The organism is Kitasatospora sp. NPDC018058 (assembly GCF_044327205.1).
Lineage (GTDB): Bacteria > Actinomycetota > Actinomycetes > Streptomycetales > Streptomycetaceae > Kitasatospora.
The window spans coordinates 1-55,060 of record NZ_JBIRFA010000044.1 but is presented as its reverse complement, the minus strand read 5'-3'; the positions used below and the strand labels follow the sequence as shown (position 1 = coordinate 55,060).

At 71.0% G+C, this 55,060-nt stretch carries 58 protein-coding genes and 1 pseudogene; 11 read left to right on the top strand and 48 right to left on the bottom strand.

Going from position 1 to position 55,060, the window contains the following annotated elements; translation table 11 throughout:
* Nucleotides 1-152 precede the first annotated feature (152 nt).
* The 39 genes from ACH4E7_RS37505 to ACH4E7_RS37315 all read right to left on the bottom strand — a co-directional run bounded on the left by ACH4E7_RS37505 (nt 153) and on the right by ACH4E7_RS37315 (nt 38,166).
* The gene (locus ACH4E7_RS37505) at nt 153-422 is read right to left on the bottom strand and encodes a hypothetical protein (protein ID WP_396253673.1); all 270 of its coding nucleotides are present in this window, start codon (nt 420-422) and stop codon (nt 153-155) included.
* 77 nt (nt 423-499) lie between these two features.
* Nucleotides 500-1,726 (bottom strand): ABC transporter permease, encoded by a 1,227-nt coding sequence (locus tag ACH4E7_RS37500; RefSeq protein WP_396253672.1) that lies wholly within the window; start codon nt 1,724-1,726, stop codon nt 500-502.
* The gene (locus ACH4E7_RS37495; protein ID WP_396253671.1) at nt 1,723-2,604 is read right to left on the bottom strand and encodes an ABC transporter ATP-binding protein; all 882 of its coding nucleotides are present in this window, start codon (nt 2,602-2,604) and stop codon (nt 1,723-1,725) included. The genes ACH4E7_RS37500 and ACH4E7_RS37495 overlap by 4 nt, the downstream gene beginning before the upstream one ends.
* Entirely contained in the window at nt 2,605-3,543 is a 939-nt protein-coding gene (locus ACH4E7_RS37490) for a thiopeptide-type bacteriocin biosynthesis protein (protein ID WP_396253670.1), read from the bottom strand.
* Nucleotides 3,540-5,981, bottom strand: coding sequence for a lantibiotic dehydratase (locus ACH4E7_RS37485; RefSeq protein WP_396253669.1), 2,442 nt, complete (start codon nt 5,979-5,981; stop codon nt 3,540-3,542). Before ACH4E7_RS37485 ends, ACH4E7_RS37490 begins: the two co-directional genes overlap by 4 nt.
* On the bottom strand, nt 5,978-7,102 hold the full coding sequence (locus ACH4E7_RS37480; RefSeq protein WP_396253668.1) for a PqqD family peptide modification chaperone: 1,125 nt from the start codon (nt 7,100-7,102) through the stop codon (nt 5,978-5,980). The genes ACH4E7_RS37485 and ACH4E7_RS37480 overlap by 4 nt, the downstream gene beginning before the upstream one ends.
* Nucleotides 7,103-7,293: 191 nt before the next feature.
* A complete protein-coding gene (locus ACH4E7_RS37475) occupies nt 7,294-7,461 on the bottom strand; it encodes a hypothetical protein (protein ID WP_396253667.1) in 168 nt (55 codons plus the stop codon).
* 59 nt (nt 7,462-7,520) lie between these two features.
* Complete coding sequence (locus ACH4E7_RS37470) at nt 7,521-7,688, bottom strand: thiocillin family RiPP (RefSeq protein WP_360261953.1); 168 nt, start codon at nt 7,686-7,688, stop codon at nt 7,521-7,523.
* Nucleotides 7,689-7,742: 54 nt separating this feature from the next.
* On the bottom strand, nt 7,743-7,913 hold the full coding sequence (locus tag ACH4E7_RS37465) for a thiocillin family RiPP (RefSeq protein WP_396253666.1): 171 nt from the start codon (nt 7,911-7,913) through the stop codon (nt 7,743-7,745).
* A gap of 45 nt (nt 7,914-7,958) precedes the next feature.
* A complete protein-coding gene (locus tag ACH4E7_RS37460; protein WP_396253665.1) occupies nt 7,959-8,129 on the bottom strand; it encodes a thiocillin family RiPP in 171 nt (56 codons plus the stop codon).
* A gap of 48 nt (nt 8,130-8,177) precedes the next feature.
* Nucleotides 8,178-8,351, bottom strand: coding sequence for a thiocillin family RiPP (locus ACH4E7_RS37455; RefSeq protein WP_396253664.1), 174 nt, complete (start codon nt 8,349-8,351; stop codon nt 8,178-8,180).
* A gap of 41 nt (nt 8,352-8,392) precedes the next feature.
* A complete protein-coding gene (locus ACH4E7_RS37450; protein ID WP_396253663.1) occupies nt 8,393-9,109 on the bottom strand; it encodes a nitroreductase family protein in 717 nt (238 codons plus the stop codon).
* Nucleotides 9,106-10,755 (bottom strand): nitroreductase family protein, encoded by a 1,650-nt coding sequence (locus ACH4E7_RS37445; RefSeq protein ID WP_396253662.1) that lies wholly within the window; start codon nt 10,753-10,755, stop codon nt 9,106-9,108. Before ACH4E7_RS37445 ends, ACH4E7_RS37450 begins: the two co-directional genes overlap by 4 nt.
* Before the next feature lie 4 nt (nt 10,756-10,759).
* Entirely contained in the window at nt 10,760-11,419 is a 660-nt protein-coding gene (locus ACH4E7_RS37440; protein ID WP_396253661.1) for a TOMM precursor leader peptide-binding protein, read from the bottom strand.
* A 36-nt stretch (nt 11,420-11,455) separates the two neighbouring features.
* Nucleotides 11,456-12,817, bottom strand: coding sequence for a YcaO-like family protein (locus ACH4E7_RS37435; protein WP_396253660.1), 1,362 nt, complete (start codon nt 12,815-12,817; stop codon nt 11,456-11,458).
* A gap of 157 nt (nt 12,818-12,974) precedes the next feature.
* The gene (locus tag ACH4E7_RS37430; RefSeq protein ID WP_396253659.1) at nt 12,975-13,163 is read right to left on the bottom strand and encodes a hypothetical protein; all 189 of its coding nucleotides are present in this window, start codon (nt 13,161-13,163) and stop codon (nt 12,975-12,977) included.
* 218 nt (nt 13,164-13,381) lie between these two features.
* A complete protein-coding gene (locus tag ACH4E7_RS37425) occupies nt 13,382-13,855 on the bottom strand; it encodes a hypothetical protein (RefSeq protein ID WP_396253658.1) in 474 nt (157 codons plus the stop codon).
* A 179-nt stretch (nt 13,856-14,034) separates the two neighbouring features.
* Nucleotides 14,035-14,631 (bottom strand): hypothetical protein, encoded by a 597-nt coding sequence (locus ACH4E7_RS37420; protein ID WP_396253657.1) that lies wholly within the window; start codon nt 14,629-14,631, stop codon nt 14,035-14,037.
* A 66-nt stretch (nt 14,632-14,697) separates the two neighbouring features.
* Nucleotides 14,698-15,564, bottom strand: coding sequence for an ester cyclase (locus tag ACH4E7_RS37415; protein ID WP_396253656.1), 867 nt, complete (start codon nt 15,562-15,564; stop codon nt 14,698-14,700).
* A 62-nt stretch (nt 15,565-15,626) separates the two neighbouring features.
* Entirely contained in the window at nt 15,627-16,835 is a 1,209-nt protein-coding gene (locus ACH4E7_RS37410; protein WP_396253655.1) for an IS701 family transposase, read from the bottom strand.
* Nucleotides 16,836-17,123: 288 nt separating this feature from the next.
* Entirely contained in the window at nt 17,124-18,704 is a 1,581-nt protein-coding gene (locus tag ACH4E7_RS37405) for a Na+/H+ antiporter (protein ID WP_396253654.1), read from the bottom strand.
* A complete protein-coding gene (glgB, locus tag ACH4E7_RS37400) occupies nt 18,697-20,583 on the bottom strand; it encodes a 1,4-alpha-glucan branching protein GlgB (protein WP_396253653.1) in 1,887 nt (628 codons plus the stop codon). Before glgB ends, ACH4E7_RS37405 begins: the two co-directional genes overlap by 8 nt.
* A complete protein-coding gene (locus tag ACH4E7_RS37395) occupies nt 20,580-22,634 on the bottom strand; it encodes an alpha-1,4-glucan--maltose-1-phosphate maltosyltransferase (protein ID WP_396253652.1) in 2,055 nt (684 codons plus the stop codon). Before ACH4E7_RS37395 ends, glgB begins: the two co-directional genes overlap by 4 nt.
* On the bottom strand, nt 22,631-23,818 hold the full coding sequence (gene glgA / locus ACH4E7_RS37390; protein WP_396253651.1) for a glycogen synthase: 1,188 nt from the start codon (nt 23,816-23,818) through the stop codon (nt 22,631-22,633). Before glgA ends, ACH4E7_RS37395 begins: the two co-directional genes overlap by 4 nt.
* Nucleotides 23,818-25,170 (bottom strand): sugar phosphate nucleotidyltransferase, encoded by a 1,353-nt coding sequence (locus ACH4E7_RS37385; RefSeq protein ID WP_396253650.1) that lies wholly within the window; start codon nt 25,168-25,170, stop codon nt 23,818-23,820. Before ACH4E7_RS37385 ends, glgA begins: the two co-directional genes overlap by 1 nt.
* Nucleotides 25,171-25,178: 8 nt before the next feature.
* Complete coding sequence (locus ACH4E7_RS37380; RefSeq protein ID WP_396253649.1) at nt 25,179-25,928, bottom strand: MinD/ParA family protein; 750 nt, start codon at nt 25,926-25,928, stop codon at nt 25,179-25,181.
* A gap of 48 nt (nt 25,929-25,976) precedes the next feature.
* On the bottom strand, nt 25,977-27,191 hold the full coding sequence (locus ACH4E7_RS37375) for a PP2C family protein-serine/threonine phosphatase (RefSeq protein ID WP_396253648.1): 1,215 nt from the start codon (nt 27,189-27,191) through the stop codon (nt 25,977-25,979).
* A 7-nt stretch (nt 27,192-27,198) separates the two neighbouring features.
* Nucleotides 27,199-27,615: an ATP-binding protein gene (locus tag ACH4E7_RS37370; protein WP_396253647.1), complete on the bottom strand. Its 417-nt coding sequence runs from the start codon at nt 27,613-27,615 to the stop codon at nt 27,199-27,201.
* Nucleotides 27,616-27,644: 29 nt separating this feature from the next.
* Complete coding sequence (locus ACH4E7_RS37365) at nt 27,645-27,956, bottom strand: STAS domain-containing protein (protein ID WP_396253646.1); 312 nt, start codon at nt 27,954-27,956, stop codon at nt 27,645-27,647.
* 29 nt (nt 27,957-27,985) lie between these two features.
* Nucleotides 27,986-30,052, bottom strand: a complete 2,067-nt coding sequence (gene glgX, locus ACH4E7_RS37360; RefSeq protein WP_396253645.1) for a glycogen debranching protein GlgX — start codon at nt 30,050-30,052, stop codon at nt 27,986-27,988.
* Nucleotides 30,049-30,390 carry an STAS domain-containing protein gene (locus ACH4E7_RS37355; RefSeq protein ID WP_396253644.1) on the bottom strand — a complete coding sequence of 114 codons (342 nt, stop codon included), beginning with the start codon at nt 30,388-30,390 and terminating at the stop codon, nt 30,049-30,051. The genes glgX and ACH4E7_RS37355 overlap by 4 nt, the downstream gene beginning before the upstream one ends.
* Nucleotides 30,387-32,234 carry an AGE family epimerase/isomerase gene (locus ACH4E7_RS37350; RefSeq protein ID WP_396253643.1) on the bottom strand — a complete coding sequence of 616 codons (1,848 nt, stop codon included), beginning with the start codon at nt 32,232-32,234 and terminating at the stop codon, nt 30,387-30,389. The genes ACH4E7_RS37355 and ACH4E7_RS37350 overlap by 4 nt, the downstream gene beginning before the upstream one ends.
* Nucleotides 32,227-32,667, bottom strand: a complete 441-nt coding sequence (locus ACH4E7_RS37345; RefSeq protein ID WP_396253642.1) for a VOC family protein — start codon at nt 32,665-32,667, stop codon at nt 32,227-32,229. Before ACH4E7_RS37345 ends, ACH4E7_RS37350 begins: the two co-directional genes overlap by 8 nt.
* Entirely contained in the window at nt 32,664-33,257 is a 594-nt protein-coding gene (locus tag ACH4E7_RS37340; RefSeq protein ID WP_396253641.1) for a DJ-1/PfpI family protein, read from the bottom strand. Before ACH4E7_RS37340 ends, ACH4E7_RS37345 begins: the two co-directional genes overlap by 4 nt.
* The gene (locus ACH4E7_RS37335) at nt 33,250-34,800 is read right to left on the bottom strand and encodes a GMC family oxidoreductase (RefSeq protein ID WP_396253640.1); all 1,551 of its coding nucleotides are present in this window, start codon (nt 34,798-34,800) and stop codon (nt 33,250-33,252) included. The genes ACH4E7_RS37340 and ACH4E7_RS37335 overlap by 8 nt, the downstream gene beginning before the upstream one ends.
* Complete coding sequence (locus ACH4E7_RS37330) at nt 34,800-35,186, bottom strand: nuclear transport factor 2 family protein (RefSeq protein ID WP_396253639.1); 387 nt, start codon at nt 35,184-35,186, stop codon at nt 34,800-34,802. The genes ACH4E7_RS37335 and ACH4E7_RS37330 overlap by 1 nt, the downstream gene beginning before the upstream one ends.
* Before the next feature lie 14 nt (nt 35,187-35,200).
* On the bottom strand, nt 35,201-35,656 hold the full coding sequence (locus tag ACH4E7_RS37325; protein ID WP_396253638.1) for a nuclear transport factor 2 family protein: 456 nt from the start codon (nt 35,654-35,656) through the stop codon (nt 35,201-35,203).
* A gap of 23 nt (nt 35,657-35,679) precedes the next feature.
* Nucleotides 35,680-37,305: a thiamine pyrophosphate-binding protein gene (locus ACH4E7_RS37320; protein WP_396253637.1), complete on the bottom strand. Its 1,626-nt coding sequence runs from the start codon at nt 37,303-37,305 to the stop codon at nt 35,680-35,682.
* Between the two features lie 36 nt (nt 37,306-37,341).
* Nucleotides 37,342-38,166 (bottom strand): type 1 glutamine amidotransferase domain-containing protein, encoded by an 825-nt coding sequence (locus ACH4E7_RS37315; RefSeq protein WP_396253636.1) that lies wholly within the window; start codon nt 38,164-38,166, stop codon nt 37,342-37,344.
* 237 nt (nt 38,167-38,403) lie between these two features.
* On the opposite strand from ACH4E7_RS37315, the gene ACH4E7_RS37310 reads away from it, so the two are divergent.
* The 6 genes from ACH4E7_RS37310 to ACH4E7_RS37285 are packed head-to-tail and all read left to right on the top strand — an operon-like array spanning nt 38,404 to nt 42,245.
* On the top strand, nt 38,404-39,444 hold the full coding sequence (locus ACH4E7_RS37310; protein ID WP_396253635.1) for an ankyrin repeat domain-containing protein: 1,041 nt from the start codon (nt 38,404-38,406) through the stop codon (nt 39,442-39,444).
* Between the two features lie 10 nt (nt 39,445-39,454).
* A complete protein-coding gene (locus ACH4E7_RS37305) occupies nt 39,455-39,763 on the top strand; it encodes a muconolactone Delta-isomerase (protein WP_270140906.1) in 309 nt (102 codons plus the stop codon).
* 28 nt (nt 39,764-39,791) lie between these two features.
* Nucleotides 39,792-40,481, top strand: coding sequence for an EthD family reductase (locus tag ACH4E7_RS37300; RefSeq protein ID WP_396253634.1), 690 nt, complete (start codon nt 39,792-39,794; stop codon nt 40,479-40,481).
* Complete coding sequence (locus tag ACH4E7_RS37295; protein ID WP_396253633.1) at nt 40,478-40,933, top strand: nuclear transport factor 2 family protein; 456 nt, start codon at nt 40,478-40,480, stop codon at nt 40,931-40,933. Before ACH4E7_RS37300 ends, ACH4E7_RS37295 begins: the two co-directional genes overlap by 4 nt.
* Nucleotides 40,933-41,352 (top strand): nuclear transport factor 2 family protein, encoded by a 420-nt coding sequence (locus ACH4E7_RS37290; protein WP_396253632.1) that lies wholly within the window; start codon nt 40,933-40,935, stop codon nt 41,350-41,352. Before ACH4E7_RS37295 ends, ACH4E7_RS37290 begins: the two co-directional genes overlap by 1 nt.
* Complete coding sequence (locus tag ACH4E7_RS37285; RefSeq protein ID WP_396253631.1) at nt 41,349-42,245, top strand: alpha/beta hydrolase; 897 nt, start codon at nt 41,349-41,351, stop codon at nt 42,243-42,245. The genes ACH4E7_RS37290 and ACH4E7_RS37285 overlap by 4 nt, the downstream gene beginning before the upstream one ends.
* Before the next feature lie 155 nt (nt 42,246-42,400).
* Here the strand turns inward: ACH4E7_RS37285 and ACH4E7_RS37280 are convergent, their stop codons facing one another.
* Complete coding sequence (locus ACH4E7_RS37280) at nt 42,401-43,186, bottom strand: cation:proton antiporter (protein WP_396253630.1); 786 nt, start codon at nt 43,184-43,186, stop codon at nt 42,401-42,403.
* Nucleotides 43,187-43,489: 303 nt separating this feature from the next.
* Here ACH4E7_RS37280 and ACH4E7_RS37275 point away from each other — a divergent pair.
* Together ACH4E7_RS37275 and ACH4E7_RS37270 are read left to right on the top strand one after the other, a co-directional pair.
* Nucleotides 43,490-43,817 (top strand): annotated as a pseudogene (locus ACH4E7_RS37275) (hypothetical protein); the annotation flags it as partial.
* A 287-nt stretch (nt 43,818-44,104) separates the two neighbouring features.
* A complete protein-coding gene (locus tag ACH4E7_RS37270; RefSeq protein WP_396253629.1) occupies nt 44,105-44,737 on the top strand; it encodes a transposase in 633 nt (210 codons plus the stop codon).
* Between the two features lie 8 nt (nt 44,738-44,745).
* Here ACH4E7_RS37270 and ACH4E7_RS37265 read toward each other — a convergent pair whose 3' ends face one another.
* The 3 genes from ACH4E7_RS37265 to ACH4E7_RS37255 are packed head-to-tail and all read right to left on the bottom strand — an operon-like array spanning nt 44,746 to nt 48,403.
* Nucleotides 44,746-45,792, bottom strand: coding sequence for a hypothetical protein (locus tag ACH4E7_RS37265; RefSeq protein WP_396253628.1), 1,047 nt, complete (start codon nt 45,790-45,792; stop codon nt 44,746-44,748).
* 5 nt (nt 45,793-45,797) lie between these two features.
* Nucleotides 45,798-47,918: a hypothetical protein gene (locus ACH4E7_RS37260; RefSeq protein ID WP_396253627.1), complete on the bottom strand. Its 2,121-nt coding sequence runs from the start codon at nt 47,916-47,918 to the stop codon at nt 45,798-45,800.
* Nucleotides 47,919-47,935: 17 nt separating this feature from the next.
* Nucleotides 47,936-48,403: a hypothetical protein gene (locus ACH4E7_RS37255; protein WP_396253626.1), complete on the bottom strand. Its 468-nt coding sequence runs from the start codon at nt 48,401-48,403 to the stop codon at nt 47,936-47,938.
* A 789-nt stretch (nt 48,404-49,192) separates the two neighbouring features.
* Here ACH4E7_RS37255 and ACH4E7_RS37250 point away from each other — a divergent pair.
* From ACH4E7_RS37250 to ACH4E7_RS37240, 3 genes are read left to right on the top strand one after another with little or no spacing between them, the layout of a single operon-like run.
* Entirely contained in the window at nt 49,193-49,519 is a 327-nt protein-coding gene (locus ACH4E7_RS37250; RefSeq protein WP_396253625.1) for a hypothetical protein, read from the top strand.
* A 10-nt stretch (nt 49,520-49,529) separates the two neighbouring features.
* A complete protein-coding gene (locus tag ACH4E7_RS37245) occupies nt 49,530-50,120 on the top strand; it encodes a hypothetical protein (RefSeq protein WP_396253624.1) in 591 nt (196 codons plus the stop codon).
* 33 nt (nt 50,121-50,153) lie between these two features.
* On the top strand, nt 50,154-50,534 hold the full coding sequence (locus ACH4E7_RS37240) for a hypothetical protein (RefSeq protein ID WP_396253623.1): 381 nt from the start codon (nt 50,154-50,156) through the stop codon (nt 50,532-50,534).
* Nucleotides 50,535-50,565: 31 nt separating this feature from the next.
* Here the strand turns inward: ACH4E7_RS37240 and ACH4E7_RS37235 are convergent, their stop codons facing one another.
* The 5 genes from ACH4E7_RS37235 to ACH4E7_RS37215 form a co-directional block, all read right to left on the bottom strand.
* Nucleotides 50,566-51,933, bottom strand: coding sequence for a hypothetical protein (locus ACH4E7_RS37235; RefSeq protein ID WP_396253622.1), 1,368 nt, complete (start codon nt 51,931-51,933; stop codon nt 50,566-50,568).
* A gap of 430 nt (nt 51,934-52,363) precedes the next feature.
* Nucleotides 52,364-53,116 (bottom strand): hypothetical protein, encoded by a 753-nt coding sequence (locus ACH4E7_RS37230; RefSeq protein WP_396253621.1) that lies wholly within the window; start codon nt 53,114-53,116, stop codon nt 52,364-52,366.
* 213 nt (nt 53,117-53,329) lie between these two features.
* Complete coding sequence (locus tag ACH4E7_RS37225) at nt 53,330-53,542, bottom strand: hypothetical protein (RefSeq protein ID WP_396253620.1); 213 nt, start codon at nt 53,540-53,542, stop codon at nt 53,330-53,332.
* Between the two features lie 241 nt (nt 53,543-53,783).
* Nucleotides 53,784-54,467 carry a response regulator gene (locus ACH4E7_RS37220; RefSeq protein ID WP_396253619.1) on the bottom strand — a complete coding sequence of 228 codons (684 nt, stop codon included), beginning with the start codon at nt 54,465-54,467 and terminating at the stop codon, nt 53,784-53,786.
* Nucleotides 54,464-55,060: sensor histidine kinase (locus tag ACH4E7_RS37215; RefSeq protein ID WP_396253618.1), on the bottom strand; the 597-nt coding region annotated here is incomplete at its 5' end. The genes ACH4E7_RS37215 and ACH4E7_RS37220, both read right to left, overlap by 4 nt.

Sequence of the window (55,060 nt, the reverse complement as noted above, 5' to 3'; positions counted from 1 at the left end):
ATTCTGCCAGATAATTGACCACATGAATCAGTCGCCTGGATCACACCTCTCGCCCGACGACCACTGAGCGGAGTGGTGCCCGCAAAACGGATCGCCTCCCCGGCCGACGGGCCGGGGAGGCGATCTGGCGGCAGCGCTCTCGCACCGTGTGGTCAGGCGTTGCCGACGACCTCGGTGACGGTGAAGCGGTTGAGGCTGTCGGGGCTCAGCCGGTGGCCCTCGACCACCAGATACTGGTCCGCCCCGACCCTCAGCACCTGGGCGTCCTTCGCGGCCGGCGCGAAGTCGGGGTGGCCACCGCGGGCGGCCTCCAGGGCGTAGGCCCGGGCCTGCTCCAGGGGCATCGGCTCGGAGGTCTTGATCTCGGCGCCGTACCGGTTCTTGGTCAGGCCGATCTCGGCCACGACGACGTGGTCGCTCATGGTTTCCTTCCATTCTCTTCTGGGCCGACCGGCCGGTCGGATGCCGGCCGGTGACGGGGGCGGGCCGAGGGCGCGGGCTAGGCGCCGGTCGACCCGGCCGCAGCGGGCTCGTTGCGGTCCGCGCGCAGCGAGGCGAGCAGCGAGAGCCGGCTGCCGGTGTGCAGGACCGACGAGCGGTAGGCGCGTGCGGCGATCCGGATGGTGACGGCCGCGAACAGTGCGGCGATCACCAGGGAGGTGGCGATCTCCCACCAGGCAGCGGTGCCCGCGAAGATCCGCGACGGCATCGTGACGGTGGCCGCGATCGGCACGTAGGAGGCGACGGTCACGACCGCGCCCTTGCCCACGATCGAGACCATGTAGGTGGCCATGATGATCATCTGGAGCGGCGCGGTCGCGGACTGCACGTCCTGGGTACGGGAGGCCAGCGCCCCCAGCCCCGCGAACAGGCAGCAGACCGTGCCGAAGCCGAGGACGTAGAAGACGAGGAACCAGCCGCTGGAGGCGACGATCGAACCGAGATGCGGCACTCCGCCGACCGCCAGCGCCGTGACCAGTCCCGAGACGGTGAACGCGGCCATCTGGACGATGCCGAGCACGAAGTTGCCGACGACCTTGCCGACGAGCAGCGAGCGGGTCGGGATCGCGGCGAGCAGCACCTCGACCACCCGGGACTCCTTCTCCTCCACCACGCTGTTGGCGGTCGTGGTGCCGAAGAGCTGGCAGGACATGAAGAAGAGGAGCCCGAAGACGAAGGTCACGCCGTACTGGTACCCGGCCTCGTCGGAGGAGGCGTCAAGTTCGACGGGCGTCAGCTGGGCGCCGCGCATGACGTCCGGCAGGGAGACGCCGAGCGACTGGGCGTTCTGCTGCATGGTCTGGGCCGCGACCGTCTGGGCGAGGTAGGCCTGCAGGTCCGCCGCCGGCTTGCCCTTCGCCTCCAGCCGCCAGACGTGCCCGCCGGCCGTGTCGTCGAGGAGCAGGAAGGCGTCGACGTCCCCGTCCTTCACCGCCTGCTCGGCCGCCGCCCGGTCGGGCAGGTTCCGGGGTTCGAGCTTGACGTCCGACGCGGTGCGGGCCGCCGCCGTCACGGTCTGCTCGGCACCCGGAGAGGTGACGGCCACCGTGTAGCTCGTGGTACGGCCGGAGAGGACGTGCAGGGCGATCACCCCGCCGACGATCAGGAGGACCATCGCCACGGTCGAGATCCACAGCGCCTTGCTCCGGGTACGGACCCGAATCTCGCGCTGCGCCACGCGCAGCCAGATCGGCGAGGTCCGCTCGCTCTGCTGGGCCCCGGTCATCGGGTTACCTCCTTGTAGATCTCCGACAGCGGCACTGGGGCCTCGCCGAAGTGGGACACCGGACCGCGCGACAGCGCCGTGCGCAGCACCGCGTCCGCCGCGCCTTCGTCCACCGCCGTGAACCGGGCGCAGTCGCCGTCCGCCGAGAGGACCTTGATCCCGGCGGCGTCACGGATCCACGTGTCCACGGCCGGGGCGTCGATGCGGATCACGGAGTCGTGCCGCGCGCGGAGTTCGGCGGCGGTTCCGTGGGCCACGATCCGTCCGCCGGACAGGATGACCAGCTCGTCGCAGAGCTTCTCCACCAGGTCGAGCTGGTGGCTGGAGAACAGCACCGGGACGCCGTCGTCGCTGCAGGAGCGGATCAGTCCGCTCAGGGCGTCGACCGCCTCCGGGTCCAGGCCCGAGAACGGCTCGTCGAGGACGAGGAGTTCGGGCCGGTGCATGAGGGCGACGGCGATCTGGGCCCGCTGCTGGTTGCCCAGCGAGAGGTCCTCCAGCTTGTCGGCGGCCCGCTCGGCGAGGCCGAGGACGTCGAGGATCTCGTCGGCCCGCTCGGCTGCTTGACGCTTGGCCATGCCGTGCAGGGAGCCGAAGTAGACGAGTTGCTCGCGGACGGGCTGGCGCGGGTACAGGCCGCGTTCCTCGGGTATGTAGCCGAAGTTCCGGCGCTGCTCGGTCGTGAGGGGGGCGCCGTGCCAGGTGATCTTGCCGCCGTCCGGTGCGAGCAGGCCCATGATGATGCGCATCGTGGTCGTCTTGCCGGCGCCGTTGGAGCCGACGAATCCCGTCAGCTTCCCGGGTGTCAGGGCCATCGACACGTCGTGGAGGACCTGACGGTCACCGAAGGCCTTCCTGACCTGGTGAAGTTCCAGCACTTACGACTCCTCGGAAGGGGACGCGGAAGGGTTCCGCACGAACGTTGCCGCGCCAGGTTCTGGGGCCGGCCCGGCCAGCAGTGAGACCAGGGCTTCCTCCACGGGCGCGATCCCCAGCCGGTTGAGCGTCAGGTGGAGATGGTGGAAGGCCAGGTACAGCGGTTTCTGATGCACCCCCCGCTTCTCGATGCCGATCAGCATATTGGTGCACAGCCCGGTGATCAGATCACTCGAATGTCCGGTTTCGGCCATTCGCCCGGACCTCTCCGTGACGGCGGGGCGTACCTGTTCGTGGACGGCCCGCAGGTTGGCGTCGCGGGCGGCGGCGTCCGCGGGAGAGGCCTGTTTCAGGCCGGACCACCAGGTGTAGTGGGTCCTCAGGAAGCTTTCCCGCTCGGCGCGGGGCAGGTCGAGGCGGTCGAGGAGTCGCACCATGACGAGGCGGCCGAGCGCGAGACGGTGCTCGACGGTGCCGTCCGAGGCAGCGAGCAGCTGGAGCGCCGTCGCGCTGGACGCCTGGAAGGCGTGCTCGGCGACCTCCAGGTATCGGGGGCCGCCCCACTTGGCGTATTCCGGTTCGTAGAGGTCGAACCGGACGTCGGTCCGCGAGCGGGCCTCGCCGGCGGGCAGGACGGGCGGCAGGGGCAGCGCCGTGCGCTCCGGCCCTCCGGTGAGTTCGGCCAACTTCCCCATGAGTGCGGACCGTTGCAGGACGAGGGCATCGGCCTGCGCCGGCTCGACGAGGAACCGGAGGCGGATGTGCGGCCCCGAGCCGTCCAGGTAGCGCAGGTAGAACCAGCGGGCGGCAAAGGGTGCCATCTCCTCGACGAGCGGTGCCACCACCTCGGTCAGGGTCGCGTCGAGCAGGTCGAGGCGACCGGGGTAGAGCTTGAGGTACAGCCAGGTGCGGCGCTCCGGTACGAGGGTCGCGGTGGTCATCGGTGGTCTCCGGTGGGACGTTCCCAGGCCAGGAAGCTGACGTGTTCGCACATCCGTGGGCCGTCCGGCCCGGCGGTCCAGGCCTCGTCCCGGCTAGGCAGCGCCTCCTCGATCCGCAGCGTGTGCGCTCCGGCGATCAGCGGGAGAGCGGTGGCGACGGAATGGGGCGAGGCCAGGTCGAGCCACATGGGCTTGCGCCGGTTGGCGTCGAGCGGGTCGGCGCCCAGTGCGAGGAAGAACACCTCGCGGGGCAGTTGCCGTTCCCGGCGCCAGCGGTCGAGGCGCAGCAGGTGGTCGGCGGTCGGCTCGCCCCGCTCGGGTGCCGGGAACTCGGACGCCGGAAGGACCCAGCGGGCCCGTCGCAGCACCACCCGGCCCGCGGTCGCGCGCGGTGTGGCCACCTCCTCGGTCCCGTGGGCGGCCAGCGCTTGGGCCCGCAGGAACGGGTGGTTGTCCCTGGTGAGCGGCGAGCGGTCGGTCCAGGGGTCCATGACGGCCAGGGCCAGGCGGGCGGCTCCGGTGGCGATGTGGGCCGGCACGATGCCGGTGTACACGGGCGCCACCGGCCGGCCGCTGGAGTCCTCGAACTCCAGGGCGTCGGTCGCGGCGTCGTGCCGCAGGGCGAGCCGGTCGAAGCCGAGTGAATCGGCGGTGCGGTGCTGTCGCTCGGCGGGCCAGTGGATCTGCGGCAGGTAGCCGGCGCCGGCGTGCTGGAGGTTGTTGACCTGGCTCGCGAAGGTGAGGGTGCGGACCTCGCAGCCGGGGAAGAGCGAGCGCAGCCAGCCGAGTTGGGCGTCCCCGACCGCCCGTTCGCCGAGGATCCGGCCGAACCGGGTGACGAGGCCGCCGAGGGCGCTGCCGTACTGGTTGACCACCATGTGGTAGTCGCCCCGGTGGGCCGCCTCGGAGTCCTGCGCCGCGAGCTGGTAGAGCACCGCGGCGGAGGGCGGCGCCGAGGTGCGCCCGACCGGGAGGTGGGCTCGCTCGTCGAGCTCGGTGGCGCCGGCCGTCATGTCGGCGATCCGCGCCCGGTGGAAGGCGGCCTTGAACGTGCTGTCGGCGTGCAGCCGCATGAAGAACCCGGCGGCGTCCTGGCACCGGCCACCGGCTCCGTACCGGGAGCGGAACTCCTCCAGGATGGCGTCGTACACGTGCGAACGGATCAGGTAGGGGCGTAGCGTGCCCGCGACGGCCTGGAGGTCGGTCTCCACGGCGGCGGGCAGCGAAGCTGCGGGGACGGCGGAGGCACCGTCCTCGTGGACGAGCTGCGCGGTCCAGCGTGGCGCGCCGCAGCGGTCGGCGAGTTCGTCGGCCCGGGCACGGATCCCGGCCAGCAGGCGCCGCCGGTCGGCGGGGCCGGCCGCCGCGACGGCGCAGACCTCCCCGGCGAGTACGGTCATGAGGCCGGCGAGCTCGACGGCGTCCTCGGCCTTGCTGTCGAGCAGCGTCTGCGCCAGGTCGAGCAGCGGAGTGATGCTGCCGGCTTCCCACGGGACGACCGGAACGAGCAGCCCGGTCCGCACGTACCGCGCCAGCCTGCCCGGAGGAAGAGCTGCGGGGGTCAGGTCGCGTGCTTCGTCGAGTTCCGTCCGGTACGGGCCCGCATCGACGATCTTCTCGGTCGACCAGAGGAAGCCGCCGTTGTCGGAGAGCGAGGTGAGCACGACAGTGGCGGAGTCGTCCTCGGACGGGACCGGGTGGGCCGGGGTGTACGAGAACGCGTCGGCGAACCGCGGGGTGGCCGCGAGTTCGGAGAACAGGTTGTGGACGAAGCCGATCGGCGGCGTCGTCTCGGTCTGACCGGCCGGCTCGGTGCCGGGCGCCGGCTGCAGCGCGACGGCGGTCAGCCGGCCCAGTGGGCTGGGCTTGAGCGCCGCGCGGACCAGGTAGCTCAGTAGCGTCCGGGACGTCCGGGTGCCCGGCTCCAGGTCGCCGTCGGCGACCTGCTCCGGCAGATGTGCGGCGACCAGCGGGAGGGACAGGGCGAGCGGGCCCGAGCCGAGGTGGGTTCGCAGGGTCGCGGCGGTGCGGGCGGCACAGTCCGCGACGGCGTCCTGAAGGCCCGCCAGCCGGCGAGCGAGCTCTTGCTGAGCCCCGCGCCAGCGTTCCGTGACGCTCGCGGGAACGCCTGCTTCGCCGAGGAAGGCGAGGTCCTCGGCGCTCAGGCCGCCACCGCGGTGCGCGAGCCTCCTGGTCTTCAGGAGCCGGCGCCGGGCGCTCCGGTCCGCATCGGGCACCAGCGGGAAGATCGAGTCGCTGAGGGCGGTTCCCGCTGCCGCGAGCTCGGCCTCGGCTCCGGCGTGGCGGTCGAGTTGTTCCCGGATCGCGTCGCTGAGCGTGAGGGTCGTGACGGGAACGCCGGCGAGCCGGTCGAGGCGGAACGCCGCGTGGCGCGCCGGCGCGGAGTCGGTTCGGAGCTTCGTACTGGGGTTGGTCACGACATCAGCCCAATGGCGAGAGAGAGCAGGTTGAACAGGATCAGGCCGGCGGCGAGCAGGGTGTACAGCAGGCTGACGGCGAAGTAGCAGACGTAGCCCGCCCGTACGCGGCCCGGGATCGACCGCAGGTAGAGCGGCAGCGGCTTGCGGGTTACCCGGTGCAGGACGTAGGTCAGGGCCCGGCCCCGCATGTTGATCGCGCCTAGGGCGGCCTCGACGGCGTGGTAACCGTCGCTGGGGAAGAGCGGGTTGATGTTGGCGACCACCGCCATCAGCTGGAATCCGAGCAGGATGCGGAAGAAGAGGGCGGTGTCGCCGGTGGTGTTCAGTGCCGCGAGGGACCAGGCGCCGGCGAAGGTCAGGTCGCAGATCGGCCCGACCAGGGAGATCAGCACCCGCCCGAACCGACCCTCGTGCCGGTAGCTGTCGGTGCGGTCCACGTAGGCCATCGGGAACAGGTAGAGCATCAGCCCGACACCGGCGTTCCGCGGCCGGACCCGGTTGTAGGTCATGGCGACCGCGTGGCAGAACTCGTGCACGACGATCTCGCCCAGCATCACCGCGACGGCGGCCGCCACCATCCACGCCGTCGGGTGGATGCTCCCGGTCGACGAGGTGAGGGCGAGCACCGCCAGCGGGACGGCGATCACCGGCACGGCGAGGAGCAGCGCGGCGAGCGGCCGGACCGGCAGACGGCGCAGGACGCCGGCGACGGGGTCGGCGAAGCGGCTCGGATCGCGTACGAGGGGGAAGCGCTTGACCAGGTCCAACCGCCCGTACCGGATGGCCCGTTCGGTGCCGGTGGCGGGCAGGGGGTCGAGGTTGAGCACCGAGGCCCGGCGCAGGTCGGCGAGGAAGTCGGGCAGGACGGCCCGGATCTGCGACTCCTGCTCGGGGTAGCGCTCGGTAAGCGAGGCCAGGAGCTCCGTCCCGGTCATGCCGTCGCCCAGGTGGCGCAGGATGGCCAGGCCGCTGGGCGAGATGTTCAGGTACCGGCCGGCCGGGGAGACCAGCATGGTCCGGCCTCCGGCGCCGGTGATGATCTCGACACCGTCGCGCATGCGCAGCCGCTCGGTGTCGAGCCACGGCTCCAGTGCCGTGGTCTCGGGGCTGGATGGCACGTCCTGTCCTCGCTTTCGGTGTCTGTGTCGCGTCCGGATCGGGTCCGGTTCGCTCCGGGCGGGTCTCTGGGAGACTGCGGGGGTGGGGAGTCGCGTCGATTGGAGCGACGCGACTCCCCTACCTGGTCACGTTCCGGCGCGAGCGCCGGTGGTCACCAGGGGCCGGTCTCGGAGGAGACCAGGGACCGGTCTCAGGAAGAGGCGGTCGAGAAGCTGCTGCCGCTCGACGCGCAGCTGCCGACGAACGAGCCGGCGCAGGCCAGCGAGCCCGCGGTGGACAGCGACATGTTGGTGGCGTCGTCGAGCTCCTCGACGAAGGCCTCCAGGTCCAGGTCGTCGCCAAGCTGGATGTTCTCCATGAGATTCCCTCCTTCTTCTGTGTCTGTGGTGGGTGATCCTGGGCGGGTGCGCGCGCGGATCAGCTGAAGGTGCTGCCGGTGCTGGCGGTCGAGGCGCAGCTGCCGACCGTGCTGCCGAAGCTGCCCACGCTGCCGAACGAACCGAGGGCCGCCGTCTCCGGCAGGTCCTCGACCAACAGCTCGTCGGTCAGGAAGAGCTGCAGGTCGTCCTCGTTGAGGTGCTGCATCGCTGTCACCTCCTTTCGCGAAAGTCGGTCGATCCGGACAAGACGCCGTACTCGTCAGCTGTTGTACGAGGAGACGGTGGCGGCGGAGCTGAAGGTCCCGGTCACGGAGCCGGCCGAGGAAACGGTCCCGGCGCTGCTCCAGCCCGCGGCGCCGGTCTCCGGAAGGTCCTCGACGGACGCCTCGGCGGCGGCGAACAGGTCGACCTCAAGGTCGTTGTTCTGCATGGATGTCACCTCCTTTCAGGGATCGATGGGGCACCAGGACCCCGGTCACCAGGGGCTGGTGCTGGACGCCGTCGACGCGGAGCCGAGGCAACCGGTCACGGTGCCGGCGGACGAGAGGGTGCCGAGGGTGCCCCAGGCGGCGGCGCTGTCGGCGAGGATCTCGACCGAGGCGTCGTCGGCCGCGAACAGGTCGAGTTCGAGCTCGGTGTTCTGCATATGTGTCACCTCCTCTCCGGAACGATCGGACGTGGCTCCCACTCGCGGCTACCCGAACGAGCTGGCGGAGCCGAAGCTGCTGGCGCAGCCGGTGGCGGTGCCGACGGTGCTGGCCGACGCGATGGTCGAGTACGCGGCGGCGGAGTCCTGGAGCTCCTCCAGGAACAGGCCGAACGCGCCGTCCTCGGCCATGATCAGGTCAAGGTCGTTGAGCTGGTCCATGTGATGTCACCTCCCTTCCTCGGATCGAAGCGGTGCAGGCGTCAGCCGTTGGCCGATCCCCTGCCGTACTCGCCGGACGCGTCGTAGGCGTGGCCAACGGCCAGGGCCAGCAACTGCGTCCGCCGAAACCCGTCGATGCCCAGTAGTCGTTTCAGCGCGGAGGGCAGGAAACCGGCGAAGATGCTCCCGGACAGGCCGCCGTCGACCGCGGTCAGCCAGGCGGCCTCGCAGGCCGCGCCGCTGCGCTCCAGAAGCCGCCGGTGGCCGTGGGAGCCGGCCGAGTCGAGCGCGTCCTCCAGCGAGCCGGTCGCCAGCAGGATGGCCGGCGCCAGCGCGAACTCCGGCTGGAGCACCAGGGCGCTCAGCTCCTCGGTACCGGAGATGTCCGCGAGCGCCTCGAAGCCGTCGGGGCCGTGGCGGTGGATAGCGGGCCGCAGTCCGGTGACGGCGCGCGCCACCACGAGGAACTCCAGCGGTCGCGCCGCCCACTCCAGGGGCCAGAGCGCGGCGTCGGCCGCCTGGCCCGCCTCGATCATCCGCTGGAGCAACTCCGTGTCCACCGGCCGGTCCGCGAAGAAGCGGTTCGCCCGGCGACGCTGCAGAGCCGGCCGCAGCCCGTCCTCCGCGAGGGCGCCGAAACCGCTCACGCCGTGCCACTGCCAGGGCACTTCCAGGTCCAGGGCGGCCCGGTGCTCCGCCTCGGACCGCCGCTCGGTGTCCTGACGGAGTGCCGCCATCAGGTCCATGAGATCGCTCATCGTGCTTCCTCCCCGCTGCGGGACCCGGTCGTGGTGCCGAGCCGCACCACGGCAGTCACGCACTCGAACTCGCGCTCCACGCCCAGGGCGGTCGTCAACGCGCTGTCGTCCCAGGCCGGTTCGTTGGTCATCTGCAGGCCGAAACGCCGGCCGGCCAGCAGCAGGTGGGTCAGCGCGACTCCGGTGTCCAGGTGGATCACCCGGTAGGCGAAGGTCCGGTACTTGCGGGCGACCCGCACCAGCGCTCCGGTGACGACCAGCAGCGCGGGCTCGGTCATGTCCCTGTACTCGGGCGGCAGTTCGGCCACCCGGGCGAGGCGGTGGCTGATCGCCTGGTACGCGTACCCGCCGGGCTCCAGCCCCGGGACGTCGCGGACCAGGAGGTAGGCCGTCGGGGAGCCGAGGTTCCCGCCGGTCGGCGCGAACCGCAGCAGCTTCTGCTTCCGGTCCTGCGGCTGCTGCTTGAGTCCGAAGGCGGCCCCGAGGAGCGTGCCCAGCAGGTCGACGGTGAGCGGCTGCGCACCGACGTCCAGCAGCGCGAGGTCCGCGTCGCCCAGGTCGACCGTCTCGGCGTCCGGGTACTCCTTGGCGTCGTACTGGAGCGCGAGGTTCGAGGGCTCGAAGTGGACCTGGTGGTCCCTCGGGTTCACCAGCCGTCGCGGCGGGAACGCCACCGAGTGCTCGTAGGCGTAGGCGGGCGGCGGGTCCTGCAACTCGACCGAGGGATCACCGCACAGGTCGCAGCCGGGGCGCGGAGCGAGCATGCGGGCCTCGGACCGCCCGCCGCACAGGTCGATGCGGACCCGGCCGTGCAGCGAGGCCGGCTTGCCGACCCGGGCGACGAGTCCGAGCACCTCCAGCGCGGTCAGCGCCGCCGCGGCGGCCGGCGTGTCCGGGGTGGTTGGCTCCCCGGAGATGGGCGGCACCTGGGCGAGGCAGCACTCGGGGCAGGCGCCGTGGTCGTTCGCGCTGTACGGGCCGATGAAGAACCCGTCGCTGTCCGGGCCCGTGAGCAGCACGGGCACCTCGCGGCGGCGCAGAGCGCGGTAGAGCTCGCGGGCGTCGGCCCGGTTGCCGGCGTCGACGTGGAGCACGGCGAGGGCCGGGGACTGCTCGTCGTCGGCCGAGGCGTTCGGGGAGTCCAGGCGGACGGTGCGCATGCCCATCGCGTGCAGCCGCTCGGCCAGCGATTCCCCGAACAAGCCGTCGGCCCAGAGCGCGACCGGCGCGGCGGCCAGGCGGTCCTGCGCCTCGTCGGCGTTGGTGTTCACCCGGGTGCTGTCGAGCAGCCGGGCCAGCAGCACCGACTGAGGGTCCGTTCGGCGCGGAACGCCCTCCTGCAGCAGGCCGCAGGAGTACAGGAGCAGGAGGACGGCACGGACCTGCGGAGCCGGGCGGCCGAGCGCGGCCGACAGATCGTCGAGGGTGCGGGTGCCGTCGAGCAGCGGCAGCAGGTCCGGGAGGATCTGCCGGGCCGAGCGGCCGCTGAGGGTGCGCCGGGTGCCCGTGCCCTCGACGATCAGGCCGTCCTCCGACCAGTGCAGGACCACGCCCGGTACCACCGACGGGTGTGCGGGCAGGCGGAACTGCGGGTCGTTGGCCGTGGCGTACGCCAGCTCCACGGCGGACAACTGAGCGGTGGTCATGGGTTCACCCCCTCCTCGTGATGAGTGCCGGTTCGGTCACGGTCGTGCCGAGGTCCCGCAGGTCGTCGGCGAGCCGGCGCCAGGTGGCATCCGGTTCCGGCCGGTCACAGCGCTCGCAGCCGTGCACGGGCACCACCGACAGCGTGCTCACCTCGGCGGACAGCAGGTCGAAGCTCCGGACCTTGCCGCGCTCGGCCAGGTCGTCGCCGCCGAGCACCGCGTCGGCGCTCAGACCGGCGACGGTCTCGGCCAGGACGGCGTGGGCCTCAAGGAATCCGTCCGGCCCCAGCGCCGGATCGGCGTCGTAGGCCCGCAGCAGTCGGCGGTCCAGTTCACGGAGCTGCTGGTGCTGGTACTGGCGGGCCAGGAAGCACCGGTAGCAGGGCCCGCGCCCACCGAGGACGGTCGGGCCGACGCGCAGCGCGCTCACGCCCATCGTGACCGGCAGCCAGGGCGTACCGGTGGCGAAGGCCAGCCGGTCCACCAGGTCGAACAGGGCCGGGGTCTCCCGCCAGGCGGCGACCACCCGCATCCGGGCCCGGGGCCACCGGGCCGGCTGGAAGAGGTCGGTCTCCGGCGAGACCTCGGCCGGCCGCCGGTCCGCCAGCCGGTCCGCGACCGCGCGGCCGAAGGCACCGACCGCCAGCACGTGCAGATCGAACATTCGTTGCTCCTACCGCTCCAAAGCGCTCTGCCGTCCCTACGCGAAGGGCTGGGGCCAGGGGTTGATGTCCGCCTCCGGGTGCACCGGGTAGCCCATCGCGCGCGGGCCGTCGTAGAGCCGCGGGTGGGCGAGGTACCGCGCACGGTACGAGAAGGACAGCGGCATCAGCTGCGGGATGATCACCCGGACCACCCTGAAGCCCACCTCCCGTGCTTCCGTCGTGGTCATCTCGACCGCGTACACGTCCATGCCGTGGTGCTTCAGCCGTTCCAGGACCAGTCGCAGGTCCTCCCTGGCGTCGGCGGTGGACGGCCGGGGCAGGGCGGAGAAGAGCCGCACCCCGTTCTCCGGCGCGCGCAGGAAGTCGTACGCCGCGGTGCGCTCGGCCGCGCCCATGTACGTCGCGCCGTGGAAGACGCTGTGGAAGTCGTCGACGCTGGCCGGCGGCGGCTCGGCGGTGCCCAGCGCGATCCGGGAGGACGCCGTCTCCCGCAGCATCTTGATCGCCGCGCGGTCCGGGTCGAAGTCGGTCGCGCACATGACCACGTGGCGTACTCGCTCGCTGCGCGGATCCTCGTCGAGGCTGTACAGCGTCGGGATGCCGAGTTCGGAGGTGGCGTCGAAGAACGTCGTCCGGATCCCCTTGCGCTCCACCTCGCGCAGCGAACGCGCCAGCTCGTCCGACATGGTGTCGAACTCGATCCGGGGCAGCGGCAGCCGCTGGAGCCAGGTGAGGGCGATCGCGTCGCGCTCGATGACCTCGCAGATGCCGTTCAGGAGGGCACGGTGCAGGTCCGTGTGCGTCGCGCTGCCCGTGGAGATGGGCAGCGTGAAGCGCTCGGTCGGGGTGAGCGCCGGGATGTGCAGCCACACAGCCACGGCCGGCACCATGACCGGGCGGGCCTCGGTCAGCGACCAAGCCGTGGTCCACCGGATCGGCTCGTCCCGCTCCGGTGCCGTCACCGGGCAGGCGGGGTGGGCCAGTTCGTCCTTGCTCGCCCGCGGGAACAGGCCGAGGTCGACCGCCCGGTCGCCGAGGTCGTCGGCGGTGGCCCACACCAGGTCCTTCGGGAGGACGCAGCTGGAGTAGCGTTCCAGCGCCTCGGCGATGGAGATGGCACGGGCCAGGTGTGGATCGGTGCCGCCGCCCCCGCCGCCGAGCTCGACCCCCGAGGGCCGGCTGCTGGTCGAGCGGATGTTGGGCTGGACGTGTTCCAGCTCCCCCATCGTGGAGTTGTAGACGGTGAGGCCCGACGACTCCTGCGAGATCCGGGCCACCCGCCCGACCAGCCCGCCGCCGGACGACACCAGTGCATCGAGCCGGCGCAGTCCCTCGGGCAGGGACGCGGGGGCCTCGTCCACCCCGCCGAACCGCTCGGCGCGGCTCACGTCCGCCATTTAGTGAACCCTTCGGAAGAAAGCCTGAATTCGCGCACCCGGAAGTCCGGGCACGGATTTTGGCATGGCACGGAATCATTTCCGCAAGTGAGAGCCGAATTTCGGCATATGACGTTGCAAACCGGACGGGAAACGCGCTTCCGCGCGACGTCGTCCGTCAGTCCCAGGCGTGCGTCCTGGGATACGAACCATGCGGGTGGCGAAGGCCGTCGGCGCCGTTCATGACGCCCTGTCCCGGAGCCGGCGCGTCACCGGCCGAAACGGCGTTCACACCGGCTACGGCCGGCGCGGCACCTGAGGTCCCGATGGCCAGAAGCGTCATGCCGGCGACAGCGCCCAGCAGCATGCCCCCGGTCCTCCGGGCAGGATGCATCCTGCCGCGCCGCGCGCAGGAAACTGCGCTCGTCATCATTTCCCCCCGTGTTACTGCGGCGTTTCTCAACGGCTTGAAATATGCCACCTCCGACGGGCACCCGGGGAAGGGTTGGAATGCAGCATGTTGCAGGCGCCCGGTGCACCAAGATGCAGCCCGTCGAGGCTTGCCGACCACGACACGGTCGGTGGTCAGTCGGTCAGCAGAGAAGTCATCAGACTGATCGAACCGGAGACGACCACGAGCGCGGCGAGGGCCTTGAACAGCGTCACGGCTACTCGCCACAGGGCCCGCGGCACGCGCCCCTCCCGCCACCGTGCCGCCTGCCGGGGTGCGGCCATCTCGACTGCCATGGCAACGCCGACGGGGCCGGCGACAACGGCGAACAGCCCGGCGGAGATGCCGAGCACCCGGACGCCGGTGTAGGCGACGCCGACCCGGTAGGAGGTGTCCTCGGACTCGACGTACTGCACGGGCACGCGGGCGCCGACCCGCAAGCTGCCGTCGTACGGGACCGAGTGGGCCACGGCGGCGCGAGAGTCGGGGGTGAAATCGCCGTAGCAGATGGTGTGCGTCTGTTTGCCACTGCCTTCAGTGAGGCAACCGGTGACTGTCAACAGTCCCGGCTGCCCGGCGAGTCGGAGCGGGTACGCGATGGTGAGCACGCAGACGGCGGTCAGGGCTGCTCCGGCCAGCATCACAGCGAGGCCGGCGAACGCGAGGACCGGCGCGAGGCACCACCGCCCGGCCCTGGACCTCGGGTCTCTCAGGTACACCGCTCCCCCATCCCCCACCCGGCATCATGACGGAGGCGGCACGCGCGCGGAAGGCAGTCCGGCCCACGTCACGCCCCCGGCCGTTCCGCGTCCACCTGCGCCTTCCAGGCCCGGCGGCGCGACCGCCGGGCAGCGATCGCACAGGTCAGCAGCACCAGGGCGCCCAGGAATCCGGACAGCACCAGCCCGGCCATTTCAGGGGTGCCGGACCAGGCCCACCTCACGACGTTGATCGCCCAGGCCGTGATCACGCCGCAGGTGAGCCAGACCGTTCGGCGCCTGGTCCCCCGGTGGCCTGGAGGGATACGGGGAAGCAGGTCATCGGACGGCAGGACCGGGCCGGCTCCGGGGGGCCAGCCCGGCGGTGTCCAGAGGGGCTCCGCCCGGCTGTCGCCCCGGCCGCCCGTCCAGCTGACCGGGGAGGGCGCTCCCGGGCGCAGGTCGGGGTTGCGCATCCACTCGGCCCGGTGCCGGGCCGCCGGGTCCGGGTCCAGGACCAGCACGGTCCAGCCCCCGGCCCCGGCCGCCGGTCGGTGCTCCACCGGCCGGTAGCCGTACAGGTATGCGACCCACAACTCGCGGCGGAGCCCCGGGCCGGTGCTGGTCGTCGACACGACCACCCTCGGCCTGCCATCGAGGCGGTCGGCCAACCAGGTGACGTCCATGCCCACGATCGAACCAGCCGTGCAGGGCCCGGAATGTTCTTTTGACGGTACTCTGACGGGCTCATCTCAGAGCGTGGTCGGCCGACTGTCCGTCAGCTGCCGGTGCAGGCCCCAAAGGTCGAGCTGCGCCCACTGTCCCGTGACCTTGCCGTCCCTGACGTGAACGATACGGATGGCGTCGAAGGAGACCCTTCGGCCGGTGGCGGGCACTCCCATGAACTCCCCCACGTGGGTGGCCTCGACGCGGAAGCGGATGGTGACGGCATCCCGCCCCTCGACCACCTCCTCCTCGAACATCTCCAGACCCTCCCACGGCTCGACCATGTTCCGCTCGTAGTGCGTGAGCGCGACCTGGAAGTCGCTGAGCCATCCGGTCAGTCCGAGGCACTTCTCGGTCCACCGCTCGGCGTCGATCAGACGGGTGGCCCCCTCGATGTCGCCCGCCAGCAGGCAGTCGTTCCAGGCCCGGTAGACCTCCAGCGGCGTCGCGGTCACCGGCGGCTCCGGGCGGAACGAGGCCGTCTGCCGCCAGATCCGGCCATCTTTCATCACCATGGTTCCGACCGTGTCCTTCCGTTCACCGGCGACCTCCATGACCGCGCGATAGCAGACCGTGTCGCCGTGCTCGGCGTACTCCACCATTTCCACCAGCTTCGGCCGGAGAGCGAGGTAGGCGGAGAACGCCTCGTGAATTCCGTCCCCACCGGTGAAGCTCCGGTCAGACCGGACGAGCACGGCGTCTGCGGCGTAATTCGCGACGACCGATTCGAGATCGCCGACCGCCACGGCCGCGAGCTGCTTCTCGAAAACCGCCCGCACGTCCGTTGTCGTGATTTCCGTCATTCGAGATCCTTTCGGGTCGGTGCGAGAATTCGCACGGTGAACCAGGTGCCGCCGGGAACCGAGCGGGCAGTGAGCGATCCGCTGCACCACTGGGTGACGATGCTGCAGGGGAGACGCAGGCCGTGGCGCGTCCCCCCTGCCGGCGTCCTTGGTCACCGCGATCCGATCAGCGGCAGGCGTCGCTGCGACAGCAGACGTCCCGATTGCCGGGGCAGTCTGGCCAGGACGGAGATCGCGTGCGCGATCGATACGAGTGTGGCGTGGTGGTGCCAACCGCGGAAACTGCGCCCGGCGAAGTCGCGGATGCCCACTCCGTCGCAGACGTCCTGCAGATCACGGGAGACCCGCCTGGTCAGCTTGGCGATCCGGAAGAGCGCCGACGAGGAGAGGTGGCCGATGTTGGAGAGGAAGAACTCGGTGGGCCGCACGTGGCCCGGGTCGGTCCAGGCGCCGATGAGGAAGAGCGGCGGCATTCCCGCGGCGCGGTCGAGGGCGTCCGGCAACGCGACCCGTAGACCGACCACCCTGGCCACCCGGTGCCGACCGTGCCGACTGTCGCGCCACTCGACCGCCGCACCCAGTTCCCGTACGGACGCCAGGAGGCGCTCCGCCGACAGCAGCCTTCCGTCGCCGACAGGCAGCCTCGGGTCGGCGGGGGTCACCTGAAGGGAGGCGTCGACCCGCAGGACGAACGGGATCCGGCGCGGCGCGAACGCCCTGAGAGCCTCGGCGAGGTCGTCTCCGGTCGCGGCCATCACCACCGGACGAGGTGTCAGGCTCCAGTCACGGGTGATGGAGACGACCGATTCGACGGCGCACTGCACCGGTGTCTGGGATCTCACGTGATCGGGTATGGCGGCTCTTCTCCGCTGTTCGCTGCCCCGGACCCAGGTGGCCGGCAGCGCGAGCTGCCAGTCCACCGGGCAGCTCGCCTCCCCGGAGGCCAGCCACACGCCGGCGCTCTGCTGACAGTTCGCCATCCGGCCGAGGCCGGGGACGAACTGGCGCTCGACACCGACGGAGTGCCGGCCCGCCTTGGGCACAGCGAGCGGCTCGACGATCCAGGCGACCGGCTGGAGCTGCCGGTCCACGAAGCGGGCCAGGGACTGGCGCACCGGCTTCCACTCCCACGGGGAGGTGGTGATGAACTGCTGGAGGCTCTGCATCGCGCCGGCGTCGGCGGCCTCGGCGATGCCCTTCATGGTCTTGCGCCCCTTCGCGGACAGCAGCCCCCGGACGTACAGCTCGCCCCATCGTCGCTGGTCACTGCGCGGCACCGAGGCGAGCAACTGCCCGCACATCCGGTCCACCTGATCCTGAGAAAGGTCCTGCGGACCGAAGTCATCGAATCCGGCGTCCACACCCATCCCTCCTCGAAAGCAATGCGCGAATACCACGACCCGGCGGAAATATTCACCATTCCGGGCATGGCAGAGCGGGGGAAATCGTCGATCCAGCGGATTTCCCGAAAAGCCATCTGCACTGCTGAGCTCGACCGCCCATTAGAGCAGAGAACCGACTCCGACAGAACGGATCGACGCCGGTTTAGCGAGTTCCATATGCGGTGCGCAGACCACGTCCGGCAAGCCGGGACCTCGGGGAATTGTTGGCACAGCGTACGGACCTATTCCGGTCCGGCCGCCTTCCCGTCACATACGCGAGAGCGCCGCCTCCTCCAGGTCGAGCTCGTGCATCACCCGCCGCAGCACCTCGTCGTGGATCCGGCCCTCCCGGCAGAGCCGGACGAAGACGCTGCGCTCGGTGGCGAGCATCTCCCGCCGCAGCCGCCGGTACGCGGCGGTGGGCGGCTCGGCCCGCGGCGAAGCGCCGTCCGAACCGTCCGCCCGGATCCGCTCCCAGGCGGTGGAGCAGCGGTGCTCGGCGAGGTCCCGCAAGCGGTCGAGCACATGGCCGGGCGCGTCGTCCTGGCCGCTGGTGATCCTCTCCTGGACCCGGGCCCAGGCCGCCCGGGCCGCCACCTCCTGCGCCATGGCTTCGGCGAGGTCGTCGTGGCGCGCCTGGCCCTCGTCCCGCAGGCGCAGTCGGCGTGCCACCGCGGGGAACCCGACGCCCTGGACCAGCAGGGTGCCGAGCACGGCCGAGAAGGCGAGGAAGAGCACCAGGTCCCGGTCCGGCAGGTCGGGCGGCACGGCGAAGGCGGCGGCCAGTGAGACCACGCCGCGGGTGCCGGCCCAGCAGATCGCGGCGGGGTGCTGCCACGGAGGTGCCGGGTCGCGCCCGCGCAGCCTCGCCGACAGGCGGCGGGGCAGGTAGGTGGCGGGGAAGACCCAGAGGGTCCTGGCCAGCAGCATGGCGGCGAACACCACGGCCGCGTAGCGGCCCAGCGCTGCCGGGTCGGTGGTGTGCAGGGCCTGGAGCACCGGACGCAGTTGCAGGCCGATCAGTGCGAAGGACACCGCCTCCAGCACGCAGGTGGTCAGCCGCCAGGTGGCCTTCTCCTGCAGCCTGGCCTCGTGCGAGGCCCCGGCGAAGTGGTGCCCGAGGTACAGCCCGGCGGCGAGCACGGCCAGCACTCCGGAGGCGTGGAAGGACTCGGCGGTCGCGTAGGCGCCGAAGGGTACGAGCAGCATCACGGCGTTCTCCGTGACGGCGTCGGCCAGCCAGCCGCGCAGCCGGCGGACCGGGAGCGCGAGTGCCAGGCCGACGGCGACCCCTGCCAGCGAGGTGTAGGCGAAGTCGGCCGCACCGTCGAGGAAGGTGGTGGTGCCGCCCAGGGCCACCGCGAGGGTGAGCCGGAAGACGGTCATGCCGGTGGCGTCGTTGACGATGCTCTCGGCCACCAGGATGGTGACGATTCGTCGTGGCAGTCCGAGCCGCCGGGCGATCGAGACGGCGGCGACCGCGTCGGTGGGGGCGAGGATCGCGCCCAGGACGAAGGCGTCCGCCCACGGCATCCCGGGGACGGCCGAGTGTGCCGCGGCGCCGACGACCGCGGTGGTGAACAGGACGAGCCCTACGGAAAGCAGGCCGATCGGGCGGGCGTTGGCCCGCAGGTTCAGGTACGAGCTCTCCACCGCGTCGGAGTACACCAGCGGGGGCACGAAGACGATCAGCGCGAGGTCCGGGTCGAGGTGGTAGTCGGGTACGCCGGGGACGAAGGAGACCAGCAGCCCGGCGACGACCGCCGCGATCGGCGGGGAGACGCCGGTGCGGTGGGCGGCGGCGGAGACCAGGGTCGCGCCGACGACCAGGAGCAGGATCTCAGCCACGCCCGGCCTCCCGGCCCTGCGGGCGCAGCCAGAGCGCGCCGAGCGGTGGCAGCACGACGTCGGCGCAGGCCGGCAGGCCCTGCCGGGGCCGTGCCTCGGCCGTGACGGCACCGAGGTTGCCGACGCCGCTGCCCCCGTAGCACTCGGCGTCGGTGTTGAGCACCTCGCTCCAGCCGCCGGCGCGGGGGAAGGCCAGTGGGAACTGGGCGCGGACCACCGGCGAGAAGTTGTACACGCAGACCTGGGGTTCGCCGTCGGCGTCGTGGCGGATGAAGGAGAGGACGTTCTCGTCCGCGTTGTCGGCGTCGATCCAGCGGAATCCGCCGGGTTCGCCGTCGAGCCGCCAGAGCGCGGGGATGGCGTGCTGGAGCCGGTTGAGGTCGCGGACCAGGTCGCGCACGCCCCGGTGCTCGGGGGTGTCGAGCAGCGTCCACTCCAGCGAGCCGTCGTGCCACCACTCCGCCACCTGGGCGAACTCCTGCCCCATGAAGAGGAGTTGACTGCCGGGGTGGGCCCACATGAAAGCGAGGTAGGCCCGCACCGAGGCGAACCGCTGCCACCGGTCGCCGGGCACTTTGCCAAGCAGTGAGCCCTTGCCGTGGACGACCTCGTCGTGGCTGACGGGCAGCAGGTAGTTCTCCGCGTGGGCGTACATCATCGGGAAGGTCATGCCGGTGTGGTGGTGGCGCCGGTGCACCGGGTCCTGGCGGAGGTAGCCCAGGGTGTCGTGCATCCAGCCCATGTTCCACTTCAGGTCGAAGCCGAGCCCGCCGGCCTCGACCGGCCGGGTGACGCCCTCCCAGGCGGTGGACTCCTCGGCGGCGGTGAGCACGCCGGGGAAGCGGCGGTGGAGGGTGGTGTTGAGTTCTCGGAGGAAGGCGACCGCCTCCAGGTTCTCGCGGCCGCCCTGGGCGTTGGGCGTCCACTGACCGTGGCCGCGCGAGTAGTCGAGGTAGAGCATGGAGGCCACGGCGTCCACCCGAAGGCCGTCCACGTGGAACTCCTCGCACCAGTACAGTGCGTTGGCGATCAGGAAGTTGCGCACCCCGGGGCGGCCGAAGTCGAAGACCAGGGTGCCCCAGTCGGGGTGTTCGCCCCGGTGCGGGTCGGGGTGCTCGTAGAGGGGGGTGCCGTCGAACCGGGCCAGTGCCCAGTCGTCCTCGGGGAAGTGCGCGGGCACCCAGTCGACGATCACGCCGATGCCGGCCCGGTGGAGGGCGTCGACCAGGTGCCGGAAGTCGTCCGGGGTTCCGAGCCGCGCGGTCGGGGCGAAATACGAGGTGACCTGGTACCCCCACGAGCCGCCGAAGGGGTGCTCGGCGACCGGCAGGAACTCGACGTGGGTGAAGCCCAGCTCCTGGACGTAGGGCGGCAGTTCGTCGGCGAGTTGGCGGTACGTCAGTCCGGGTCGCCAGGAGCCCAGGTGGACCTCGTAGACGCTCGTCCGCGCCGGGCGCGCCGACCGGGCCGCTATCCAGGCGGCGTCGGTCCAGCGGTGCCAGGAGGTGTGGATCCGGGACGCCGTCCCCGGCGGGCACTCGGCGGCGAAGGCGAACGGGTCCGCCTTCTGCCGCCAGGTGCCGTCCGCGCCGAGGACCTCGTACTTGTACAGGGCGCCCTCAGCCGCCCCGGGCACGGACAGCTGCCAGACGCCGGAGGACCCGAGCGGCAGCATCACGTGCCCGGCTCCGCGCCAGTCGTTGAAGTCGCCGATCACCCGTACCGCCCGGGCGCCTGGGGCCCAGACGGCGAAGTCGGTGCCGTCGGCGCGGGGGTGGGCTCCCAGCACCTGCCAGAGCCGCTCGTGGCGCCCCTCCCCGATCAGGTGGAGGTCGAGCTCCCCGATTGCCGGCGGAAGCTGGTCGAGTCGCGGGGTCACCGTGAAGTCCTCGTCAGGGGTCGGATAGTGAGGATGTGCGCGACCTGGCCGGCGAGTGGGTCGAGCCGGACGCGGTTCTCGCCGTCCAAGCGGTACTCGGCTCCGCTGAGCTCATCGTGGACGTCGAAGGCTTCGCCCGGTTCCAGCCCGAGTGCGGCGAGGTCCAGGGTGAGGGTGCCCTGTTGGGCGCGGTGCGGGTCCAGGTTGAGCACCACCAGGACGGCGTCGTCGCCGAGCCGTTTGGAGTAGGTGAGGATCTGCCGGTTGTCGCAGGAGTGGAAGCGCAAGGTGCGCAGGTGTCGGAGGGCCGGGTGCCGCTCCCTGATCTGGTTGAGCGCCGTGATCAGCGGGGCGAGCGTGCGCCCCTCGGCGCCGTCCCAGTCGCGCGGCCGGTACTGGTACTTCTCGGACTGGGCGTACTCCTCGCCGCCGGGCACGGCCGCGGCCGCCTCGCACAGCTCGTAGCCGGCGTAGACGCCCCAGGAGGGGCTGGCCGTCGCGGCCAGCACCGCCCGCACCGCGAAGGCGGCGCGTCCGCCGTGCTGGAGGTAGCGCGGGAGGATGTCGGGGGTGTTGACGAAGAGGTTGGGCCGCAGGTAGTCGGCCGCCTCCGCTCCGTCGAGCCCGGCGAGTTCGCCGAGGTACTCCTCGATCTCCTCACGGGTGTTGCGCCAGGTGAAGTAGGTGTACGACTGGTGGAAGCCGACCCGGGCCAGGGCGTGCAGCATCGCCGGGCGGGTGAACGCCTCGGAGAGGAAGAGCACGTCCGGGTCGGTGTCGTGGACGTCGGCGAGCAGCCGCTCCCAGAAGCCGAGCGGTTTGGTGTGCGGGTTGTCCACCCGGAAGATCCGCACGCCGCGGTCCATCCAGTGGTGGAGCACCCGCAGGCAGGCGTCGTGGATGCCGTCCGGGTCGGCGTCGAAGTCGATCGGGTGGATGTCCTGGTATTTCTTGGGCGGGTTCTCGGCGTGGGCGATGCTGCCGTCGGCCCGGTGGCGGAACCACTCGGGGTGTTCGCGCAGCCAGGGGTGGTCGGGCGAGCACTGCAGGGCGAAGTCGAGCGCGACCTCAAGGCCGAGGCGGCGGGCGGTGCGCACGAAGTGCCGGAAGTCCCGGTCGGTGCCGAGGTCCGGGTGCAGGGCGTCGTGCCCGCCGACGGACGAGCCGATGGCCCATGGGGACCCGGGGTCGTGCGGTCCGGCGGTGAGGCTGTTGTCGGGGCCCTTGCGGTGGGTGGTACCGATGGGGTGGATCGGCGGCAGGTAGACCACGTGGAAGCCCATCGCGGCGACGGCGGGCAGTCGGCGTGCCGCGGTACGGAAGGTGCCGGAGCGGGGCGGCCGCACGCCGGCCGGATCGAGGACGGCGCCCTCCGAGCGGGGGAAGAACTCGTACCAGGAGCCGTACAGTGCCCGCTCGCGCTCCACCCGCAGCGGGAACTCCGGCCCGACGGTGAGGAGTTCGCGCAGCGGTCCGACTTCGACCGCCGCGCTGGCCTCGGGCGAGAGGACGGCGGCCAGCCGCGCCTCAGCCGGACGGGCGGTGTCCCGTACGACGGCAGCAGCCCAGGCGAGCACGGTCTGCGCGGGAGTCCCGACGGCGAGGGGTCCGAGGGCGGCTCGGGCCAGCAGGGCGGCGCCCTCCTCCAGGGTCGGCTCGACGTCGACGCCGGCTGCGGCCTTGACCTCGGCCGCGTGCCGCCAGGTGGCCAGCGGGTCGCTCCAGGCCTCCACCCGGAAGGTCCACTCCCCCAGCTGGTCCAGGACGACCTCGGCGCTCCAGCGGTCGGTGCCGCGTACCTTCTCGGTCATCCGGATCCCGGGGCGTTCGAGGCCGTCCGGGCCGGTGAGCACCACCTGGGCGCCGATCTCCTCGTGGCCCTCGCGGAAGGCGGTGGCGGAGATCTCGAACGGCTCGCCCGGCACCGCCCGCGCGGGCCGGTGTCCCTGGTCGACCGACGGCCGCACCCCGGTGATCGGGATCCGCCCGACCTGGGAGGGCAGTTGGTGCGGGCCGAGCTCCTTCGCGGGCTGGATCGACTCGACGGTCATCGGACTTCGGTCCTTTCCCCCACTGATCGGTAGACGTCGTGGACCTGCCCGGCGATCGCCGTCCAGGAGAAGTGCTCGGCCGCCCGGCGGCGCCCGGCCCGGCCCATCCGGCGGGCCCGGTCCGGATCGGCCAGCAACTCGTTGATCCGCAGCGCGAACCCTTTGGCGAAGAGGTCGGGTTCGACGGGCTCGTCGTCGCCGCCGAGCGGGACCAGCAGGCCGGTCTCCCCGTCCACGACCACCTCGGGGATGCCCCCCACCGCGGTGGCGACGACCGGCGTCCCGCAGGCCATCGCCTCCAGGTTGACGATGCCCAGCGGCTCGTACACCGAGGGACAGGCGAACACGGCGGCGTGCGACAGCAGTTGGCGCACCGCCGAGCGGGTCAGCGGCTCCTCGACGTGCACCACGTCGGTGCCCAGCCCGCGTGCCTCGTGGACGGCCGCAGTGAACTCCGCGGCGATCTCGCGGGTGTCGGGAGCGCTGACGCATAGCACCAGCTGGGTGCCGGGGGCCAGGTGCGGCGCGGCGCGCAGCAGGTGGGTCAGGCCCTTCTGCCGGGTGAGGCGGGCGATGCAGGCGACGGTGGGCCGGTCGGTCCGCACGCCCAGGCGGCGCAGTTCGGCGGTGTCCGGGTCGGGTGCGAACTCACCGGTGTCGACGCCGTTGTGGATCACCACGACCCGGTCGGGGTCGAGTTGCGGATGGCAGCGCAGGACGTCCTCGCGCATCGCGCCGGAGACGGCGATCACCCGGTCGGCGCCGAGGATGGCGGTGCGCTCGCAGAAGGAGGAGAGCGCGTATCCGCCGCCGAGCTGTTCGGCCTTCCAGGGGCGCAGCGGTTCCAGGCTGTGGGTGGTGACCACGTGCGGGACGCCGTACAGCAGTTTGGCGAGGTGGCCGGCGAGGTTGGTGTACCAGGTGTGGCTGTGCACCACGTCGGCTCCGGCTGCCGCCGCGGCCATGGCGAGGTCGGTGCCGAGGGCCTGGAGGGCGCCGTTGGCTCCTACCAGGTCGGCTGGCGCCCGGTGGCCGGTGACGTGCGGCGCGGGACGGGGCCCGTCGAAGCACTGGACCCGCAGGTCCACCAGTTTCCGCAGCTCCCTGGCGAGTTGCTGCACATGGACGCCGGCGCCGCCGTAGACGTGCGGCGGGTACTCGCGGGTGAGGAGGTCGACGCGCATCACGCGGCCCTCCCGTTCAGGGGCGTCTCGCCCAGCCAGTGCAGCAGGTCCTTGAGTCCGGAGAGGCTGGCGCCGGCGGGTATCCGCGCGCCGCTCCCGATGTCGAGCCGCGGGAACACGCTCACTCCGCGCAGATGGGTGCCCGCGCCGATCCTCACCTCGTCGCCGAGGGCGCAGAACTCCTCCAGGATGACCGGGCGCCCGAGCGTGGAGCGGATGTCGACCATGACGCCGAGGAAGGCGTCGGAGATCCGGGCGCCGGGGCCGACGATGCTGTGGTCGCCGCAGGAGACGCCGCGCAGCGAGCTGCCCTCGCCGAGGTCGACGCCGTCGCCGATGTCCGACTCGGCGAGGACGACTCCGGGCCCGATCTCCACGTCCCGGCCGATCCGCACGTTCGGGCCGATCCGCACGGTGCCGTCGGCGACCTTCTCCGCGAGGGTCCGGCCGGTGGTCTCGTCCTTGAGGTACAGGCTGCTCTCGTGGATCCGCGCCCCGGCCGGCGCGCTCACTGGCGGGTCGATCCTGCCGCTGAGCATCGGGTACTCGTCCCGCAGGACCTCGCGCAGGGTGGTGAGGTAGTCGCGGGGGCTACCCAGGTCGCCGAACTTGGCGATGGGGTGGGAGGCGATCCGGTGGCCGCGCGCGGCCAGGTACGGCAGCAGGTCGCCGCCCCAGTCCAGGCTGCGGCGGGCGAGTGCGGCGAGGCCGGGCTCGCGGGCGATCACCCGCAACCGGTCGCAGTCGACCAGGTACATTCCGGCGTTGGTCTCGACCCGCCCCGCGCCGTCGAGCGCACCGGCCGCCCGCAGCGCGGCCAGGTCCGGCTTCTCCAGGAAGCCGGTCACCCCGCCGTCGGGGCCCCGAAGCACCACGCCGTACTTGCCCGCCGCCTCGGCCGCCGGGCGCAGCACGGTGGCGAGGGTGACGACGGAGTCGTGCGCCCGGTGGGCGCGGGTCATGGCCCCGAGGTCGAAGTCGAAGACCGAGTCGGAGGGCAAGACCAGTGCGAAGCCCGTCAGGTCCCAGTACTCCAGGCAGCGCAGGGTGGCCTCTCCGGAGCCGGTGTTGCTGCTGTCGAAGCGGGTCCTGGAGTAGCGGACGGACACGCCGAGCCGCTCCCCGTGCTCCAGGATGGCCTTGGTCTGGGCGCGGTTCTCCCCGCCGTTGGCGGCGACGTAGAAACGGTCGACCCCCTGGGCCTGCAGGATCCCGACCGCCCACTCGATGAGGCTGCGCCCGGCCAGGCTCATGGCGGCCTTGCTGCGCAGGTAGTCGGAGGAGTTCAGGGTCAGCGGCCGGGCCCGCACTCCCCGGCCTCCGACCAGGGCGATCGCGGACAGGGTCTCCATCGTTGCCGTCACCTCCGGGGTACCAAGGAAGGAATGATCTTGCGGAAACGTTCCACCAACGGATGGTCGGGATAGGCGTCGACGAACAGCTGCGCCCCCGCCGCCATGGCCAGCTCCGGTGCGTAGGGCAGGGCTGCCTCCACGGGCGTTCCGTACGCCGCCCCGGCCCGCTGCCCGGCCAATTCCTGCGACACGCCCGGCGGGACCATGTTGACCAGCAGCACCCGCCGCGGGCAGCCCAGTTGGGCGGCGAACTCGACAGTCTCCCCCGCACCGAGAAGGTCGAGCCGGCACGACCTGGTCACCACGGCCAGGGTGTCGGCGCTCGCCACGGCCGTCACCGTCTCGTTGTTGATGCCCGCGTGCGTGTCGAGCAGCAGGACGTCCAGACGCAGTTCCTCGATCAGCCGGTCGAAGCCCTCCCGCAGCAGGCCGACGTCGTATCCCTGCGCGATGATCTCGTGGATCCCGGAGGCCTCCGCCCGGGCGGGGACGAGGTACAACTCGGCACCCCCGGACACGGCGGGCACCGTAAGGGCCGCCTCCTCGACCTCGCACCGGCCGACCAGGTAGTCGGCGAGGGTGCGGTCCGGGGCTCGGGTGCCGCCGAACAGGGCGTACGCGGCGGGTGACTGGATGTCGGTGTCCACCAACGCCACCCGGTGGCCGTCGTCGGCCATCAGCCGGGCCAGGTTGGCCGCGAGGGTGGATCTTCCGGTACCCCCTCGGTGCGAGTGCATCGCGATGATCTGTGCCATCTCTCCTGTCCGATCGTTCTGGGACCCCGTGGGCGCGGTTGCGCCGGCTCAGCCCGGTCCGGCCGTGCGGTGGACGGCCATCATGGTGATGTCGTCGTGCTGCTCGGCGGTGCCGGAGTGCTGCCGCAGCGCCGCCTCCATGCGCTCCAGCAGCGCCTGTCCGGACGACACGGGCGCGTGCAGCAGGTCGAGCACGCGCGCGTCGCCGAAGAACCCGCCGTGCTCGTCGCGCGCCTCGGTCACGCCGTCGGTGTAGACGAACAGGGTGTCGCCCGGCCGGAGCCGGGCGTACCCCAGGTCGAAGGCGCAGTCCGGGATGACGCCGACGGCCGGCCCGGTGGGCTCCAGCGGCGTCGGGTCCCCGCCCTCCCTGGGGACGAGCAGGGGCGGGTTGTGACCGCCGTTGATGTAGACCAGGTTGCCGGTGGTCGGGTCGAGGACGGCGAAGAACATCGTGGCGAAGTAGCCCTGTCCGCTGTGGTTGCGGGTGAGGTAGCCGTTGGTGCCGACCACGGCGTTCATCAGCGGGGTGGCCCCGACCACGGGGATGACGTGCGCGGGGTTAGCGGCCTGATGGGTCGTCATCGGGCTCTGCAGGCCGCTGTGCTCGGCCGTGTGCCGCAGCAGGCTGCGGATCAGTGCCATGAACAGTGCCGCGCCCACGCCCTTGTCGCACACGTCCGCCACCACCAGGGCCAGCCGACGCCGGTTGACCAGTTCGAACACGTCGTAGAAGTCGCCCGCGACGTTGCGGGCCGGCCGGAAGCGGACGTCCAGGTCCCAGCCGTCGGGGGCCGGCAGCTCCTCGGGCAGGAAGCCCTCCTGGATCTGCCGGCCGATCTTCAGTTCCCGTTCGTAGCTCAGGAGTTCTGCCCGGGCTTCGACCTCCTCCATCGACCGGCCCAGTTCGGCCTGCTCGTGACAGCTGCGCAGCCGGGCCCGCACCAGTGACGGGAGGAACGGCGGGACGATGTAGTCGTGCCCCAGCATGATGTGCTGCTCGATGTCGTCGAAGCCGTCCTGTGCGTACACCACCGTGATCGGGGTGGGCCCGCTGCCGGCGAGGCGCCGGCCGATCTCCCGCACGGCCCGCGGCGGCATCGCGGCCGGGGTCAGCAGGACGTCCGCCCGGGGTGCCTCCCCTTCCAGGGCGTCCTGCGGCGTGCGCACCTCGACGGCCACGTCCTCGTGGGCAAGGGCGGCCAGCAGTTCGGGGGGCGGGTTCCGCTCCTGGTCGACCAGGAGCGCGGACACGTCGGGCATGGGGTCCTCATTCGGTTCGGTGCCGCCGGAGCACGAGAGTGCTGCGGTTGCGGCCGTCGGCGTAGCGGTAGCTGAAGTCGTCCAGCGCGGTGATGGCGAGGTGGATCCCCAGTCCGCCGATCGGCCGCTTCGCCAGGGGGACGTCGGGCGTCGGGGGTTTGCACCCGGCGGCGGGGTCGAAGGGTGGGGCGTCGTCCTCCAGGCGGATCCAGACGGTCTCCTCGTCCATTCCGCCCGCGAGCCGCAACTCGCCCTCGCCGCCGCGGTAGCCGTGCATCACCACGTTGGTGGCGAGCTCGTCGGTGGCGAGCCGGAGCCGGTACGCGGCCTCGGGGGTGAGCCCGGCCCGCTCGGCGAGCTCGTGGCAGAAGTGCGCGACCTCGTCCAGGGAGGTCAGCGCGGCAGCGATGCGCAGGGCGGTCATCCGCGTGATCCGTCCGGTCCCACTCGTCCTCACTCGTCGACGAGCGTGACGCTGTGGTCGAAGCCGGCCTGCCGGATGGTCCGGGCCACCGGCGCGCTCGACCCGGACACGGTGATCACGACGTCGTCGCCCATCTTCTGACGGGCGAACACCAGGGAGCGCAGGCCGGCGCTGGCCATGTAGGTCAACCGGCTGGCCTCGATGACGACATGGGTGACCCCGGCGGCGGCGGCCTGCTCGATGGTGTCGTGGAAGGCGGGGGCACTAGCGGCGTCCAGCTCGCCGGCGAGGCTGATGGTCGCGGTGTCGGTGGACGTGGTGACCGAGACGGTGAGGGCCATGGGAGTGCGTTCTCCGGTTCTTTCGGGTGTCAACGGGCTAGCAGGATCACGGCGGATCGCGGGGCGATCCGGTAGCGGCCCGGGGTCTCCAACGGCGGCTCCGCGCCGGGCCGGTGGAGATCGTGCGGGGCATCGGCGGCGGTGTCGGCCACCAGGTGCCAGGCCGTGCCGGGGCGTGGCTGCGGCAGTTCGAGGTCGTGCGGCTCCCAGTGGGCGTTCATGGCGACGTAGATCTGCTCGTCGCCCTCGCGCAGCACCGCCAGCAGGCGGCTGTCCGGGGACCAGTCGGGATCCCAGGCGCGCACGCCGTGCCAGCTGACCTCGCCGCCCGGGTGGTCGGCGCCGCGCAACAACGGGTGGGCGTGCCGGAAGGCGATCACGCCCTGGACGAAGCGGTGCAGGTCCGCGTTGGCCTCCAGCAGGCCCCAGTCCAGCCAGGACAGCTCGTTGTCCTGGCAGTAGGTGTTGTTGTTGCCGGCCTGGGTCCGGGCGAGTTCGTCGCCGGCCAGCAGCATCGGCACGCCCTGGCTGGTGAGCAGGATCGCCATGGCGTTCTTCATCTGGCGCCCGCGCAGCCGCAGGATCCCCGGGTCGTCGGTGGGGCCCTCGGCGCCGCAGTTCCAGCTCTGGTTGTCGTTCGCACCGTCGGCGTTGCCCTCGCCGTTGGCCTCGTTGTGCTTCTCGTCGTACGAGACCAGGTCGTGCAGGGTGAACCCGTCGTGCGCGGTGACGAAGTTGACCGAGGCGGCAGTGCCGCGGCCGCCGTACAGGTCGGGCGAGCCGGCCAGGCGGGTGGCGAGTTCGCCGACCGTGCCCTCGTCCCCCTTGAGGAACCGTCGAACGGTGTCCCGGTACTTGCCGTTCCATTCGGCCCAGCGCCCGTAGTCGGGGAAGCTGCCGACCTCGTACAGGCCCGCGGCGTCCCAGGCCTCGGCGATCAGCTTGCAGTGCCGCAGCACCGGGTCGTGCGCCAGCTGCTCCACCAGCGGCGGGTTGGCCAGCGGAGTGCCGTCCGGTGCCCGGTCGAGGATGGCCGCGAGGTCGAAGCGGAAGCCGTCGACGTGGTACTCGGACACCCAGTGGCGCAGGCAGTTCAGGATGAAGTCGCGCACCACGGGGTGGTTGCAGTTGACGGTGTTCCCGGTGCCGCTGAAGTTGTAGTAGTGACCGTCCGGCGTCAACATGTAGTAGGTCGCGTTGTCCAGGCCCCGGAAGGAGATCGTCGGCCCCTGTTCGTTGCCTTCGGCGGTGTGGTTGAAGACCACGTCGAGGAGCACCTCGATACCGGCCGCGTGCAGGTCCTTGACCAGCGTCTTGAACTCGTCGGCCTGCATGCCGAACCGTCCGGTGGCCGCGTAGCCGGCCTTGGGCGCGAAGAACCCGAGGGTGTTGTAACCCCAGTAGTCCAGCAGCGGTTCGCCGGTCGCCGGGTCGCGGCGCGGGTTGTCGTGCTCGTCGAACTCGAAGACCGGCATCAGCTCGACGCAGTTGACGCCGAGTTCCCTCAGGTACGGGATCTTCTCGCGCAGACCCGAGAAGGTGCCGGGGGCGGACACCCCGGAAGACGGATGGCGGGTGAAGCCACGCACGTGCAGCTCGTACACGACCAGGTCCTCGGTGGGGATGTGCGGCGGCGCGTCGTCGCCCCAGTCGAAGTCGTCCCGCACCAGCCGGGAACGGTACGGGCAGGGGCGGTCGCGGTCCGGCGGGGTGCCCCAGACGTCCCGTCCGGAGATCAGCCGCGCGTACGGGTCGGTCAGCACCCGGGCCGGATCGAAGCGGTCGCCGCGCCCGGGGTCGAAGGGGCCTTCGGCACGGAAGCCGTACTCCAACTCCTCCTCGTCCAGGCCGAAGACGGTCATCGCGAAGACGCTGCCGGTGCGGAACGCGGCGGGGAACTCCAGCTCGGCCAGCGGCCGGGAGGCTCCCGCCTCGAACAGCACCAGCCACATCCGGGTGGCCCGGTCCGAGTGGACCGAGAAGTTGACGCCACCCGGCACCGGCGTGGCCCCGAAGGGCAGCGGGCGGCCGGCCCGGACGCCGTAGCCGGCGACGGTCCGGGTCGGGTAGGCGTCGATGCGCTCACCGGTGCTCATTCGCGGGCCGGTCCGAGGACAGCCGACGCACTCTCCCGGACGTCGAAGAAGTCGAGGAAGCCCGTGGAGGCCATCACGAACCGCACCTCCTCCGCGAGCCCGACCAGCACGGTGGCGCTCTGCCGACGCAGCGCCTGCCGGTGCACCAGCAGCAGGGTGCGCAGGCCCGCACTGGAGATGTACGGCACCCCGCTGAGGTCGATCACGGTGGTCTCGGTGCCGCCGATCAACGGCAGCATGCTGCCCTGGAGTTCGGCGGAGGTGACGCTGGTGATCTCCCCTTCGAGTTCGACGACGGTGACGCCGTCCTGCTCCCGGGAGCGGACCGAGACCTTCATGACGCCTTCCCCACCGGTTCGAGGCGGACCCGGACCTTCACCCGGCCCCGGCCGCGCGGCAGGAGCACGGTGAGCGCGTCGGCGTCGTAGTCGGGGTACGGCTCGCCGTCGACCTCCACCGCGGCGATCCGCACCGAGCCGGCCGGCAGCAGGTCGGGCGAGACGCGCAGCAGACCGCCCGGAAGACCGTCCGGGTCGGGCTTGAACCAGAAGTCCATGCCCCGGCCGCCGATCAGCAGGTTGTTGTAGACCGCGGCGAGGTAGCACAGCTCGGCCGAGTGGTACATGCTCATCGAGTGGCTGCCCTTGAGCCGCTCGGTGCCGAGCAGGTAGGGCGTGCCGGAGGCGAGCACGTTGAAGTAGACGGCGCCCTCGTCGTGGTCGAGGAAGTAGGCGTTGTAGAACGCCTCCGCGTGGCGGGCGTCGCGCAGGAAGTCCTTCCGACCGGTGATGCCGTGAAGGATCAGGTAGGCGAGGATCGCCTGTTCCTGCTGCCACCAGGCCTTGCGGTCGTGCCAGGCGAACCGGTGGTGCTCCTGCCCGTCTGCCAGGATCCGCTCGACCACGTCGTACCAGCCGCCGCGCTGGCGGTCGCTGCCGACGGCGGGCATCAGCTCGCCGATCTCGGCGGCCGCCTCCAGGTACTCCCGCTTGGAGCGCAGCGACTGCATGCGCATCAGGTTCCAGGCGATCTTCAGGTTGTGGCCGACCACCGCGCGGTCCTGCTGCCAGCCGTGGGTGGTGTCGTGCGACCAGTCGCGGTGGAAGCGCTCCTGGACGAAGGGGCTGGTCTTGCGGGCGGGGCTGTGCTTGTCGGGAACGAAGTGTTCGACGATGGTGTCGAAGGTGTACTCCAGCATCCGGGCGTACGTCTCGTCCCCGGTGGCCAGGTAGAGGTTGATCAGGTACGCGGGGGCGTGGTCACCGACCGAGTTCCAGTTCTTGCGCGCCTTGTTGGGGCCGAGCGAGTCGTGGTCGGCGCGGAACAGGATCGGGTCGACGTGCGAGTAGTAGCCGCCCTGCTCGCGGTCGAGGAAGAACTTCTCGAACAGCCGCAGGGTGGCGTCGGCATCGGCCTTGATCCGCGGGTCGCCGGTGACCCGGTAGGTCTGGACCGGGCCGGCCAGCGCGTAGATCTGCTCGTACATCGGGATGGCGTCGTAGTCGTCGGCGAACTCCGAGGTGAAGAGCTTCTTCTCGATGTCCCCGTCCACGCTGAGCCCGTGGTACCAGTAGACGACGTCCTCCTCCGGGTCCACCACGCGCATGTGCTCGCGCAGGTACTCGGTGCCGCGCTCGGCGACCTCCAGGTACTCGTCGTTGCCGGTGAGCAGGAAGGCGGAGGCCATGCCGTACACCAGTCGGGAGATGGTGTCGGTCTCCTGGACGTGGCTGGCGGTCTTGTCGCCGCCCAGGCGCAGCTGGGTGCGGTACCGGGTGTAGTCGATCGGGCCGTCACCGAACTGGGCGCGGCGGTAGAAGCCGGCGATGGACTCCAGCTGGCGGATCCACCAGTCGGTCTCCTCGAAGCGGTACGCGTCGGCCTGGCGGCCGAGGAAGACCAGGCGTTTGGCCTCGATCCGCGTCGTGCCGCCCTCCGGGTAGAAGACCACGTGGGCGAAGAGGTGACGGCCGGGCTCCAGCATCGTGTCGAGGTGGCCGCCCGCGTCGGTGTACGGCTCCTCCAGGTTGCGCAGCAGCTCGGCGGAGACCTCGCCGGCGGTGGCGATCTCGAAGTCCCTGCCGTCCGCGGTGCGGAGGGCGAAGGTCCCGCTGTCGCGGTCGTGCGCGGTGACGTAGCCCGCGATGGTGTCGGAGAACGTGAAGTTCACCGTGTCAGACATGGTTCTCCCTTTCGGTGATCTCGATGGCTTCCTGGTCCCGGTAGCCCTGGCCGACCTCGACGACCACGCCGTCCGGGTCGCGCAGCCACACCGCCCGCCAGCCGTCCAGGACCTCGTCGAAGTCCAGCGGACCGAGCGTGACGTGGGCGTCCTCGCCCATGGCGGCGAGCAGGGCGTCGACACTGTCGGTCCGGAAGGCGATGTGGCGTACGGCGCCGGGCTGCGCCGGGCCGTCGGCCGTGGTGGTCGGAGCGGGCGGCTCGCTCGGGACGGGGAAGAGTTCGAGGTAGGTATCGCCGTTGCGCAGGAAGAGGATCTCCCCGTCGCCGACCGGCACCGCCCGGGCGCGGTGGTAGCCGAACCAGCGGGTGTAGAACTCCTCGGTGGCGCGTTGGTCGCGGCAGTTAAGGCCGACGTGGGCCCAGCGCATCATCGGCTCCTCCGGTCGGCGAGCACGTCGATGACCGTCCTGGCGAGGAGGTGGTGGTGCTCGCCGGTACGCGCGGTCACCAGGTCTGCGTCAACCACGACGTCCTGGTCGACGTACTCGGCGCCCATGTTCCGCACGTCGCCGATCAGGTTGTTGTGGCAGACGACCTTGCGGCCCTTGACGGTCTGCGGGATGGCGGAGGCCAGCCACATGCCGTGGCAGATGATGCCTTTGACCACGCCTGGCTCGGACAACGCCCAGCGCAGCAGCCGGGTGGCGGGGGCCAGCCGGTTGACGTCATCGCTGTAGCGCAGCCGGTCGGCCACCATACCGGAGGGCACGATGATCGCGCCGTACCGGCGCGGGTCGACGCCTTCGAGGCTGCGGGTGACGGTCAGCGGAGCGCGGAACTCGTGCCCGGTGAAGGTGAGTTCGCTCTGGCCCCAGAGTCGGCTGAGGAGGTCGACCTCGGCGCCCTCCTCGGCGAAGCGGTGCCGGTAGTAGGTGATCTCGGGCTCGTAGTAGTCGCTCTCCACCAGCACCGCGATGCGGGTGCCGGTCAGCGGTCCTTCCCTGACGGCGACGTCAGACATGGGTCCCTTCCCTGATCAGGTCGGCCGCCCGTTCGGCGATCATCACCACGGCGGCATGGGGGTTTCCGGAGGGCACGGCGGGCATCACGCTCGCGTCGGCGACGCGCAGCCCGCGCACCCCGTGGACGCGCAGGCGTGGGTCCACCACCGACAGGTCGTCGGCGCCCATCCGGCAGGAGCCGGCGTGGTGGTGGTAGCTGTCGGCGGTGCGCCGGACGAAGGCGCGCAGCTGCTCGTCGCCGCGGACGGCGGGCCCTGGCCACAGCTCCCGCTTGTGCCAGGGCGAGAAGGCGGCGGCGCCGATGATCTCCCTGGCCAGTTTGACGCCGTCGATCAGCCGCTTCAGATCGGAGCGGTCACCGAGGTAGTTGGGGTTGACCAGCGGAGGGGCGAGCGCGCCGGCCCGGGCGAGTCTCACCCAGCCGCGGGATGCCGGCCGGACGACGCCGGGCAGGACGCTCACCGTGTCCATCCGCCCGCGGGTCGCTTCCTGGTCGAACGGGCCGTGTACGAAGGCGAGTTGGAGGTCGGGTGCGGGAAGGCCCGGTTCGGAGGCGAGGAACAGGGCCGCCTCCGAGAGGTTCTGCCGGGCGGCCGGTACGGGGGTGCGCGATTCCGACATGACCGCGGTCAGCACATGGTTGTGGAAGTTCTCCCCGACGCCGGGCAGCGCGGCGTTGACGGTGATGCCGAAGTTCCTCAGCTGGTCGGGGTTCCCGATACCCGAGAGCAGCAGCAGCTTCGGCGACTCGATCGCGCCCGCAGCGAGGATCACCTCGGCCGTGGCGTGGACCTGGTGGATGCCCGTGCGGAAATCCTCGCCGTGCGTGTCGCGTACCGCGCGCCCTTCGAGGCCGGCCTGCTCCGGACGCTGGAGGTACTCCACGCCGACGCAGCGGCCGTCCATCACCACCAGTCGCAGCGCCTGGGCGTTGCTGCGCAGCCTCAGGTTGGGCCGGCTCAGGGCGGGTTCGAGGTACGCGGCGAGCGCGCCCCGGCGTCGGCCGCCGGCGGTTTCCAGGCGGTGCCAGGCGACGCCGTGCACCGGGCCGTCGGCGAAGTCCGCGAGCCGCGAGTGCCCGAGCTCGACGCAGGCGTCGACGAACGCCCGGGAGGCCGGGTTCGGCCCGTTCAGGCCCGCGTGGGTGACCGGCCGGTCGGCCTCCATCCGGTCGAAGTAGGGCCGGACGTCACGGTACGACCAGCCTGCCGCGCCCTGGTAGGCCCAGTGGTCGAAGTCCGCCGGGTGCCCCCGGACGTACATCATCAGGTTGAGGTTGCTGCTGCCGCCCGGGGCCCGGCCACGCGGTTCGCGGGTGACCCGGCCGTCCAGGCCCGGCTGCGGGGTGCTGCGGTAGCGCCAGTCGATACGGCTGCCGAGCAGCCGCATCCAGGCGGTGGGGTCGTCCACCTCGGCCGGGATGCACCCGGCTCCGGCCTCCAGGAGCAGCACGTGCACGTCCGGGTCCTCGGTGAGGCGGTGGGCCAGGACGCTGCCGGCCGTGCCCGCGCCGACGATGACGTAGTCGAACTCCTCCCTCATCACGGCCTCTGGCTCTGGGACAGCACCTGGAACGGCAGGGTGTCGTGGAAGTTGGACATGTAGGTGATCCGGCCGTCGCGGATGCGGAAGTAGTTCATGACGTCCGCCTCGATCGGCCTGCCCGAGGAGCTGCGGGCCGAGATGTGGGAGACCACGGCCGCTTCCTCGCCGTCGGCGTCGACCAGGAAGTAGCGGGGGAGGTTCTCGAAGGAGGCGTACATCTCCCCCATGCCCCGCATCATCGAGCGGAGCCTGCCGCGGCCCTCGATGCGGCCGGCGAGCTGTTCGTCCATCACCATGTCCTCGGCGAAGAGATCGCACCAACTGTCCCAGTCGCCGTCATTGGCGTGGACGTAGTAGTTGGCCAGCACCTCTCGGGCGTTCATCGCTTCTCCCCCGGTCACAGTGCGGCGGAGCCGGGCATCGGCTCCAGCGCGTTGCAGGTGTAGGTCTTGATCAGCGGGATCCGGCCGTCCTCGCCGGCCACCACGGTCCAGGTCTGGTCTGCGTCGAAGCCCAGCCACTGGCTGTCGGCAGCCGGCGCCTTCCACACCCTGGCCTGCCAGTTGACGTTCACGCGGACCTCGGCCTCGGCTCCGTCGATGGCCACCCGGACCCGGAGCACGGTGTGCTCCTCGTCGAAGAACCGGTGGACGGCGGCCCGGTACCAGTCGGCGAAACCGGTATGGCCGCAGAAGACGCCCTCGGGGAAGCGCAGTTCGAGGCCGTCGTCGACCAGGAACCGCTTCACCTCGTCCGGGTCGCGGTGGCGGTCCAGGGCGGAGTACCACCGCTCGACGAGGCTGCGGACGGCCCGCTCGGTGAGGTGGGGCCCTGTGGAGGCGGGCTCCGGCATCGCGACAACTCCTTGGGGTGACGTCAGACCTGGAGGTCGACCAGGAAGGGCCCGGTGGCGGCGAGCATCCGCTCGACCGCGGCCGCGGCCTCGTCGGGCTTCTCCACCCGGATGCCGTCGGCGCCCAGGGCGCGGGCCAGCTCGGCGAAGCGGATGTCCGGGCGGGAGAGGTCGAAGGAGGAGGGGAACTCGTGCTCGGGGATGTTCCGCTCCTTCCAGTACTGGGCGATGTTGTCGTCCAGCAACCGGTACTTGCGGTTGTTGCAGACCACGAACTTGGCGGCGACGCCGTACCGGGCCGCGGTCCACAGCGCCTGGTACGTGTACATCGCGCCGCCGTCGCCGGTGAACCCGACCACCGCGCGGTCGGGACGGGCGAGCTTGGCGCCGATCGCGCCGGGGATGCCGACCCCGAGCGAGCCTCCCCGGGTCAGGAAGTAGTCACCGGGCCGGTCCGGCGGCAGGTGCCTGACCAGGGTCGGCGAGGAGGTGAGCGCCTCGTCGAAGACGATCAGGTCCCCGCCGGTCTGCCGGGCGAGCTCCCGGACGAACCGCTCCAGCGTCGTGTCCCCGGGCGCCACCGGCCGCTGCTCGGCCGTTCGGGCAGCCAGCCGCGACGCAGCCGCGCGCTTCTGGCGCACGCTCAGGACCGCCTCCAGCTCGGTGGCCAGGGCTGCCAGGGCCGGCTTCGGGTCGGCCACCAGACCCAGGTCCACGGGATGGTTCTTCGCGATCTCGTACGCGTTCAGATCGACGTGCACGATCCGCGCGTCCACCCGGAACGGGTTGGTGAGCACCGGGAAGACCTCGGGGAAGACGTACGTACCGACGATCAGCACGGCGTCCGCCTCCGCGACCACGGCCGCGCTGCGCCCACCGAACATGTGGCCGAGCTGGCCGCACGAAAGGGGGTGCGAGGCCGGCATGTTGACCTCGGAGGAATCCACGCACCACACATCCGACCCGAGGACCTCGGCCACCCTGACCAGCTCCGCCTGCGCCCCCGCAACCGCCACGCCGTCGCCGACCAGGATCAGCGGCCGTTCCGCGCCCGCGAGCAGCCCGGCGGCCCGGGTCACCGCCTCCGTCGGCGGGGCGGAGGCGGTGACCGGCACGGATGCGGGGAGGACGGGCTCGTCGTTGATCTCGTCGAGGACGTCCATCGGTACGGCCACGAACACCGGGCCGCGCGGCTCGGTCATCGCGATCTTCACCGCGCGGCGGACCACCCGCAGCAGCGAGCGCGGATCGGTCACCCGGGTCGCGTACTTCGTCACCGGTCGCGCCATCGCGACCAGATCGGACGCCATCTGCGCGTCCATGGCGTCGTAGCGCAGCCCGGCGTCACCGGCGATGACGACCAGTGGTGTGTGTCCGCGCAGCGACTGGTAGAGCATGCCGATCCCGTTGCCGAGACCGACACCCGAGTGCAGCTGCAGCAGCGCCGGCCCTCCGGTCGCCCGGGCGTAGCCGTCGGCGATGCCGGCCGCGACGGTCTCCTGCAGCGCCAGCACGTACTGGAACCCCTCGGCGTGTTCCGCCGCGTCCAGCAATCCCTGCTCGACCGTTCCGGGATTCCCGAACATCAGCCGCATTCCGTCGGCCCGGAACTGCTCGATGAGTTTGACGTTTCCCGTCTTTCCCGCCACCGAATTACCCCCGCCCCTTCCTGGCGACCGATTTCCTCACCAGCCGAACCTGGTGAGGCCGTCCTCCAGCATTTCGACCATCTTCCGGCCGGTGAGGAAGGAGTCCGGGGTCGAGCGCCCGGTGACGAACGGGTGGTCGACGATGACCGACACCGGCTTCCCGAAATTGCCGTGATAGGAGCCGCCGGGCCCCGTGGCGTCGCGCAGGATGTACTCCAGCGGGTACGGCGGCGGGCCCATCACGAAGTCGGTGCCGAGGAATCCGGTGCCGTCCTTGTAGTCGTACTCCTTGCAGTGCCCGGTCACGTGCTTGCCCCGGATGATGCTCTTCCGGTCGTCCCAGTCACGGGCGAAGGCGAGGCAGGCGACGCCGTAGCACTCGGCGCCGATCGGCTTGCCGGCCCGCAGGAAGGCCAGGATCAGGTCGTGGACACGCTCGTTGTTCGCCAGGTCGACGATCGGGCCGCTGCCGCCGACGATCAGCAGCGCGTCGTACTTCCGCAGATCGGCGTCGACCTGCTCCAGCGAGCGGTGGTACTCCTCCAGCTCTCGCAGGTGGCCCGGCGAGCTGGTGTAGGGGCGCTCGGGGAGCCACGCATTGAGGTTGAGCGGGTCGTCGAGCCGGTTGCCGCTGTCCACGGCGCGGCCCAGCGCGGCCACCTCGGCGGTGGTCACCGAGCGGCCGAGCGGCGGGTCGACGTACTCCTCGTCCAGGCTCGGCGGCAGCGCCCGGGCCCGCTTGCCGCCCGGCGTCGCGAAGGTGACGCGGTAACCGCGCTGGTCGAACTCGCTGAGCGGGCCGACCAATTCCTCGGCCCAGTAACCGTATTCCGAGAGAACTATCAGAATGTGCTTCGGCACTTCCCTTTCCTCCTTCACCGACGGTTGTTCGACTTTGAGACTGAGGGGTGGGGAACGACCCTGTCAAAGGGCTCGGATCCAGTTTGTGAGGTTTCCGCGAGTTGGTGAGGTCGCGTTCGGGCGGCGTCAAGAAGCGGACCACCGGACAGAGTTTGTTAGGTCGCCGCATGGACCCGTGCCGCCCCGGATAATCTCTCGTCGCCGACTCGGGAGAGAAGAAGGCAGGCGAATACGAGAATGACCAGAAATCGGTCCGATGAATTCCTCGACGCCGTGCGGCGGGGCGACGCCCCCGGCGTGCGGCGGTCGTTGACCGCCGGCGCCGACCCCGGCGCCCGGGACACGGCGAGCGGGCTGACCGCCCTGATGATCGCCGCAGGCCGCGGAGACGTCGCGCTGGTCCGCCAATTGCTGGAAGCCGGCGCCGACGTCTACACCGCCGACTCGCGCGGTGGCGGCACCGCACTGCACAAGGCTGTCCAGGGCGGCGACCTGGAGACCGTCCGAGTGCTGCTGGAGGCGGGCGCCTTCGTCGACGCCGTCGCGGCCACCACCGGGCACACGCCGCTGATGGACGCCCTCTGGTACAAGCGGCCGACCGTGGCGGCCATCCTGCTGGAGCACGAGGCGGGGCTCAACCTGTCCACGCACTACGGCTTCTCGATGCGCGAGCACTTCGAGTACGAGCTCAGCGTGAACACCCGCGGCAAGGAGAAACTCCTGGAGGCAGAGCGTCTGCTGACCGCCCGCACGCGGGCGGACGAGGCCGCGGCCGAGCAGCAGAAGCTGATGGCGGCGGTCGTCTCCGGCGATCTCGCCGCCGTTCGCCGGCTGCTCGCCGAGGGTGCCGAGGTCGACGCCCGCTTCCCTGTGGTCAACGGCTTCAACGACGCACACACCCCGCTGCTGGTGGCCTGCCGCGACGGACACGAGGACATCGCCCGCGAACTGGTCGCCGTCGGGGCCGACGTCAACGCCACCGAGCCCACCTTCGGCGCCGTGCCCCTGCACAAGGCCGTCTACAACGGCCATGCCGGGATCACCGCACTGCTGGTGGCCGCGCCCGGCACCGACCTGGACTTCCAGGGCATCACCAACGGCTACACCCCGCTGCACGACGCACTCTGGCACGGCTACGAGGAGTGCGCCCGGATCCTGATCGACGCCGGCGCACGGCTCGACGTGGTCGGCCACGACGGCAAGCTCCCGGCCGACATCGCCCGCGAGAGCCTCGGCGCCGCACACCCCCTGACCCGCGTCCTGACCCACGGCCGCTGAGGAGCGCAGCATGCTGTTCTACGTCCAGATGAAGTGGAAGCACGAGGGCCGGATCTCGCTCGACGAGCTGTGGGAGGTCGAGCAGGAGGAGGCCGAGCACGCCGTCGACACGATCAACTCCGGTTTCTGCGTCGGCATCTGGAAGGTCGCGGCGCAGAAGCGGGTGATCGCGATCATCGACTCCCCCGACGCCGAGGAGCTCGACCGCACCGCCCTGGGCCGCCTGCCGATGCGCGAGTACCTGGAGTTCGAGGAGGTCTGGCCGCTGCGCGACTACCTCGGCTTCGCGGAGGACGTCAAGAAGCGCTACCAGGTCTGACAGCGCCCATTCACCCCTGGAGGACGACATGATCCATCAGATCATCCTGGCCCACCCGAAGCCCGGGATGACCGAGCAGGAGTTCCAGCGCTACTGGGTCGAGCAGCACGCCGTCCGGTACGCCTCGAAGATCCCGCAGATCAGGCGGTACTGCGTCGGCACCCGAGTCCCCCGGCCCGACGACGCGGAGGCCCCCCTGTGGAGCGGGGTCGCCGAGATCTGGCTAGAGAATGAGCAGGAGCAGCTCGCCTCGTTGCAGACCCCGGAGTTCCTGGAGGGCGCCCGCCTCGACGAGCCCCGCTGGGCGGCGTTCTGGCGCACCGTGGTCCTGGACACCGAGGCGCACGTGGTCGTGCCCGGCGGCGGCGAGACGCCCGCGGTGAAGGTGATGATCCTGGTGAAGCGCCGCGAGGGCCTGCCACTGGCCGACTTCCGGGCCGACAGCCTCACCCGGCACGCTCCGCTGGCCGAGAAGGTCCCGGGTCTGCGCCGGTACGTCCAGAACCACACCCGTGACGCCTCCTACGGCGTCGGCGAGGCGGTCCTGGACGCCGCGCACCAGCTCTGGTTCGACGACGCCCAGGCGTACGAGGCCGTCCGGAGGACCCCCGAGTACCAGGCGCTGCTCGCCGACCTGCTCCGCATCGCCGAACCCCGGTACGTCCACACGCTCCTGCTGGAAGAGCACTGGATCCTTGGCCGCGAGGCCGGCGCATGACCGCCGCCGGGCTCCGCGACCGCCTCGACATCGTCGACGTGTGCACCCGGATGTGCTGGCACACCGACAAGCGCGAGTGGGACCGGCTACGGACGGAGGTCTTCGCGGACGAGCTCCTGGTCGACTACACCAGCCTCAACGGCGGCGAGCCGGCCGAGCTGGCGGCGAGCGACCTGATCACCGCCTGGCGCAACCTGCTCTGCGGCCTGACAGCCACGCAGCACCTGCTGACCAACCACCTGGTGCGGACCGAGGGCGACACCGCCGTCGCCACGGCCGACTTCCAGGCCACGCACCTGCTCCCCAACGCGCTCGGCGGCCCGCTGTGGACGCTGGGCGGACACTACCGGTTCACGCTCCGCCGCACGGCGGCGGGGTGGCGGATCGACGGACTGACGATGACCGCCGTGTGGGCCGAAGGCAACCGGCAGATCCTGGAGAGGACCAAGTGATGAGTAGGACGCGGGAGATCGCCACCGGCTGGTTCGACGCGCTCACCGGCGGCGACTTCGAGCGGGCGCTGGGTTACCTGGCGGACGACGTCGAGTGGATCAACTACACGCCGGTGCCCGGCTGGAACGACGCGATGCCGTGGATCGGAACCCTTCGTGGCAAGGCCGCCGTCAGGGACAGCCTCGGCGTCTTCGCCGGAATGGTCGAGCTCGGGAAGGAGGAGCTGGTCGAGCTGGTCGTGGACGGCGAGCAGGCGATGGGCGTCCTCCACGAGCGGTCCACCCTCAGGACGACGGGCATGGCCTTCGAGATCGAGTTCGTCCAGTGGCTTACCGTCAGGGACGGGAAGATCGTGCGCTGGAAGTCGTTCACCGATCCGTCGCAGATCCTGCGCGCCATCAAGGGGGCGACGGCATGACCGGGGACGTCCGCACCGAGCACGTCTCCTTCGACAGCGACGGCACCACGCTCGTCGGCACCCTGTACAGCCCTGCGGGCCAGGGTCGCGGGCCCGCGGTCGTGGTCCTCGGCTCCTGGACGACCGTCAAGGAGCAGATGGCCGCCGGGTACGCCAGGCGGATGGCCGACGCCGGCTTCCACGCGCTGACCTTCGACCCGGCCGGCTACGGCGAATCCGGCGGCCGGCCGAGGCAGTTGGAGTCGCCGGCCCGCAAGATCAGGGACGTCCACAGCGCCGTCACCTTCCTCGGCCGACACGACCGGGTCGGCCCGCGCCGGATCGGCGCCCTGGGGATCTGCGCCGGGGCCGGGTACACCGCCGTGAACGCCGCGAACGACCCGCGCGTACGGAGCCTGGCGCTGGTCGCGCCGTGGCTGCACGACGCCGCGCTGGTCCGCGACATCTACGGCGGCGAGGACGGTGTCCGGCAAAAGATGGACCTCGGGCTCGCCGCGCGGGACCGGTACGAGCTGGGCCAACCAGTGGACTACGTACCGGCGGTGAGCACCACGGACCCACAGGCCGCCATGTTCGGCCCCTTCGACTACTACCTGGACCCACGGCGCGGCGCCGTGCCGGCCTGGGACAACCGGTTCGCGGTGATGTCCTGGCCGCAGTGGCTCACCTTCGACCCGCATCCGGCAGCGGCCCGGATCACGGCGCCCACGCTGACCGTCACCAGCCGCGACGCGGCCATCCCGCAGGGCGCGGAGAAGTTCCACGCCGACCTGGGCGGGCCGAAGACCCTCGTCTGGACCGAGGGTAACCAGTTCGACTTCTACGACCGGGACTCCACCGTCGACGAGGCCGCCAGCCTCGCCGCCAGCCACTTCGCCGAGACGCTGGCCTGAGGTAACGGGTACCAGGGGCGCTGGGAGCCCTGCGGTTCCCAGCGCCTCCGAGGTGCACCCATCGGCAAAGGGCCCGGCTCCGGCACCTGCCGCCTGATGTGGATAATCCCTCCCGTGACCTCAGGGAATGCCCGCCAACGGTGGCGGTCCGCGCTTCACGCCTTCGTGCTCTTCCTCGTGTGCGGTGGAACCGCTCTCCTCGTCTGCGGGATGGTGACGGCTCGGCCCGCTGGTGTGGTGCCGTGGGGCGGGCTTTTGTTCGGAGCGACCGTGTGTGCGACGCTCACCGCGCTGCTCCCACTGCGACGACGCGGCTGAACCCCCCGCGGAAGCGGCGCACCAGCCACACCAGGCCCGCGACGGCGGCGCCGACCAGGCTCCCGCCTCCGCCGAGCAGCAGGAACTCCTCGCCCCCCCGCCGGCACGCTCACCGCCGCGCCGACGGCCACCGCGATCCCGACGGCCACCTTGAACAGCACCAGCGAGGTGGCGTCGTTGAACAGGCTCTCCGCCGGCACCAGCACCTGGACCCGACCCGGCAGCGCCAGGCGGCGCACGAGCGCGGTGACCGCCACCGGGTCCGTACTGGACAGCATCGCACCCAGCACGAACGCCATCGCGGGCGGCAGACCCGCCACGGCAACGGCCGCGAAGCCCACCGCCGCGGCGGAGGCGAAGACCAGACCGAAGGCCAGGATCGTCACCGGACGCCACACCGTGCGCAGGTCCCGCAGGGACAGCTCCTCCGCCGAGGCGTGCAGCAACGGCGGCAGGACCACCATTCCGATGATCTGCGGCGGCACGTGCAACGCGGGGACACCGGGTATCAGCGCCACCCCGACACGGGCCAGAACCAGCAACGAAGGCGCCGGCACCCGCAAACGCCCGGCAAAGGTGGCCACCGCCGTGGCCAGAACGACCAGGACGAGAACGGTACCCACAACGTGCATCGGGGCGAAGACCTCATGACGGCGAGCGGAGTCACCGCCGCCGTTCGCCGCAATCGTCCCCCGAGCCGACCAGACTTCCCGGCACACCTGCAGTCTGAGGGGCCCCGAAGATCCCGGCCATTAGCGGGGAGCGGCAGCGCATATTCGCACGTCACCGGGGCACGACTGGCGCGACCGCCTCGACCACTCCCGGTGCGGCACTGTACGCGTGGGGACGACCATGGAGACGAAGGTGTCTCACTCCCCGTGGAGCTCACCCAGGTTTCTGCCGGGCGGCTGGGAAGGACGGCGGTGGTGCCTCGCGGCCGGTTGCGGGTCTACCTCGGGGCCGCTCCCGGGGTCGGCAAGACGTACGACATGCTCGCCGAGGGTCAGCGGCGTGCCTCGCGCGGCACCGATGTCGTGATCGCGTACGTCGAGGACTACGGCCGGCCGCTGACCCGCCGGATGGCCGAGGGCCTGGAGACCGTCCCCCGCCGGACGATGTCGCTACCCGCCGGAGAGGATCGACGCAGCGCTCACGAACTTCTTCCGCCCCGGCAACCTGACCGCCCTGCGGGAGCTCGCCCTGCTCTGGGCGGCCGACCGGGTCGAGGAGGCCCTGCTGCGCTACCGCCACGACCAAGCTCGAACCCGACCCCGCCCGCCCCCGCCACCTGATCACCGAGGCCGGCATGGGCTACCGCTACGAGCCGGGACTCAGCGGGCCGCAGGACAGACTACGGTCCGTAGCCGCCAGCAGGTGAGCACTCCCAAGCCCGGAACCATCGCGAGTTCTGAGGTCAGACCGTGCCCCCGCTGGTCGGCCGGGAGGCCTGACTGCCGATGGGATGGCGTGCCCGCCGGGCGGTTGGGCGTGAGCACTGGATCCATTAGGGCGCGAGCCGTGCCTTCCGCAGGCTGCACGCCATGATCGGACGAGTGCGAAGGGAGCGGGTGCTGGTGCTGTTCATCGGCGACGACTGGGCCGAGGACCACCACGATGTCGAGGTGCAGGACGCGACGGGCCGCAGGCTGGCCGCGGCGCGGCTGCCCGAGGGCGTGGAGGGCGTCGCGAAGCTGCACGCCCTCATCGCCCGGCACGGCGGTGAGGAACTGGAGCCCGGGCAGGTGGTGGTCGGGATCGAGACCGACCGGGGGCCGTGGGTGCAGGCGCTGGTCGCGGCCGGCTACCGAGTCTATGCGGTCAACCCGAGGCAGGCGGCCCGGTTCAAGGAGCGGTACGGCACCTCCGGGGCCAAGAGCGACAAGGGCGACGCCCACGCGCTGGCGGACATGGTCCGCATCGACGGCGCCCAGCTGCGGACCGTTGCCGGGGACAGCGACCGGGCCCAGGCCGTCCGAGTCGTCGCCCCCGCCCACTCCCCGGACGCACCCACCCGGAGGCCACCTGAGACCCACAGATGCGAGCGAAGAGCCCATTTTCCTTGGCGTGCCGCAGGACCGCCAGGCGTCGGTCCTGCTGCTGTTGCGGTGAAGCGGGCATGGCAGGAATCCGTCATAGTCGGAGATCCATGTGCCACCGATGTACGGCAGTTTTAAAGCCAGAGCTAGAGGATCGGCTCGCAGCCGATCGCCTTGCCGCCGGCGGTGAGGAACTGCCGCACCAGGCCGTCCTGGTCGGGGAACAACCAGGTTCTGAAGGTCGGGTCGGACCCGCCCGTGACGGTGAAGTAGACCTCCTTGCCCCTGCAGGTGGCGACGAGTGTCCCGGGCGCGACTCGCTGGGCCCGCCCGACGATGCCCGTGTTGTCGTGTGTCCGCCTGGCCACGGTCGCGGTCTGCGGCTCGGTCGTGATCGCGAAGATCTGCGGGCTCAGAGACGACGACCCATCGGTGATCGTGCAGGACCAGATCGGGTCCGACGCTGTGGTGACCTGCTGCCGGAAGGTCACCAGGGTGCTCGGGATGCGCGGGTCCTTGGCTGGGGCGAATCCGGGCAGTCCGCACAGGTTGGCCCAGTCCGGGTCCGTCTCGGCTCCCTTCGCCGACAGGCTCTTCGGTGCCGCGAGCTTCCGGTCCCCGCACGCGCGGGCCTTGGCCACCGCGTTGGCGAACGACACGGCCAGGCGGGCCCGCTCCTCGTCGTGGCCCTCCTCGTCGTCGGTGTGCACCTCGGCCCGCACGCCCTTCTCGCAGCCCTCGGGGAGCACGGCCCACGCCGCCTCCGGGGTGACCGAGCCCCCGGGGAACAGTCGGGCGTTCGGTGCGGCCAACTCGGCCGGGCCCTCATCGGTGCCGCGGCGGATGGTGAGCTGCACGGTCTTCTCGGTGGTCTCGAACAGGCCGGACCTAACGGTGACGTCGCAGCTGTTCCCGCTGTAGTTCTCCGTCACCGAGTAGCGCGTGCTCTTGTGTTCACTGATCCGTCCGGACCCCAGAAGGTCGTGCACTTGGTCCGCTGAAGCCGCCCCGTCGCACACGCTGTCCGGCCCGCCGACGTTCGTCAGCCGGTTCAGCGCGAACCACCCCGCCCCGATCGAGGCGAGGCAGATCACCACCACCAACCACACCCGGAGGGCGCCCGGGGTGAGCCCGCGCGGATCGCCCGCCCCGTCGAGCTCGTCGGCCGACCCGTTCCGCTTCTCGGATTCCACGGCGCTCACGCCCTGCCGAACACGGTGCGGTAGGTGTTGTCGATCCCGGTGTTGTAGGCGCTCCCCGCGCTCCGCTTGAGCTGATCGGGGATGCTGCCGTCGCCGTCCAGCGCGAAGTGGTCGTATCCGGACATGACCAGCTTGTAGTTGAGCATCGCGTCCAGCTGCTGCCGTCCGGCCGAGAAGTGGGAGCTCAGGTTGTCCTTGAGGTGGGTGTCGATCTCTCCCTTGGCGGAGTCCGCCCACATCGTGGTCCCGACGTCGACCAGGCGCTGCGCGGCGTCCCCGAATTCCGGAATCAGGCCCACGACCCCGCCGAGTGCGTGGTAGGTCATTTTCGCCTGCCAGTCCACGGTCTTGTTGTCGGCGTCCGCATGGTCGAGGGCGGCGTCGGCGAACACCGCGTCCAGCGTGCCGAGGGTCGAGGCGGAGTGGTGGACGAGGGACTCCAGTTGAGGCTTCGCTCGGCCCGTCACGTCGGGCGTCATGGCGTCGCGGTCGAGCTGGTCCAGCCGGTGGGCGATCTCCTGGGTCTCGGCGCGGTGGATGACGGCGTAGGACGCCGGGTCCTCTGCGGCGCCCCGGATGAGGCGCAGGAGCTGGTCGGAGGTGACGGTCAGGCCGTCCGGTTGGGACGGTCCGTACAGCTTCTCCTTGCCGAGGATCTCGTGCATGTCCGCGGCGTAGTCGGCGATCATGTCGGCCATCGGCCGGCGCAGGCCGGCGGGAAGGGAGGTCTTGTCCCCGGGGCCGGTGCCGGCGAACGACTTCATCGTCTCGTCCGTGATCTGCGACATGACCTTGTCGTGCGGGCGGACGACCGGGTGGTCGCTGTGCGGATCGCGGCCGGTGGTGGCCGCCTCCAGGGCGTAGCCGAACGCGGTGCGCGAGGCGGTCTGCTCGGAGGGCGCCTTCTGCGCGCTCCCCTGGTCGGGCCACTTGCGCTCGTGCAGCAGGTAGTCCAGGTTCTTGCTCTTCCCGGGGTCGAAGAAGTCCTTCGACGCCTCGGGGCTGCGGCTGAGCGCGTTCATCAGGCCGCCCATCGGGTCTGTCTGGAAGGGGCGGCCGGTCCACTTCGGCCCCCAGAGGTCCTCGCCCTTGTCCTTGCTGCCGCGCTCGTAGTCGACCAGGTCGTTGCCGACCTTGAGCAGGAACGCCTTATCGAAGGTTCCCTTGGCCCCCATCAGGGCGGTCAGCGCCGGGTAGTTGGTGTTGTACCCGTCGGTGCCGTCGCGGCGGCGGGCTGCGGCCAGCAGCTGGTCCTCCCAGTCCTTGCCCATGCCACCGTCGTGGGTGGCGGTGGCGAGGGACACGGACAGGCCGTCGAGGACCGCCTGGTAGTCGTGGGCGTGGCGCTTGCCGTGGGCGAGGCCGTCATAGACGCGGCCGTACTCCAGCAAGGCGTCCTGGCCGGTCTTGCCGTGGTACTCGAGGCCGTTGATCAGGGTGGTGGCGAAGTCCTTGTTCCCCGCGTTGGCGGCCAGGAGGTCCTGCAGCTTCTTCAGCTCCGGAGGGGTGAGGTCGTCGGCCTTGGCCAGCAGGTCCTTGGCCCGGTTGGCGTCGGCGACCGGGCCGCCGCCGTACGGGGCGGGGTTGAAGGACGTGGTGCTGGTACCGATGTCGCCCCGGAGCGAGCCGGCGGCCCGTTGGTCGGCGCCGGTGGCCTTCTCGACAGCCTTCGTCAGGCGGGTGGAAATGGCCTCGGCCTTGGTCCTCAACTCCTGAGCGAGTGTCCCGGCGTCGGTGTCGTTCCGCGCCTCCTTCGGCAGGGTCCAGTTGACGACACCGTCCGCGGTGACGGTCATCTTGTCGGTCTGCGCGTCGTGGATCGCGGTGTCGAGTTCGCGCCGGGCGGCGGCGAAGTCCTCGGCGGCGGCCTTCATGATCGAGGCCAGCGCGGTGGCGACCTTCGAGGCCTGTTTGAAGTCGCCGTCGATGCCCTGGAGCACCTTGGTCGCGCTGTCGGCGGCCGTGCCCTGCCAGCCGGCCCGCTGGGCGGTGGGCGTGAGGTCCTTGGTGACCCGGTCGTCCAGTGAGATGAGGGACTTGGCGACGCCGGACCACGCGTCGGCGGCGTCGCTGATCCCGGAGAAGTCCGCCTCGTGCAGTTCTTTGAAGGACACCATGTGCCCGAGATCCCCCTTCAGGCGCCCGCGGCCAGGTTGGCGGCGGTCGCGGTTTCGTTGGTGCGGTACCCCTGCTGGGACCGGTCGAGGTTGGCGGCGGCGGAATCGAGCCGGTCGTGCAGGACCGTGCACTGCTGCAGCCAACGTTCGGTGCTGTCGGTGAGGGCTCCGCCGAAGGCGAAGCCGCGGACCTTCGTCGACGCGGTGCTCGCATACTCGGTGAGGCTGTGCGTACCGGGCCCGGCCTTGCCGTTGGTGCTGTTCAGGTCGGTGGCTATCTGCCGGGCGGCCCCAGCCGAGGCGCCGAGTTCGTACGGGGTGTCCAACCGGGTGGTCACCGGTCCGGGGGCCGGGCGGGACGGGGGCTTCCCGGCACCGCCGGCCAGGACGAGCCTGCCGGGCGCCGAACCCTCGTCGGCGCCGCCGGTCCGGCCGGGAGCGGTGGCCGGGGCGACCGGCCCGGTGGTGAACTGCGGGCTGACCATGTGTGTGCAACTCCCCCTCAAATGAAGAAAGTGCGAACCGCCTCTGCGGGAGGAGGCCCCATCAGCAGCCTCCGTTTGCATGCTGACGCACCCTCACGGTGGCCGGTTGCGGATTCGCAGACGATCTCTGTCAAGGGTTCATCAAGAGGCTGCAGGCCCGCACCGGTGCCCTTCCCGCGGCCCGACGCCACCAAGACCATGCTCAGGACGTTCCGGTTCCGCGCCCTGCCAGCCGGGGCGGACAGAGCTCACACAACCCGATCAGCCGGACGGTGCACTTGTGGCGCCGGGCCTACCCGGGGCACACTGAGCCACCCACCGGTGGCGCTGGTGCTCATCGGCGCAGGCACCGCGGGGCTGAACAACCGGGCGGCCGCGATCGGCGACCTGGCCGTTGAATTCTGGCGCAGTCAGGGCCACCGCACCCAGTACCCGGACTACTTTTGGCGGGACTACGCCGACGTCGTCCCGGTCCTGGTCACCTTGTTCGTCAACAAAGCCAAAGGGGCGGGCCCGGTGGTGCCCGCCAGACCGGGCACCACCATGGGTCGATCTCCTCCATCGCGGCCCGCCTTGCCTTCGTGTCGCTCCACCAGGTGCCCAGCGGCAGACCCTCCGGGGACCGATATGACCGCGGCACTCGACTATGCTCCTCCCATTCGACGAACACCAAGTCCAGAGGCGGCCATACTGCTCCGATGACCGACCTCGTTCACATCAGCCTTCCCGGCAAAGGCTCCGGTTTCACGCTTCGCCAGCCAAGTGTCTGGAGGCGGCCAGAATATGTATGTGGAATTCATCGCCGAGGACGGACGATTATGGCTGTTCCGCGAGTTCTCCCAGCTAGAGGAATTCCTTACCTCTGACACCTGGCCTGCTCCGTACTGGCGCGACCTGCTGGAAGTGGATGACCAGGCGCTCGTTCCCGACAGCGCTAAGCGATACAACCTGTTTCAGGGACACAACGGATCATTAACGCGCCGCGATTCCCCTGGCTCCTGCGGATCCGGAGCCTCGCCTGCGCTTTCCATACAGGCCCCTGACGTCGCACTGCCTTGCACACGGAGCAACCAGGCGGCAAGGGTGGAGCAGACCTGGCAACCACCTTTGCACTGAAGGGAATTCGATGGCTTCCCGCACAGTCTCCTGCCTCACTGTCACAGCGCTCTGCGCTGCGACCGCCGCCGCTCTGCTGGCCGTCGGCGCCGTACCGGCGAGTGCGACCGCGCCGGACGATCGGGTCAACGGCGGCGACTTCCGAACCGTCGCGGCGAGCGAGGGCCTCACCGCGGAGAGCGCCGCCGCCCGCGCCCTCGCGGTCCACCTCCGCACCCCGGCCAACACCCTGTGCACGGGCACCTGGACGCACGCGGTGTCCACCGTCCAGTTCCAGCGCTCGGCGGGCGGCACACTGGCCTGGAGCTTCAAGCTCTCCAACACCGCGAAGGCCGCTCTCGGACCGGCCGTGACCGTGACGATGCCGTACTCCTACGTCAACGGCCGCGCCATCAACCCGCCGTACCACCCGCACACCGAGCCGAACTGGTACAACTTCCACGGCAGCCTCAACAGTTACCAGTTCATCGGCGGCGGTGGCGGTGGCACCATCCAGACCGGCAACAAGGTCACCTTCTACTGGTTCCTCAAGGGCTCCAAGCCGAACACCGCGGCCGACCGCTACATCACCTGCCAGATCCCCACACCCGGCAGCGCCTGACCGGCCGGCGGAAGACGAGGAGGGACGACAGCGATGCACGACGACGGCAAGCAGCGGATCGAGGTCCTGGACAGGCAGTACGAACTGACGGTCCACGCCCTCACCCGAACAGCGGAGGCGTTCACCGTGGCGTATTCCGTCACCCCGCCGCTGCCGGACGACGTCCCTCCCGTCTCCCCCGCCGCGCCGCCGCTGTTCCTCTGGCTGGAGGCCACCGACGACCTCGGCAACCACTACACCGACTACGGCGGCGCCCACGGATTGAGCACCGACGGACTACGGACGCAGGGCACCATCTCCGGGCAGCCCGCGGTCGCTGCCGAGGCCGGCCGACTCACCGTGAGACTCGTCTTCCTTCAAGGAGCGTCGGAACACGGCTACGAGTTCTCGCTGCCACTGCCGGACGAGGCCTGAGGCGTTCCAGCGTTTGGCCTCCGCCTCCCGTTCAGGCGAACTCGCGCAGGCGAGGCCGGACTCCCATCGCGGTCAGGGCGAGCGCCGCCGCCAGAGCCGCCGCGCCGAGGCCGGCGGTGGTAGCGCCGAGGTCGTCGTCAGTGGTAGCGACGGCTCCGTCGAAGGCACGCTGGTTGATGGCCTGGGTGTCGTCGAGGGCGGTGCTGAGCACGTCGAAGTCGGCGTTGGACTGGCCCGGGGTAGTGCCGGTGTCGAAGGTGACCGCTTCCTTGAGCTTGCCCTGGGCGTTCAGCCCGCGGATCTTCCGGTCGTCGCGCTGGTACTGCTGGAAGGCAGCCAGCACCCGTTCCGCCGCGTCCTGTTCGCCGGCGAAGGTGATGTTGCGCAGTTCGTCGCCGAGATAGCCGCTGAAGCCCACCTGTCCGTGGTCGGCCCGGTGCCGGTCGGCCAGCGCGGCGAGCTTGTCGTTGTACGAGGCGAGTGTGGCGCCGTCGACCCGGGCGAAGGACTGGGTCTTGTCGAGGAACCCCTGCTCGTAGACCGCTGCCCGGGAGGGGTCGGTCAGGTAGCGGCTCTCGTCGGCGTTGAGGTCGTACGCGACCGCGCGCGCCCGGCTGAGGGCGATCACCGAGTCGAAGGAGTTGCTCTTCGCGACCACCAGGTGGTGGTCCGCCCGGGAGGTCAACGTCAGTGCGGTGACCAGCCCCGCGAGGGCGATCAGACTCGTGACGGCCAGCGGCACGTTCACCAGCCGCCGGAACCGCACGGCGAGCAGCCGCTGCAGCAGCGCGAGGGCGGCCAGGGCGAGCAGCCCGGTGACCAGGATCCACCACCAGCCGCCGGCCAGGGCATCACGCTGGTCCGCGTAGTTGTGCTCGACCACGGCCGCGTTGGCCTTGGTCACGTCGTCGACAGCCGGCAGTAGTCGCTGGCGCAGCAGGTCGGTGGCCTGCTGGTAGGCCGCGAGGGCGTCCGCCGACGGGCGGCCCGCCGGAGCGTGAGCCTGGTCCTCCAACAGCTGGGCGCGGGCCACCATGGCCTCGTAGCGGCCGAGTTCACCGATGACGGTCTGCACGGCCCGCTGACCGGTCGCATCACCGGCCACTGCCTCCGTGACGCGCTGCAGGTCGGTGTCGGCCTGGGTGCGCCGCTGTTCGTAGGTGTCCAGGGTCTCCTTGCGCAGCGCCGCGTAGTCCGCGTCCGCGCCGAACAGCAGCAGGTTCGCAGCCTGGGCGTCCATGTCGTTGAGCGCGAAGTACAGGTCCGCCGAACGCACCACCTGCGGGGCGGCCCGGTGGCCGATGACGTCCGTACCGTCCCGGGCCCCGCCCAGGACAGTTGCGGTCACCGTTCCGGCGACGATCAGAGCCGCCAGGCAGAGGCCGGTGAGCCCGCGCACCAGGCGCGGGGTGTTCCACCACGCCCGGCTGCGCCAGGAGCTTCCGAGCCAGTGTCGGGGGGCGCGCGGCCCGGGAGGTGGTGCGACTGTCTCCTGTCGGGCCGTTTCCGACGCGACCGTTTTCCCCATGACAGCCGTACCGCCCGACGTTCCCGTTGGCATCGCCGCGCGCCCCCTCCCCCTGTTTTTCACTGGCCGCCGAACCTGTCCCGGAGGAACCCGCCGGGGTCGGGGTTCGGCAAACGGTCCGCCGCCAGGCCCCACGCCCAGACGGCGAACCGTTTCCTCGCAGCTCACACTAGGTGCGGCCGAACACCTGTCCGCCCGCTCTGACGAGTCCTTGACGCCGTCGGGGGCCATCTTGACGAGGCATTGGCGCAAGATCCGTCCGGGTGAGCGGCCGGGGTGCATCCCGGGCGGGGCTCCTCTCTCAGCGGGTGATCGTCCACTGCTGCTCGGCGGACCCGTCGCAGGTCCACACGCCGAGCGTCTTGCGGTCCTCGTGGTAGGTCAGGCAGTCCTGGTCGCTGATCCTGATCTGGTAGGTGTCACCCGCGACGTTGAGGACCTCCCGCTTCTGCTCCGAACCACCCTTCCAACCGTTGATGTTGGCGAAGTAGGTGCCGGCATTCTCGGTGAGGTCCGGGCCGAGACCGTTGGTGATCCGGTAGCGGCCGCCACCGGCGTCCTTGAACGTCCAGCGGGAGTCGGCGCCGCCGAGCTTGCCGGCGATCACCGTCGAGCCGGGGGCGTCGCCGGTGGCGACGGCGCCGAGGCCGTTGACCGTCCGCAGGTACACCGGGGTGGCCAGCGGCGGGCGGCCCGAGCCGGACGGCTTGCCCGGTTGGGCAGGCGTACCGGGCTTGCCGGGCTTGGCAGGCACGCCGGGGCGGGCGGGCACGCCCGGGGTAGCGGGCTCGCCGACGGGCACTCCGGGCACCACCACGGGCACGGCCGGCACCGTCGAGGAGGCTATCTGCCCGGGATTGGCCGGAGCGCCGCCGGACGGGACGGCGCTGGTCAGCGTCCGCCGGAAGTTCACCACCGCGTCGGTGTGGTTGTACCGCTGGCCCGGTCGGCTGGTGCCCGGCGGGTAGGCCCAGTTGTGCTCGCGGCTGGTCCGGTCGAACAGGCCGTAGAACGCCCAGTTGCCCCAGCCGCCGTCGAAGCCGTTGGCGAACATGCCGCCGCCGTGGAAGATCCAGATCCGGTAGGTCTGGTCCTCGCGCGAGGTCTGGTCGCGGTACGTGAAGTCGACGTCCTCCAGGTGCTCCTCGTAGTTGTGGACGTACCACGGATCCCCGAAGGCGTTGTTGCCCTGATGTCGAAGATCATGACGTTGTAGTAGCCGCCGGTCTTGTTCACCAGCAGGTCGAGCAGCCCCTTGACGAAGTCCTCACGGGCCCTCCGCTTGGCCTCGCCGCTCTGCTGCGCCTGCTGGATGCACCACACGAAGGCGGTGGAACCCGGCGTCACCACGTTCGCGGCGTTGCAGTGTCTCCTTGCCCGGGTCGTAGCTCCCGTCGGCCGCCGCCGGCCCGGCCAGGCCCGCGACGGCCAGGGTGCTGATGCCCGCGGCGACGACCGCCAGCTTGATCCTCGACAACACGTACTCTCCTTCGAATTCGGACCCGAACAGATCTGGTCGGAAAGCACGATGGCAGGGGAGAACTCGATTCCGGGATTCCGCCGGTGATCCTGACGGGATCCGTGCGAGAGCAATCAAGAACGCGCGAATTCCGTTGGACGCCCCTGCCCGGAAGAGCCGTTGACAAGTGCAGGAGCCATAGATCGAAAGGAATGGGACACCGACCGGAACGCGAGTCTTGGCCGCCCCGGATACAGCCGGGTCAGGGCTGGAACCGGTAGCCGATCCCGGGTTCCGTGATCAGGTGACGCGGACGGCCCGGGTCGGGTTCGAGCTTTCGCCGCATGCTGGAGAAGTAGACCCTCAGGTAGTTGCCGTTGCCCTCCGCCTCCGGGCCCCAGACCTCGGTCAGGATCTGCCGTCCTGGCACCAGCCGGCCGGGGTTGGCGAGCAGCAGGGTGAGGATCTTCCACTCGGTCGGGGTCAATCGGACCGGGCCGTCCGGACCGGTGATCGTACCCGCACCGAGGTCGATCTCGTACGGCCCGATCCGCGCCGAGGGCTCGGGCGCCGACGGGACGCCGCCCAGCGGCCGGCGCAGAACGGCCCGTAGCCGGGCGAGCAGTTCGTCCACGACGAAGGGCTTGGTCACGTAGTCGTCCGCGCCCGCGTCGAACGCGCGGAGCTTGTCCTCGATGTCGGCCCGGCCGGTCAGTACGATGATCGGCACGGTCAGTGTGGAGCGGATGCCGTGGATCACGTCCACGCCGTCGAAGTCCGGCAGGCCGAGGTCCAGGACGATGGCGTCGGGTGGCGCTTGGCCCGTCGAGTCCAGGGCTTCCTGGCCGGTGGCCGCGGTGAGCACCGAGTAGTGCCGGGCCTGGAGGTTGATCCGCAGGGTGCGCAGCAGGGCCGGTTCGTCGTCGACGACGAGGATGTGGCTCACCGGTCCGTGCTCCTCTCCAGCCTTGCGATACCGGGTTCCCCCGTCCGCCTCTCCGGTGCTGCGGGCAGGGTGAGCAGCATGGTGGTGCCGCCGCCGGGGGTGTCCTCGACTTCCAGGCTGCCGCCCATGGCCTCGGCGAGGCCGCGGGAGAGGGCGAGGCCGAGGCCGACGCCGGTGGTGTTGTCGGTGTCGCCGAGCCGCTGGAAGGGCAGGAAGACCCGGTCGCGGTCCTCGGGGGCGATGCCGGGGCCGCGGTCGATCACCCGGATCTCGACCTGGTCGGCGTGGTGGCTGGCGGTGACCAGGACGGGCGCGCCGGGGGCGTTGTGGCGCAGCGCGTTGGTGATCACGTTGGCCAGCACCCGTTCCAACAGCGGCGGATCGGCGAGCACCGGCGGCGCGGTTTCGAGTTCCAGGGGCTGGACGGGCGCGTAGGGTTCGGTCAGCGAGTCCACGGCACGCATCAGGGCGTCTTCCAGCAGGGTGGGCGCCATGTGGAGGGTGAGCGCGCCGGCCTGGAGGCGGCTCATGTCGAGCAGGTTGTCGACCAGGCGGGTGAGCTTGACCAGCGACTCGTCGGCGGTGGCGAGGAG

Excerpts from the sequence above, each read along its gene's own strand:
- ACH4E7_RS37505 (WP_396253673.1), bottom strand. The coding sequence starts at position 422 with ATGAGCGACCACGTCGTCGTGGCCGAGATCGGCCTGACCAAGAACCGG.
- ACH4E7_RS37500 (WP_396253672.1), bottom strand. The coding sequence starts at position 1,726 with ATGACCGGGGCCCAGCAGAGCGAGCGGACCTCGCCGATCTGGCTGCGC.
- ACH4E7_RS37490 (WP_396253670.1), bottom strand. The coding sequence starts at position 3,543 with ATGACCACCGCGACCCTCGTACCGGAGCGCCGCACCTGGCTGTACCTC.
- ACH4E7_RS37475 (WP_396253667.1), bottom strand. The coding sequence starts at position 7,461 with ATGGAGAACATCCAGCTTGGCGACGACCTGGACCTGGAGGCCTTCGTC.
- ACH4E7_RS37470 (WP_360261953.1), bottom strand. The coding sequence starts at position 7,688 with ATGCAGCACCTCAACGAGGACGACCTGCAGCTCTTCCTGACCGACGAG.
- ACH4E7_RS37465 (WP_396253666.1), bottom strand. The coding sequence starts at position 7,913 with ATGCAGAACAACGACCTTGAGGTCGACCTGTTCGCCGCCGCCGAGGCG.
- ACH4E7_RS37460 (WP_396253665.1), bottom strand. The coding sequence starts at position 8,129 with ATGCAGAACACCGAGCTCGAACTCGACCTGTTCGCGGCCGACGACGCC.
- ACH4E7_RS37455 (WP_396253664.1), bottom strand. The coding sequence starts at position 8,351 with ATGGACCAGCTCAACGACCTTGACCTGATCATGGCCGAGGACGGCGCG.
- ACH4E7_RS37450 (WP_396253663.1), bottom strand. The coding sequence starts at position 9,109 with ATGAGCGATCTCATGGACCTGATGGCGGCACTCCGTCAGGACACCGAG.
- ACH4E7_RS37445 (WP_396253662.1), bottom strand. The coding sequence starts at position 10,755 with ATGACCACCGCTCAGTTGTCCGCCGTGGAGCTGGCGTACGCCACGGCC.
- ACH4E7_RS37440 (WP_396253661.1), bottom strand. The coding sequence starts at position 11,419 with ATGTTCGATCTGCACGTGCTGGCGGTCGGTGCCTTCGGCCGCGCGGTC.
- ACH4E7_RS37435 (WP_396253660.1), bottom strand. The coding sequence starts at position 12,817 with ATGGCGGACGTGAGCCGCGCCGAGCGGTTCGGCGGGGTGGACGAGGCC.
- ACH4E7_RS37430 (WP_396253659.1), bottom strand. The coding sequence starts at position 13,163 with ATGCTGCTGGGCGCTGTCGCCGGCATGACGCTTCTGGCCATCGGGACC.
- ACH4E7_RS37420 (WP_396253657.1), bottom strand. The coding sequence starts at position 14,631 with ATGGACGTCACCTGGTTGGCCGACCGCCTCGATGGCAGGCCGAGGGTG.
- ACH4E7_RS37395 (WP_396253652.1), bottom strand. The coding sequence starts at position 22,634 with ATGACCGTCGAGTCGATCCAGCCCGCGAAGGAGCTCGGCCCGCACCAA.
- glgA (WP_396253651.1), bottom strand. The coding sequence starts at position 23,818 with ATGCGCGTCGACCTCCTCACCCGCGAGTACCCGCCGCACGTCTACGGC.
- ACH4E7_RS37385 (WP_396253650.1), bottom strand. The coding sequence starts at position 25,170 with ATGGAGACCCTGTCCGCGATCGCCCTGGTCGGAGGCCGGGGAGTGCGG.
- ACH4E7_RS37380 (WP_396253649.1), bottom strand. The coding sequence starts at position 25,928 with ATGGCACAGATCATCGCGATGCACTCGCACCGAGGGGGTACCGGAAGA.
- ACH4E7_RS37375 (WP_396253648.1), bottom strand. The coding sequence starts at position 27,191 with ATGCCCGACGTGTCCGCGCTCCTGGTCGACCAGGAGCGGAACCCGCCC.
- ACH4E7_RS37370 (WP_396253647.1), bottom strand. The coding sequence starts at position 27,615 with ATGACCGCCCTGCGCATCGCTGCCGCGCTGACCTCCCTGGACGAGGTC.
- ACH4E7_RS37365 (WP_396253646.1), bottom strand. The coding sequence starts at position 27,956 with ATGGCCCTCACCGTCTCGGTCACCACGTCCACCGACACCGCGACCATC.
- glgX (WP_396253645.1), bottom strand. The coding sequence starts at position 30,052 with ATGAGCACCGGTGAGCGCATCGACGCCTACCCGACCCGGACCGTCGCC.
- ACH4E7_RS37355 (WP_396253644.1), bottom strand. The coding sequence starts at position 30,390 with ATGAAGGTCTCGGTCCGCTCCCGGGAGCAGGACGGCGTCACCGTCGTC.
- ACH4E7_RS37350 (WP_396253643.1), bottom strand. The coding sequence starts at position 32,234 with ATGTCTGACACGGTGAACTTCACGTTCTCCGACACCATCGCGGGCTAC.
- ACH4E7_RS37345 (WP_396253642.1), bottom strand. The coding sequence starts at position 32,667 with ATGATGCGCTGGGCCCACGTCGGCCTTAACTGCCGCGACCAACGCGCC.
- ACH4E7_RS37340 (WP_396253641.1), bottom strand. The coding sequence starts at position 33,257 with ATGTCTGACGTCGCCGTCAGGGAAGGACCGCTGACCGGCACCCGCATC.
- ACH4E7_RS37335 (WP_396253640.1), bottom strand. The coding sequence starts at position 34,800 with ATGAGGGAGGAGTTCGACTACGTCATCGTCGGCGCGGGCACGGCCGGC.
- ACH4E7_RS37330 (WP_396253639.1), bottom strand. The coding sequence starts at position 35,186 with ATGAACGCCCGAGAGGTGCTGGCCAACTACTACGTCCACGCCAATGAC.
- ACH4E7_RS37325 (WP_396253638.1), bottom strand. The coding sequence starts at position 35,656 with ATGCCGGAGCCCGCCTCCACAGGGCCCCACCTCACCGAGCGGGCCGTC.
- ACH4E7_RS37310 (WP_396253635.1), top strand. The coding sequence starts at position 38,404 with ATGACCAGAAATCGGTCCGATGAATTCCTCGACGCCGTGCGGCGGGGC.
- ACH4E7_RS37305 (WP_270140906.1), top strand. The coding sequence starts at position 39,455 with ATGCTGTTCTACGTCCAGATGAAGTGGAAGCACGAGGGCCGGATCTCG.
- ACH4E7_RS37300 (WP_396253634.1), top strand. The coding sequence starts at position 39,792 with ATGATCCATCAGATCATCCTGGCCCACCCGAAGCCCGGGATGACCGAG.
- ACH4E7_RS37295 (WP_396253633.1), top strand. The coding sequence starts at position 40,478 with ATGACCGCCGCCGGGCTCCGCGACCGCCTCGACATCGTCGACGTGTGC.
- ACH4E7_RS37290 (WP_396253632.1), top strand. The coding sequence starts at position 40,933 with ATGAGTAGGACGCGGGAGATCGCCACCGGCTGGTTCGACGCGCTCACC.
- ACH4E7_RS37285 (WP_396253631.1), top strand. The coding sequence starts at position 41,349 with ATGACCGGGGACGTCCGCACCGAGCACGTCTCCTTCGACAGCGACGGC.
- ACH4E7_RS37270 (WP_396253629.1), top strand. The coding sequence starts at position 44,105 with ATGATCGGACGAGTGCGAAGGGAGCGGGTGCTGGTGCTGTTCATCGGC.
- ACH4E7_RS37260 (WP_396253627.1), bottom strand. The coding sequence starts at position 47,918 with ATGGTGTCCTTCAAAGAACTGCACGAGGCGGACTTCTCCGGGATCAGC.
- ACH4E7_RS37255 (WP_396253626.1), bottom strand. The coding sequence starts at position 48,403 with ATGGTCAGCCCGCAGTTCACCACCGGGCCGGTCGCCCCGGCCACCGCT.
- ACH4E7_RS37245 (WP_396253624.1), top strand. The coding sequence starts at position 49,530 with ATGGCTTCCCGCACAGTCTCCTGCCTCACTGTCACAGCGCTCTGCGCT.
- ACH4E7_RS37240 (WP_396253623.1), top strand. The coding sequence starts at position 50,154 with ATGCACGACGACGGCAAGCAGCGGATCGAGGTCCTGGACAGGCAGTAC.
- ACH4E7_RS37230 (WP_396253621.1), bottom strand. The coding sequence starts at position 53,116 with ATGTTCGCCAACGGCTTCGACGGCGGCTGGGGCAACTGGGCGTTCTAC.